This is a genomic window from Flavobacterium flabelliforme (assembly GCF_017948675.1).
GTDB lineage: Bacteria > Bacteroidota > Bacteroidia > Flavobacteriales > Flavobacteriaceae > Flavobacterium > Flavobacterium pygoscelis.
Window position 1 is genome coordinate 230,687 of sequence record NZ_JAGFBU010000001.1, and the last position, 57,671, is coordinate 288,357.

General features: G+C 32.7%; 43 protein-coding genes (2 of these 43 running past the window's edge). 16 read left to right on the forward strand and 27 right to left on the reverse strand.

The genetic code is table 11. The annotated features are described in order from the left end of the window. Positions 1–322 carry the 5' portion of an HmuY family protein gene (locus J3S90_RS01010; RefSeq protein ID WP_210644114.1) on the reverse strand. The gene continues 302 nt to the left of window position 1, outside the view, so only the first 322 of its 624 coding nucleotides appear in the window; its start codon is at positions 320–322; the stop codon falls past the left edge of the window. A 26-nt stretch (positions 323–348) separates the two neighbouring features. Continuing rightward, positions 349–2,409, reverse strand: coding sequence for a TonB-dependent receptor plug domain-containing protein (locus tag J3S90_RS01015; protein ID WP_210644116.1), 2,061 nt, complete (start codon positions 2,407–2,409; stop codon positions 349–351). Positions 2,410–2,514: 105 nt separating this feature from the next. Between J3S90_RS01015 and J3S90_RS01020 the strand changes: the two genes are divergently transcribed. Continuing rightward, a complete protein-coding gene (locus tag J3S90_RS01020) occupies positions 2,515–3,426 on the forward strand; it encodes a DUF6607 family protein (protein ID WP_210644118.1) in 912 nt (303 codons plus the stop codon). Between the two features lie 82 nt (positions 3,427–3,508). Here J3S90_RS01020 and argS read toward each other — a convergent pair whose 3' ends face one another. Continuing rightward, positions 3,509–5,287, reverse strand: coding sequence for an arginine--tRNA ligase (argS, locus tag J3S90_RS01025; RefSeq protein ID WP_210644120.1), 1,779 nt, complete (start codon positions 5,285–5,287; stop codon positions 3,509–3,511). Positions 5,288–5,528: 241 nt separating this feature from the next. Here argS and J3S90_RS01030 point away from each other — a divergent pair, with 241 nt between their 5' ends. Next, the gene (locus tag J3S90_RS01030; RefSeq protein ID WP_210644122.1) at positions 5,529–7,937 is read left to right on the forward strand and encodes a TonB-dependent receptor domain-containing protein; all 2,409 of its coding nucleotides are present in this window, start codon (positions 5,529–5,531) and stop codon (positions 7,935–7,937) included. A gap of 106 nt (positions 7,938–8,043) precedes the next feature. On the opposite strand, the gene J3S90_RS01035 is transcribed toward J3S90_RS01030, so the two are convergent. Then, positions 8,044–9,051: a 3-oxoacyl-ACP synthase III family protein gene (locus J3S90_RS01035; protein ID WP_210644124.1), complete on the reverse strand. Its 1,008-nt coding sequence runs from the start codon at positions 9,049–9,051 to the stop codon at positions 8,044–8,046. Between the two features lie 261 nt (positions 9,052–9,312). Here J3S90_RS01035 and J3S90_RS01040 point away from each other — a divergent pair, with 261 nt between their 5' ends. Then, the gene (locus J3S90_RS01040) at positions 9,313–11,724 is read left to right on the forward strand and encodes a S9 family peptidase (RefSeq protein WP_210644126.1); all 2,412 of its coding nucleotides are present in this window, start codon (positions 9,313–9,315) and stop codon (positions 11,722–11,724) included. 192 nt (positions 11,725–11,916) lie between these two features. On the opposite strand, the gene J3S90_RS01045 is transcribed toward J3S90_RS01040, so the two are convergent. From J3S90_RS01045 to J3S90_RS01055, 3 genes are all read right to left on the reverse strand, one after another. Beyond that, entirely contained in the window at positions 11,917–12,864 is a 948-nt protein-coding gene (locus J3S90_RS01045; protein WP_210645492.1) for an ABC transporter ATP-binding protein, read from the reverse strand. 278 nt (positions 12,865–13,142) lie between these two features. Further along, positions 13,143–13,838 (reverse strand): OmpA family protein, encoded by a 696-nt coding sequence (locus tag J3S90_RS01050; RefSeq protein ID WP_210644128.1) that lies wholly within the window; start codon positions 13,836–13,838, stop codon positions 13,143–13,145. Positions 13,839–13,858: 20 nt separating this feature from the next. Next, the gene (locus J3S90_RS01055) at positions 13,859–14,335 is read right to left on the reverse strand and encodes a lipocalin family protein (RefSeq protein WP_188049695.1); all 477 of its coding nucleotides are present in this window, start codon (positions 14,333–14,335) and stop codon (positions 13,859–13,861) included. A gap of 179 nt (positions 14,336–14,514) precedes the next feature. On the opposite strand from J3S90_RS01055, the gene htpG reads away from it, so the two are divergent. From htpG to J3S90_RS01085, 7 genes are all read left to right on the forward strand, one after another. Next, on the forward strand, positions 14,515–16,419 hold the full coding sequence (htpG, locus tag J3S90_RS01060; protein ID WP_188049694.1) for a molecular chaperone HtpG: 1,905 nt from the start codon (positions 14,515–14,517) through the stop codon (positions 16,417–16,419). Between the two features lie 379 nt (positions 16,420–16,798). Continuing rightward, a complete protein-coding gene (locus J3S90_RS01065) occupies positions 16,799–16,984 on the forward strand; it encodes a hypothetical protein (protein WP_188049692.1) in 186 nt (61 codons plus the stop codon). 282 nt (positions 16,985–17,266) lie between these two features. Continuing rightward, a complete protein-coding gene (locus J3S90_RS01070) occupies positions 17,267–17,683 on the forward strand; it encodes a hypothetical protein (RefSeq protein ID WP_210644130.1) in 417 nt (138 codons plus the stop codon). A 957-nt stretch (positions 17,684–18,640) separates the two neighbouring features. Then, complete coding sequence (locus J3S90_RS16090) at positions 18,641–18,790, forward strand: hypothetical protein (RefSeq protein ID WP_317192515.1); 150 nt, start codon at positions 18,641–18,643, stop codon at positions 18,788–18,790. Continuing rightward, entirely contained in the window at positions 18,778–19,179 is a 402-nt protein-coding gene (locus J3S90_RS01075) for a lipocalin family protein (RefSeq protein ID WP_317192523.1), read from the forward strand. Before J3S90_RS16090 ends, J3S90_RS01075 begins: the two co-directional genes overlap by 13 nt. 156 nt (positions 19,180–19,335) lie before the next feature. Further along, positions 19,336–21,114: an ABC transporter ATP-binding protein gene (locus J3S90_RS01080; RefSeq protein ID WP_210644131.1), complete on the forward strand. Its 1,779-nt coding sequence runs from the start codon at positions 19,336–19,338 to the stop codon at positions 21,112–21,114. A 226-nt stretch (positions 21,115–21,340) separates the two neighbouring features. After that, on the forward strand, positions 21,341–21,934 hold the full coding sequence (locus J3S90_RS01085) for a hypothetical protein (RefSeq protein WP_210644133.1): 594 nt from the start codon (positions 21,341–21,343) through the stop codon (positions 21,932–21,934). A gap of 170 nt (positions 21,935–22,104) precedes the next feature. Here J3S90_RS01085 and J3S90_RS01090 read toward each other — a convergent pair whose 3' ends face one another. From J3S90_RS01090 to J3S90_RS01180, 19 genes are all read right to left on the reverse strand, one after another. Continuing rightward, positions 22,105–22,701: an OmpA family protein gene (locus J3S90_RS01090; RefSeq protein ID WP_210644135.1), complete on the reverse strand. Its 597-nt coding sequence runs from the start codon at positions 22,699–22,701 to the stop codon at positions 22,105–22,107. 1,420 nt (positions 22,702–24,121) lie between these two features. After that, positions 24,122–24,631 carry an REP-associated tyrosine transposase gene (locus J3S90_RS01095; RefSeq protein WP_210645493.1) on the reverse strand — a complete coding sequence of 170 codons (510 nt, stop codon included), beginning with the start codon at positions 24,629–24,631 and terminating at the stop codon, positions 24,122–24,124. A gap of 357 nt (positions 24,632–24,988) precedes the next feature. Then, on the reverse strand, positions 24,989–25,378 hold the full coding sequence (locus tag J3S90_RS01100) for a hypothetical protein (protein ID WP_210644138.1): 390 nt from the start codon (positions 25,376–25,378) through the stop codon (positions 24,989–24,991). A 2-nt stretch (positions 25,379–25,380) separates the two neighbouring features. Then, entirely contained in the window at positions 25,381–25,725 is a 345-nt protein-coding gene (locus J3S90_RS01105) for a hypothetical protein (RefSeq protein WP_210644139.1), read from the reverse strand. A gap of 23 nt (positions 25,726–25,748) precedes the next feature. After that, complete coding sequence (locus J3S90_RS01110) at positions 25,749–26,330, reverse strand: RHS repeat domain-containing protein (protein ID WP_210645494.1); 582 nt, start codon at positions 26,328–26,330, stop codon at positions 25,749–25,751. A gap of 526 nt (positions 26,331–26,856) precedes the next feature. After that, on the reverse strand, positions 26,857–27,225 hold the full coding sequence (locus J3S90_RS01115; protein WP_210644141.1) for a hypothetical protein: 369 nt from the start codon (positions 27,223–27,225) through the stop codon (positions 26,857–26,859). A gap of 135 nt (positions 27,226–27,360) precedes the next feature. Next, positions 27,361–27,972 carry a hypothetical protein gene (locus tag J3S90_RS01120; protein WP_210644143.1) on the reverse strand — a complete coding sequence of 204 codons (612 nt, stop codon included), beginning with the start codon at positions 27,970–27,972 and terminating at the stop codon, positions 27,361–27,363. A gap of 589 nt (positions 27,973–28,561) precedes the next feature. Continuing rightward, entirely contained in the window at positions 28,562–29,440 is an 879-nt protein-coding gene (locus tag J3S90_RS01125; RefSeq protein WP_210644145.1) for an ankyrin repeat domain-containing protein, read from the reverse strand. 16 nt (positions 29,441–29,456) lie between these two features. Beyond that, entirely contained in the window at positions 29,457–29,903 is a 447-nt protein-coding gene (locus J3S90_RS16235) for a lipase family protein (RefSeq protein ID WP_210644147.1), read from the reverse strand. A gap of 174 nt (positions 29,904–30,077) precedes the next feature. Further along, positions 30,078–30,365: an RHS repeat domain-containing protein gene (locus tag J3S90_RS01135; RefSeq protein ID WP_210645495.1), complete on the reverse strand. Its 288-nt coding sequence runs from the start codon at positions 30,363–30,365 to the stop codon at positions 30,078–30,080. 708 nt (positions 30,366–31,073) lie between these two features. Beyond that, on the reverse strand, positions 31,074–31,373 hold the full coding sequence (locus J3S90_RS01140; protein WP_210644149.1) for a hypothetical protein: 300 nt from the start codon (positions 31,371–31,373) through the stop codon (positions 31,074–31,076). 3 nt (positions 31,374–31,376) lie between these two features. After that, positions 31,377–33,623 carry an RHS repeat domain-containing protein gene (locus tag J3S90_RS01145; protein WP_210644151.1) on the reverse strand — a complete coding sequence of 749 codons (2,247 nt, stop codon included), beginning with the start codon at positions 33,621–33,623 and terminating at the stop codon, positions 31,377–31,379. Between the two features lie 360 nt (positions 33,624–33,983). Further along, complete coding sequence (locus J3S90_RS01150; protein WP_210644152.1) at positions 33,984–34,406, reverse strand: hypothetical protein; 423 nt, start codon at positions 34,404–34,406, stop codon at positions 33,984–33,986. A gap of 13 nt (positions 34,407–34,419) precedes the next feature. Next, on the reverse strand, positions 34,420–35,250 hold the full coding sequence (locus tag J3S90_RS15890) for a peptidoglycan DD-metalloendopeptidase family protein (protein WP_317192524.1): 831 nt from the start codon (positions 35,248–35,250) through the stop codon (positions 34,420–34,422). Positions 35,251–35,536: 286 nt separating this feature from the next. Then, on the reverse strand, positions 35,537–36,343 hold the full coding sequence (locus J3S90_RS01160; RefSeq protein WP_210644154.1) for a hypothetical protein: 807 nt from the start codon (positions 36,341–36,343) through the stop codon (positions 35,537–35,539). A gap of 4 nt (positions 36,344–36,347) precedes the next feature. Next, complete coding sequence (locus J3S90_RS01165) at positions 36,348–46,229, reverse strand: SpvB/TcaC N-terminal domain-containing protein (RefSeq protein WP_210644156.1); 9,882 nt, start codon at positions 46,227–46,229, stop codon at positions 36,348–36,350. A gap of 53 nt (positions 46,230–46,282) precedes the next feature. Then, the gene (locus tag J3S90_RS01170; protein ID WP_210644158.1) at positions 46,283–48,247 is read right to left on the reverse strand and encodes a T9SS type A sorting domain-containing protein; all 1,965 of its coding nucleotides are present in this window, start codon (positions 48,245–48,247) and stop codon (positions 46,283–46,285) included. A gap of 32 nt (positions 48,248–48,279) precedes the next feature. Next, positions 48,280–49,011 carry an outer membrane beta-barrel protein gene (locus tag J3S90_RS01175; RefSeq protein WP_188049676.1) on the reverse strand — a complete coding sequence of 244 codons (732 nt, stop codon included), beginning with the start codon at positions 49,009–49,011 and terminating at the stop codon, positions 48,280–48,282. Positions 49,012–49,022: 11 nt separating this feature from the next. Continuing rightward, positions 49,023–49,724: an outer membrane beta-barrel protein gene (locus tag J3S90_RS01180; RefSeq protein ID WP_188049675.1), complete on the reverse strand. Its 702-nt coding sequence runs from the start codon at positions 49,722–49,724 to the stop codon at positions 49,023–49,025. A gap of 517 nt (positions 49,725–50,241) precedes the next feature. On the opposite strand from J3S90_RS01180, the gene J3S90_RS01185 reads away from it, so the two are divergent. Together J3S90_RS01185 and J3S90_RS01190 are read left to right on the forward strand one after the other, a co-directional pair. Next, positions 50,242–51,630, forward strand: coding sequence for a DUF1800 domain-containing protein (locus J3S90_RS01185; RefSeq protein WP_210644160.1), 1,389 nt, complete (start codon positions 50,242–50,244; stop codon positions 51,628–51,630). A 16-nt stretch (positions 51,631–51,646) separates the two neighbouring features. After that, positions 51,647–52,813 carry a DUF1501 domain-containing protein gene (locus J3S90_RS01190; RefSeq protein ID WP_210644162.1) on the forward strand — a complete coding sequence of 389 codons (1,167 nt, stop codon included), beginning with the start codon at positions 51,647–51,649 and terminating at the stop codon, positions 52,811–52,813. Between the two features lie 123 nt (positions 52,814–52,936). On the opposite strand, the gene J3S90_RS01195 is transcribed toward J3S90_RS01190, so the two are convergent. After that, positions 52,937–55,042 carry a TonB-dependent receptor domain-containing protein gene (locus J3S90_RS01195; protein WP_210644164.1) on the reverse strand — a complete coding sequence of 702 codons (2,106 nt, stop codon included), beginning with the start codon at positions 55,040–55,042 and terminating at the stop codon, positions 52,937–52,939. A gap of 233 nt (positions 55,043–55,275) precedes the next feature. On the opposite strand from J3S90_RS01195, the gene J3S90_RS01200 reads away from it, so the two are divergent. The 4 genes from J3S90_RS01200 to J3S90_RS01215 all read left to right on the forward strand — a co-directional run. Then, positions 55,276–56,184 (forward strand): EamA family transporter, encoded by a 909-nt coding sequence (locus J3S90_RS01200; RefSeq protein ID WP_188049671.1) that lies wholly within the window; start codon positions 55,276–55,278, stop codon positions 56,182–56,184. A gap of 65 nt (positions 56,185–56,249) precedes the next feature. Then, entirely contained in the window at positions 56,250–56,603 is a 354-nt protein-coding gene (locus J3S90_RS01205; protein ID WP_188049670.1) for a DoxX family protein, read from the forward strand. Positions 56,604–56,606: 3 nt separating this feature from the next. Then, positions 56,607–57,215, forward strand: coding sequence for an alpha-ketoglutarate-dependent dioxygenase AlkB family protein (locus J3S90_RS01210; RefSeq protein WP_210644166.1), 609 nt, complete (start codon positions 56,607–56,609; stop codon positions 57,213–57,215). Between the two features lie 46 nt (positions 57,216–57,261). Beyond that, positions 57,262–57,671, forward strand: partial view of a sterol desaturase family protein gene (locus J3S90_RS01215; protein ID WP_210644168.1) — the 5' portion only. 418 nt of this gene lie beyond the right edge of the window; 410 of the gene's 828 nt are visible here — the first part of the coding sequence; it begins with the start codon at positions 57,262–57,264; the stop codon falls past the right edge of the window.

Sequence of the window (57,671 nt, forward strand, 5' to 3'; positions counted from 1 at the left end):
AAACAATGCTTACAGCAGCATTTCCCGTTCTGTTTGGCTCATCGACAATACCAATTTTAGCTCCTCCGTTTACAATAATTACAGTACCACGAAAAGCTACATCCCAATTATCACTGGTTACAATTTTATTTTCAGAAAAACTGAATTTTGTGAATGCACCGCCTTCAGGTTGTCCTTGTCCCCCTGTGGCTGGAGCCGGAAGATTAGTGAATTTTTGAGTTATAACTGCTGGAACTAGCTCCTCCTTTTTATCATCATTACTACAAGATGTTGTGAAAATTACTAGTGCTAAAAGCGAAAGTTTTAAAAAATTTGTTCTCATTGTAAAAGTGTTTAAATAAATATTAATTAAAAATTGAATTGAATTCGTGCAAAAAGTTGTCTTCCAGAAAGATTAGGAATTTGATTGGGCTCTTTATAATCAAGTAAATTATTAGCACCGATTTGAAAAAGTAATGTATCCGAAATGTATTTTGAAGCCGATAAATTGGTAATAAAATAATCATCTACAAACGTGTCGTATTTATCCAGTATTTGATTACCATTGCTATCAAACATTCCGTATTTACTTCTGTAAAAAATACGCAAATTGATATCTGTTTTTATAGTTGAAATAGTGTATAATAGTTTGAGATTGGCAGTATGTTTCGAGCGATTGTAAAATCCGAAATAATCTGATTTATCAATTTTTATCGTTTGTAGTTCGTTGTTTCTTATGTATTGATAGTCTTGAAAGTGTTCCGAAATCGATTTGTCTTTTGCTGTTAGATATTGATAACCAAAAGAAACCATTACATCTTTAGTGAAGTTATAATTCGAATTCAGTTCTAATCCATACGTAAAAACAGCATTAGTATTAAAATAACTAAAAATACTCTGACCATTATTTTTTTGAGCAACTGCCTTAGTATCAATTAAATTATGAATAGAATTATAAAATGTGTTTACCTCTAATTTAAATTTTTCCTTTTTGTAAAAAGTTCCAAAATTACAATTCACAGCACTTTCTGCTTGTAATGGTTCATCAAAATTAATCCCTGATTCTTTTTTCAATATTTGATCTTGCATCTCATTTAATCGCGCTTCAGCTACATTATATCCCAAAACGGTATATCCTACTGATGGATTTGTAAAATCGAAATACAATTGGCGAAAATCTGGTGCCTTGTATCCGTATCCAACAGATGTTTTTAAAGAAAAATTAGTGTTAATTTTATAATTCAACGCTAATTTTGGACTTAACTGTGAGGCGTATTCACTGTGATTATCGTACCTAAATCCCGCTAGAATATTCCATTTTTGGTTTGGGTTGTAATCATACTGCACAAAAACATATTGAGAATTAAATTTGACAATAGCATTAAAATAAGTTCTATCTAAAGTTTCCTGATTCATTCCTATTCCTGCTGTTAACTTATTTTTATTAATAGAGAAAGTAGTTCTTATTTCAGGTCTAAAAAGCCATTGATTGTAAAAGGTTTGATCGTAAAGCACTTTACTTTCATCCTCTAAGAAGGAATTGTTTTTATAATTCGTTGCATATAATTCATACTCAAAATACAACTTTGAATTCAACTTGTGTTCTACCTTAACTTGAGAATTCCATTCCTTTTCTTCAGCATCACCTTTGTAATATTCAGTTTCAATGAGGGCGACATTATTCATATTCTGATTGTAAAAGCGATTGCTTATAATTAGCTTAACTTTTTTAGAAAAATCATAATACAATTTGGGATTAATGGTGTAATTATAAAATTTTTCAACATTTTTTAAAGGTGTTGCTTTATCCAAATCAAATCCGTCAGAAGAATAAAAGTTAGCGAATACATTAGCAGAAAACCTGTTCTTTTTCCAGAGCAGATTAGCATTCAAGTCATTGGTATTGAAAGTTGCATATCGATAGGAAAAATTACCTGACAGCATATCTTTTTTAGGTTTTTTTGTAATTACATTGATCACACCGCCCATTGCTTCTGAGCCATATAAAGCAGAAGATGCCCCTTTTACAATCTCAATTCTATCTATATTCCCTACTGATATTCTTGATAAATCTAAAACTCCTGCATTTCTACCAACAATTGGAACGCCATCAATTAGTACTAACGTGTAGGCTGCGTCTAAACCTTGAATCTGAATCCCCTCAAAACCACTTTCATCAGGAATTAAAATAATACCTGTTTGCTCGCTTAAAATTTCATTTAATCGAGTAACTCCTGTTTTCTCAATTTCTTTGGCAGTTATTATACTTATTGGCAAGGGTAAGGAAGAAAGTACTCTTTCAGTTCTTGTCGCTGTAACAACCTTAACTTCTAATAATTCCTTAACAACTAAACTGTCTTTTTGCACTTGTTGCGCAAAGGAAAATTGACAAAAAAGAAGAGTGATATAAAGAGTATTTTTAAATTTCATTATATTTATTTAGACTTAATAATTTCTACAAAAGTAGTCTTATTTTTATTTATTCTAAATAAACTTTATATATTTGTCAAAAATTTTTAATTAATAAAATCAACTATGTTAACAAAAAAACTCTATTTATCTGCATTAATGACAGTTACAACTCTAACAAGCTTTAGTCAAGAAATCAAAAAAAGTGAAGATATAAAAGCGATCAAAGCCATGTGTGGTTGTTATGAAGTAAAATTCAATTTTGCAGAAACATTTCAATATTCAAAAGACAGCGTTAATTACAAACCATCTGCGACAAAACATGACAATGGTTTAGAATGGGTAGAATTAGTAGAAGATACACCCAACAAAATAATGCTACAACACTTATTAATTGTGAGTGACGACATGATTATCAAACATTGGAGACAAGATTGGCTTTATGAAAACACTAATTTGTATCGTTTTGACAAAGACAATACTTGGAAATTTACTAAGTTGAATAAGATGGATGTAAAAGGACAATGGACTCAAAAAGTATTTCAAGTTGACGATAGTCCAAGATATGAAGGAACTGCTTCTTGGGTTCATATTGACGGAAAAGACTATTGGAAAAATACAACGGATGCTCCATTACCTAGAAGAGAAGATACCAAACGCAAAGATTATAATGTCTTGAAAAGAAGAAACATTCATGAAATCACTAAAACAGGTTGGAACCATGAACAAGATAATGATAAAATTTTAAGAACAGAAGCAGGAAAAGATTACCTACTTGCTCAAGAAAAAGGAATGGATATTTATACTAAAGTAGCCGATTCTAAATGTATCGCTGCTCAAAATTGGTGGAAAGAAAACAATAATCTATGGAAAAATATAAGAACGAAATGGGATACTGTTTATGATCAAAACAAAGATATAAAATTGGAAAAAAAAGTAAATAAAAAGACTTTGTATTCCCAACTATTTGACTTAAAACCAAATGCAACAAAAGACCAAACGGATAGCATTATTGACAATTTTGTTATCAAAAAATAAAATAACAACTGAATATTTTTAAAAACAAAAGCCGATAATTTTAAATTATCGGCTTTTGTTTTATAATGAATTATAAAATAAACTACATTCTTTCTGGAACATTAATTCCTAGTAATTTAAAAGAAGAAGCAATAACATCGGCTACTTTTTTTGATAATTGCACTCGGAATATTTTCTTTTCTAAATCTTCTTCACCTAAAATAGGAACTGCTTGATAGAACGAATTGTACTCGCGAACTAAGTCATAAGTATAATTTGCCAATAAAGCGGGACTATGATGTTGTGCAGCATTTTGAATCACTTCTGGAAACAACTCTAATTGCTTTACTAATTCTTTTTCTTTTTCGTGAAGTGTTGTTATTTCTGATTTATTTGTAAAATCGAAATTAGCCTTACGAATTATAGATTGAATTCTGGCGTAAGTATATTGAATAAACGGTCCTGTATTTCCAGCAAAATCAACAGATTCCTCTGGATTAAATAAGATTCGTTTTTTAGGATCTACTTTTAAAATGTAATATTTTAAAGCTCCAAGACCAATAGTATTATATAATTTTGCTTTTTCATCAGCATTATACGTATCTAATTTACCTAAATCTTCAGCAATTTTTTGAGCTGTATCGGTCATTTCTTGCATCAAATCATCGGCATCAACTACCGTTCCTTCACGGCTTTTCATTTTACCCGAAGGTAAATCTACCATTCCGTAAGACAAATGAAATAAGTTTTTAGACCAATCAAAACCTAATTTTTTCAAGATTAAGAATAACACTTTAAAGTGATAATCTTGCTCATTTCCAACGGTATAAACCATTCCTCCTACATCAGGAAAATCCTTTACACGCTGAATTGCCGTTCCAATATCTTGCGTCATATATACGGCTGTTCCGTCAGAACGCAATACAATTTTACGATCTAAACCTTCTTCGGTCAAATCAATCCAAACTGAACCATCTGGATCTTTCTCGAAAACACCTTTATCTAAACCTATCTGAACGACATCTTTTCCTAATAAATAAGTATTACTTTCATAATAATAAGTATCAAAATCTACTCCTAGATTTTTGTAGCTAATAGCAAAACCATCATAAACCCATTGGTTCATCATTTTCCAAAGCGTAATTACGGCTTCATCTCCTGCTTCCCATTTCAAAAGCATTTCTTGTGCTTCTAAAATAATTGGCGCTTGTTTTTTGGCTTCTTCTTCCGTTTTTCCAGCGCTAATTAATTGCGCTATTTCTTCTTTATAGGCTTTATCAAAAGCAACATAGTAGTTCCCTACTAATTTATCTCCTTTAAGACCAGTTGATTCGGGAGTTTGTCCGTTACCGAATTTCTGCCAAGCCAACATGGATTTACAAATATGAATTCCTCTGTCATTAATGACTTGGGTTTTATATACTTTTTTACCTGAAGCTTTTATAATTTCGGCAACAGAATATCCTAAAAGATTATTACGTACGTGACCTAAATGCAGTGGTTTGTTAGTATTTGGCGAAGAGTATTCAACCATAACTGCTTTATCCTCTGGATTAGGAGTTACAAAACCAAAGGACTCAATGTTTTTTATTTCATTAAAGAAATTTAAATAATAGTCATCCGAAATAACAATATTTAAAAATCCAGAAACCACATTAAAACGACTTACGGCTGCCAAATTTTCGACTAAATATGTTCCAATTTTATTACCTAATTCAACTGGATTACTTTTTACCAATTTCAGTAAAGGAAAAATTACCATGGTAATATCTCCTTCAAATTCTTTCCGAGTAGTTTGAAATTCAATTTTTTCAACAGTAACATCAAATAAAGCATTCACGGCTTTTTCAATAGCGGGCGTAAGAATCTGTGGTAATGTCATTTTGTGTACTTTTTTAAGGGTGCAAAGATAGTGATTCTGCGGGAATTTTAAAATTGAAGAATGAGATAATTTCCTATTCATTATGAGTTGTTTAGTTTTTATTTTCAACAAACAGATTTATTTTTCAAAAAAAATCTGTAACAAATAATAATTTATGCAGTCTTACTAAGTAACATTAAGTAATTATTTAATGGATTAAAGTTTAAACATCAATCAAATCACAATCAAATCACAATCAATCATGAAAATCAAATTAACACTAATTTGCTTTATTGCAACGCTCTTTTCGTTGCAGGCACAAACAGCTGTCAAACCAACACTTTTAGAAAACTCAGGAAGTATTTCAGGTAAGGTAATTGACCAAAAAACGAACGAACCTTTAGCTTATGTAAACATTACAATAAAGGAAAACAACAAAATTATTACCGGCGGAATTACCTCTGAAAAAGGATTGTTTCAAATCAAGAATTTAGCCTTAAAAGATTATGTGGTAGAAATTCAATTTATTGGATACAAAACCATCACAAAATCAGCAAAACTTACTGAGAATACTACTTTAAACTTAAACACCATTTCCCTTGAGGAAGATGCCATTGAACTAAAAGGAGTTTCAGTAATTAGCGAGCGTTCTACAATTGAACAAAAAATTGATAGAAAAGTAATTAATGTCGGAAAAGACCTTACGACTTCGGGAGCTACGGCTTCGGATATTATGAGTAACATTCCTTCTGTAAATGTTGATCAGGACGGAAAAATATCTTTGAGAGGAAATGAAAATGTTAGGATTTTAATAGATGGTCGTCCTAGCAATATTGATGCTGCACAATTACTAAAACAAATTCCTTCTACTTCTATTAAGAAAATTGAATTAATCACCAATCCAAGTGCAAAATATAATCCAGAAGGAATGTCAGGAATTATTAATATTGTTTTGCATAAAAATGCTAGTGATGGGTTTAATGCCAGTATAAATACGGGACTAACTTTTGCCAAAAAACCAAAAATTAATAGTTCTACTAACATGAACTATAGAACTGGAAAATTAAACTTTTTTGGAACTTACGGGAATAACTTTGGTAAGAAACTCAATGAGGGAAATATCCTGAGATTAGATGACCTTAGCAATCAACATCTTGATATCATCAATAACGATAAATCCCATTTGTTTAAAATTGGAATGGATTATTACATCAATGATAAAAACACCTTGTCTGTTTATACAAATCAAAACAAACAACTTGGAAATGCACAAATCGATGTTGCTATTACAAATCCTGATGCCTCCAAAAACCTATTTCAAAATTCGAAATATAAAGGAAATAACACTGACGGAACCTACAATTTAGCCTTTAAACATTTAACAAAAAAAGAAGGAGAGTCATTAGATTTAGAAATCAATCACAGTATTTATACTGGAGATGAAATTTCAAATTTCCGTACCGCTTTTACTAATCCTATAATTCCTAGTAGTAGTTATAGAGACAACATCAACGAAAAAAGACAAAACTCTATCGTTAATCTTGATTACGTAAACCCTTTGAACGAAAAAAGCAAATTGGAATTAGGTGCAGAAACTAGAATTGTTAGAACGGACAATAATTATGTTACTACAAACAGCGCTTTATCAAATTCTAATTATCAATACGATTTAGACATTAATTCGGCTTACGTAACTTTTGGACAAAAATTTAGTAAAATTGGTTATCAATTGGGTGCTCGTCTGGAAAGCTATAAAGTGAATGCGAAACTAAATAACACTGTTGCTTTCAAGGACGATTATATTACGGTATATCCATCAGCGTCGATGACATATTCTCCTAGCGAGAAAGATCAATTTCAAATTAGTTACAGTCGCCGTGTAGACAGACCTAGTTTAGACCAAACCAAACCAATAAGAGAATTTAGTACTCCAAGAATTACCTCTATTGGAAATCCCGAATTACAACCTCAATTTACAAATTCTGTCGAAGTAAATTATACAAAAACCATTACTAAAGGATCGATCACTACAGGTGTTTTTGTGAGATCTATTAATAACGAAATTAACCGAATTATCTATCCAGACCCACAAAATCAAAATCAACAAATTCTAAGTTATGACAACTTTGATAATAATAGAGCGTATGGTTTTGAAGCCTCTTTAAATTATAAGATAAACAGTTGGTGGGATATTCAACCTGCGGTAGATTTCTCAAGCATTGCTCAAAAAGGATTGATTTCTGTTTACAATTCAACGTCAAATTCTTTTGACTTTGTAACAAAACAAGTTGATGCCGCTGCATTTAATGCTCGTTTTACAAGTAATTTTAAAGCCAATAAAAATCTTAGATTCCTTTTATTCGGTTTTTATAGATCGGGAGTTGATGGTGTTCAGTTTAATGGTAAGGAAATGTATAAAATTGATGCAGGTGGACGTTACTCTTTCTTAAAAGACAAGGCAACCTTAAGCATTCGTTTTAATGATATTTTCGACACAATGAAAGCTGGTTTTAGCGGAGACAATCCGTATCCTCAAGTAGGACAATTCAGTTGGGAAAGTCAATCGGTTTATGTAGGTTTTAATTATATGTTTGGTGCTGGAAAAAACAAAAGTTTACAGCGCAAACAAAGAGACAACAATACCAAAGAAGGTGGCGGAGGAATGTTTTAATGAAAAATTAGAGAATTAGTTTTTAATAGTTGTTATCCATAAAAAACCCGGAGTATGCCAACTCCGGGTTTTTTTATTGAATAATTCAATGATATCAAACTTTATTCTACCACTTAATAATAGCACTAGCCCAAGTAAATCCGCTACCAAAAGCAGCTAATACAATGGTATCTCCAGATTTTATTTTGCCTTGTTCCCATGCTTCGGTCAAAGCAATTGGAATAGATGCAGCTGTTGTGTTACCGTATTTTTGAATATTATTAAAAACTTGATCGTCGTTTAACTTAAATTTATTTTGAATAAATTGAGAAATTCTCAAATTTGCTTGATGCGGAATTAACATATCGATATCAGAAACCTCTAAATTATTAGCTTCTAAACCTTCATTGATTACTTCACTAAAACGAACTACTGCATTTTTAAATACAAATTGTCCATTCATGTGAGGAAAGTAACTCTCATCGTCTGGATCGTTATCCGCCAAAATATCAGATACCCAACGACCACCCATTCCTGGTGCTTTGAGCACTAACTCTTCAGCATGTTGTCCTTCAGAGTGTAAATGTGTTGATAAAATCCCTTTTGTCAAATCTTCTTCTCTACTCAAAACTGCTGCTCCTGCTCCATCTCCAAATATTACAGAAACACCACGACCGCGCGATGTCATATCTAATCCAGATGAATGTACTTCAGAACCAATCACCAAAATATTTTTATACATACCCGTTTTTATGTACTGATCTGCAACAGATAAAGCATAAATAAAACCAGAACATTGGTTTCTAACATCTAATGCGCCTATAGTTTTTAATCCCAAATCTCTTTGAACCAAAACTCCTGGTCCTGGAAAATAATAATCTGGACTCAAAGTAGCAAAAACAATAAAGTCAATATCCTCTTTAGCCACTCCAGAACGAGTAATTGCAATTTCAGCTGCTTTTACGCCAATTGATGTCGTGGTATCTTCACCAGGTACAATATGTCTTCTTTCTTGTATTCCTGTTCTCTCTTGAATCCATTCGTCATTAGTATCAATGAGTTTAGACAAATCATCATTTGTCACTACGTTTTCGGGAACATAAAATCCTAACCCTGTTATTTTTGAATGATACATATTATATTATTTTATTAAAATACGATTGCAAATTTATAACATACTTAAAAATATGAGCTACCAAATTACCATTATTTTAGCAATTTACAATTTTTATGCTTTTAAGAGAACTAAAACTGAATTCGAATTCACACAAATAAAAACATTAAAGGAATAATTTTGATGAATATCAAGCTCTTGCAAAAGTTAAAAAGAGTCATTTACTTTCAAATCTAATAACATTACTTTATTTTCGGTTGCTAATTTAAAATCACTTAAATCATGAAATTGAAAATTCCATTTTTTCTTTTCCTCGGACTGAGTTTAACCACCTATGCTCAAGAAAATCTCAGCTATCAAAAACCTTCTAAATCTATTTTAGAATTAGCCGATTATGAAAGAGCACCTTCAGTATCTATGGATACAAAAAAAGAATATTTATTATTATCCTATAGAAATACCTATAAATCATTAGATGATTTAAACCAAGACGAACTGCGATTGGGAGGTTTACGCATCAATCCCGTAACCAACATTTCTAGTACCGTTACGTATGTCAACAACCTTAAACTTCAAAAAGTAAGCGATAAGAAGGAGATGCAAGTTGCTGGATTGCCTGATAATCCTCGTATTAGCAATCTATCTTGGTCTCCAAACGATAAAAAAATTATTTTCTCACATACTACAAATACTGGGGTTGAACTTTGGGTAATTGATGTATCTACAGCAAAAGCTACAAAACTAACAGAAGCTACAGTCAATGCAAATCTTGGCAATCCATTCAGTTGGATGAATGACAATGAAACTATTTTGGTAAAAATGCTACCAAAAAATAGAGCTGCACTTTTAGATTCTAAAAAAGATCTTCCAACTGGTCCGATAATTTCGAATGCTGACGGAGAAAAATCTCAAAACAGAACGTATCCAGATATGTTGAAAAACAAGAATGATGAGATCAACTTTGAAAACATCATGACGTCTGAATTATATAAGATAAACTTAAACGGAACGGCTACTTTATTTCAAAAAGCAGCTATGTATGCAGGAGAAAGTTTCTCGCCAGACGGAAATTACTTGATGTTAAATACAATACAAAAACCGTTTTCCTATATTGTTCCCTTAAGTCGTTTTCCGATGAAAACAACTATATATGATGTTGCAGGAAAAGAAGTAAAGGTTGTAAATGAAGTGCCTCTTACAGAAATAATTCCTAAAGGTTTTATGGCCGTTAGAAAAGGAAGAAGAAACATGAGTTGGAGAGCAGACAAACCAGCAACATTAGTATATGCAGAAGCTTTAGATGGTGGAGATCCTGCTAATAAAGTAGATTATAGAGACGAGGTTTTTCTTTGGAACGCTCCTTTTACAACTGCTGCAACTTCATTGGTAAAAACACCTCAACGCTACAGCAGAATGATTTGGGGAAATGACAATATTGCAATTGCAACAGACGAATGGTACGATACTCGTAATACTAAAACTTATTTAATCAATCCATCAAATCCGAGTCAAGAACCAAAAGTAATTTTTGATAGAAATTCACAAGATTCTTATTCTAATCCGGGGAACTTTGAAACCAAAAAAAATCAATACAATAGATATGTTTTGGCTATAGAAAATGACAATGCATTTCTTATAGGTGATGGATTTACTAAAAATGGTCAATTTCCTTTTATCACAGAATATAATTTAAAAACATTGCAATCAAAACGTCTTTACACATCTGCATATACAGATAAAAAAGAGGATATCATTGAAATTGAAGATTTCAAAAAAGGAACGGTTTTAGTACAAATACAATCTAAAAACGAATATCCTAATTACTACATTAGAAATATTAAAGAGAAAAACAAACTTACTCCAATTACTGCCTTTAAAAATCCTTTTGAGAGTATCAAGAACGTAAGCAAAGAAGTAATCAAGTACAAACGTAAAGATGGTGTTGAGTTATCGGGAACATTATATTTACCGGTAGGTTATGACAAAGTAAAGAAAGAAAAAATGCCATTGCTTATTTGGGCCTATCCAGCAGAATACAAAGACAAAAACTCAGCAGGGCAAGTTACTCAAAATCCAAATGAATTTACATTTCCTAGCTATGGTTCCTTTGTATATTGGGTAACCAAAGGTTATGTGGTTCTTGATGATGCTGCTTTCCCAATTATTGGAGAAGGAACAACTGAACCAAACGATAATTTTATTTCGCAATTAGTTGATAATGCCGAAGCAGCAATTAATGCTGTTGATGCTTTAGGATACATCAATAGAAAAAAAGTAGCTGTTGGCGGTCATTCTTATGGTGCATTTATGACAGCTAACTTGTTAACACATTCAAATTTATTTGCTTGTGGAATTGCTAGAAGTGGCGCATACAATAGAACACTAACTCCATTTGGTTTTCAAAGTGAGCAACGTAATTACTGGGAAACTCCCGAAGTTTATAATACGATGTCACCGTTTATGAATGCTGATAAAATGAAAACACCGATGCTTTTGGTACATGGTGAAGCAGATAATAATCCAGGAACATTTACCTTACAAACAGAACGTTATTTTCAAGCGTTAAAAGGATTGGGTGCTCCCGCAAGAATGGTCATTTTACCAAAAGAATCTCATGGATATGCTGCGAAAGAAAACATATTGCACTTATTATGGGAACAAGATCAGTTTTTAGAGAAGTATTTGAAGAATTAAGCTACTTACCACTAAGAAATATGTTTTATTGCCACAAAGTCAAAAAGTTTTTAAGGTTGATTAAATTCACGCCTTTTTGCTTCATCGGCAAATGATTCAAAAATTTAAAATGACTGAATCTACGATTAAAAATAAGCTTAATTATAATAAATGGAAAACCCCGAAAATCATTGAATTTCGGGGTTTTTTATTTTAAGCTAGCATTAAGTGTACTTCCTGATTTATTTCTAATTCTGTATCGTGCTCAAAGAAAATAGCTCTTCGCTCAAAAGCAGCTTTGACTAAGTAATGACTGCCTTTATAATAGCATTGTTTTACTACAACTTGCATCACTCCACTGTCAACCAATTTTAGTTGATGTGGATAAAGTAATAAAAACTCATCCTCTTCTTCTTCGATAGGAATTAATTGAGATAATTTCAATTCATTAACCTCGCCAAAAAGAGAAGCTGTATATTTATTAATTGGATTTTCATACACCAGCTTCGAATTTCCTTTTACAACCAGTTTTCCGTTTTGAATCACTATCGTTTCATCAGAAAAAGCCAAAGCGTCTGTACTATCGTGAGTTGCAATGATACACGTAACACCTTTATCTTTCAAGTATTTAAATAAATTGCGACGCAATGAATTCTTTCTAAAAGAATCGATTTGACTAAAAGGTTCATCTAGTAATAAAATTTCTGGTTCTAACGCCAAAACTCTAGCCAATGCCACTCTTTGTTGTTGGCCACCACTCAAAAATTTTGCTTTTACTTTGGCGAAAGCGGTCATTTCGACCATGTCTAACAACTCATAAACACGTTGTTTCTTTTCATCCGGAAACATGTTCGATAAAAACTTACCTACATTTTCCTCTACCGTAATATAAGGCATTAAATCAAAATCTTGCGCTAAATATTTGATATAATCTTCTCCTGGAACCAGATTATGCTTGGGTCCCAAAATAGTATTTTCATTATAGGTTATTACTCCAGCATCTAAATCGTATAAACCATAAATAAGTTTTAGCAAAGTACTTTTTCCACAGCCACTTTCGCCAATAATCGCTGTATTTTGACCTTTTTCAATCGTAAAACTAACTTCCTGAATTACCGGAATATCAATATACGTGAAGGATATGTTATTTATCTCTAGCATCATCTTTATTTGAGAGCACAAATTTACAATGTTTAATTTGCTTATACCACGATTTATTTAGGTTTATAATTGATTTTCCACACAGATAAAACTTCATTAATAATAATATTTAACTTTTAAAAAAATACATTAATAAATTATTTTTTTTAGTTTGAAATAAGCAACTGAAGGTTACTATTTAAAACTGAAAATTTTAGTATTATCAAATCATTCAAAACAAATCATAAAAAAAGGCTGCTTCTAGAAGAAACAGCCTTAAATTTTATTGTAATGTTTGCTTATTTTTTACTTTCAGCTTCAGCGTCTTTGATCATTTTATCATTTGCAGTAATAGCAAATTCTACACGACGGTTTTGGCTTCTTCCTTCAACTGTTTCATTAGAAGCAATTGGATCAGCAATACCTAAACCAGTAACCTGAAATCTACTAGAAGAAACACCTTTACTATTTAAGTATGATTTTACAGCTCCAGCTCTTTCTCCTGAAAGTTTCAAGTTATAATCAGCAGCACCTGTATTATCAGTATAACCGTAAATAGTAATATTAGTATCTGGATATTCAGCAAAAACTGGAACTAATTTATCTAAATTAGCTTTAGCAGCAGCAGTCAAAGATGATTTATTAGTATCAAATCGTACTGCATTTTCATTTAAAACTAATTTAATACCTTCTCCAACACGAACTACTTCAGCTCCTGGAAGAACTTGATCAATTTGTCTTGCTTGTTTGTCCATTTTATTACCAATAACTCCACCGGCAACTCCACCAACAACTCCACCAAGAACCGCTCCCATTGCACCATTACCACCTTTACCAAGATTGTTACCTAAAACTCCTCCTAATACAGCTCCTGCAACAGCACCTATTCCTGCTCCTCTTTGCGTTTTGTTTGTGTTTTTTACCGCTTCACAGCTCGTAAACATTGAACCTATAACCATTATTGTTGCTATTGCAACTATTGAAATCTTTTTCATAATTGTATTTTTTTTTAATATTAATTTACTTTTTGGAATTGATAAACAACGTCCGTCATTTTACCTGCAACATCAATTTTATCGATCAATTGAAAAGAAGTTTCTGATTGATTAGCTAAACCTAATACATAACCATCTCTTACTTTTCTAGCTTTTTCGCCTGCATCTAATATCTTAAGAACAAATTGTCCGTCTGCATTAACAAACCAAGTAATTGGAGAACTAAAAGCTACACAATTTGTTTTTGTTAAAGCCATTGTTCCTTTATTGTTATTTGAAACGAATTTCCATGTACTACCAACAAAACATTCTGAGTCTGCTAATTGAAAAGTGTTCACTTTCACATATTGTGAACCTGGATACGTTACTGAACTAATTTCCCAATTCCCTTTTATAGCTACTTGCGATTTTCTATCTGTTTTCGTACTTGTAGCTGAGTTCGATTTACATGCAAACATCAAAACTGCTAATGTGCATACTAAAATAACTTTTTTCATCTTTCTAAATTTAATGTATTAATACTGATACAAAGATACACTGCATTGTTATAATTTTGTTTCAAAATTATAATATTTTGTATCATAATTAAAGGCTACGACAATTTGTCACTTCCCTTATTATTGGTATCTTATTTGAAAGAATAGTAGGCTATAAAACAAACTTAAAAACTCAAAATATGACAACAGGTAAAATTAATGTTTCGGTAGAAAACATCTTTCCCTTGATCAAGAAGTTCTTATACAGTGATCACGAAATTTTTTTAAGAGAATTAATATCGAATGGTACTGATGCCACTTTAAAATTAAAACATTTAACTAGTATTGGTGAAGCCAAAGTAGAATATGGCAATCCAATTATTGAAGTAAAAATAGACAAAGAGGGCAAAAAAATACACATCATCGATCAAGGTTTAGGAATGACTGCCGATGAAGTCGAAAAATACATCAACCAAGTTGCATTTTCTGGAGCAGAAGAATTTTTAGATAAATACAAAGATTCTGCAAAAGATTCTGGAATTATTGGTCATTTTGGTCTTGGTTTTTATTCGGCTTTTATGGTTGCTGAAAAAGTTGAAATTATCACTAAATCTTTCAAAGACGAACCAGCGGCACATTGGACTTGCGATGGAAGCCCAGAATTCACATTAGAACCAGCAGATAAAACCACTCGTGGAACGGAAATTATTTTACATATCGCTGAAGATTCTTTAGAATTTTTAGAAGAATCTAAAATTAGTGGGTTATTAAATAAGTACAATAAGTTCATGCCTATTCCGATTAAATTTGGAACAAAGACAGAGAAAATTGAACAAAAAAAGGGCGAAGAAGTTGCTGAAGAAGATAAAGACAAAACTTTTACAGAAGTAGAAGTTGACAATATTATCAATAACCCAAATCCGGCTTGGACCAAACAACCAACAGAATTATCTCCAGAGGATTACAAGAATTTCTATCATGAATTGTATCCAATGCAGTTTGAGGAGCCGTTATTCCACATTCACTTGAATGTTGATTATCCGTTTAACTTAACTGGTATTTTATATTTCCCAAAATTAGGTTCTGATTTACAAATTCAGAAAGACAAAATCCAATTGTACCAAAATCAGGTATATGTAACGGATAATGTAGAAGGAATTGTTCCAGAATTTTTAATGATGTTAAAAGGGGTTGTTGATTCGCCAGATATCCCATTAAATGTTTCTCGTTCTGGATTGCAGGCAGATGCTGCTGTTAAGAAAATTTCAAATTACATTACTCGTAAAGTAGCGGATAAATTGAAATCTTTGTTCACAGAAAATCGCGCTGATTTTGAACAAAAGTGGAATGACATTAAAATCGTATTGGAATACGGAATGCTTTCTGAAGATAAATTCTATGAAAAAGCAGGCGCATTTGTTTTATATCCAACAGTAGATGATAAATTCTACACGCTTGAAGAATTAAAAACAAATCTTGCCGCTACGCAAACCGATAAAGACGGAAAACTAGTAGTTTTATATGCTGGAAACAAGGAAGCGCAACACTCTTATATCGAGACTGCGAAAGAAAAAGGATACGAAGTTTTATTACTAGATTCGCCAATTATCTCTCATTTAATTCAAAAAATTGAAGGCGATAACAGCAACATGACTTTTATCCGTGTCGATTCAGATCATATTGATAACTTAATCAAAAAAGAAGAAACTGCTATTTCTAAATTATCTGAAGAAGAGCAAACTAACTTAAAAACCGTTCTAGAAGCTATCGTTCCTAAACAAACGTACTCTGTGCAGCTAGAAGCTTTAGATAGCAATGCATCTCCATTTATCATCACGCAACCAGAATTTATGCGTAGAATGAAAGAAATGAGCCAATCCGGTGGCGGTGGCGGAATGTTTGGCATGGGTAATATGCCAGAAATGTACAATTTAGTGGTAAACACTAACTCTGAATTGGCAACTAATATTTTGAACAATACCGATAAAGCAGCTCAAGAAAGTTTAATCAAACAAGCCCTTGACTTAGCTAAATTATCGCAAAATCTTCTAAAAGGAGAAGCGCTAACGGCATTTGTAAAAAGAAGTTTCGAGATGATTAAATAAATCCTTTCCAAACTCCTATAAAGTAGAGAATTGAAGACCTGCAAGTGCAAACTTGCGGGTCTTTTTTTTGGAGCAGATCGAATGTTTTACTAAGAAGTTTTGTCCCGCTATTTGCTACAATCTTTGCTTTTGGCTACCGCCACAACAAAGGATTTTCACTACTATCGGGGCTAAGTTTGAACAATTTGTATTTATATGTTCTTACGGAAAATTGTAAGAAAATTTTAATATATTTGACAATTATTTAGTAAAAAAACTATTTACAATCATAAAAACATATAAGTCCTAAATAGGAATGGATTCAAAGAACTTAGCATAATTCTGAAAATTACTCTTTGGAAACAGCCAATTATAAATTTAATAACGAAACATTGATTAAATGAAAAATAAAATAAACTTTAATATCGTTTTTGCAATAATTGCATTTCCCATTGGATTAGCTTTGTATAAACACACCGATTTTGCCACTTTTACATTTAAAAAACCAGCATTAGATTGGCTATTCTTAATTACATTTATTATCTGTATTTTTCTAACATTTAAAAAGAAAAACAAGAAAATATAGAACCTATAAAATCAATAAAGATTAGAAAATGAATTGTAAGAGACTTTTAATATGTATCAAATTAAAATTATCTAAATAGAATATTTGACTAAAAAATTTACCGCTTTTAAAAAGGTAAAATGGATAAAAAAAATTTCTGTCAGACAAACTTAATCCTGTTGAAATTCACTAATAGTTTATAGACTCATTATCAAATTATTGTGAGAGTTATTCTATTTCCAATTTTTAATTCCACTTGTATTTTTAATTTAGACGAAGATATTTAAATCCAAAAAATAGACAATGAGAATTATAATATTACTATTTTTTTTAACCGCATTGAGTTCTTGTGGTTCCAAATACATTCAAGAAGTATCTGCTGCTCAAAAAACAAAGTTTGGTTTTGAAATAACAGCTCCAAACCAAGCTATCTATTTTGTGACAAATGAAAAAATTGAATTTAGGAATATAACCAAAAATAATCCTGAGAAAATAGCCAACGCACTTTATAATAAATACGGACCAGCGAGAGATGACTTTTTTATTGGAAGTACAAATGCAATCGACTTTAAATTTAATTTAGAAAATAAAACCTACTATATCGCTATCGATAAATTCCGGAAAAGAAATGCAATGCTATTATTTGACGGAAAACACAAACCAAAAATTGAATTTAATCCTAAGAAATACGACCAATTAATTATTAAAAGTAAGCACTGAGGTATGATCCTAAAATTTTGCTGTCTACAGCAAATATAAATTTTATAATTTTTTTGATTCTCGCTTCTATCAAGAAAGCTAATCAAAGATTTAACGGTAATTTTACATGAAAATCAATAAAAAATAGTCTTTTTTAAAAATTTAAAATGAAAACATTTATAAAAACTTATGCAGCTTTTTCAAAAAAGAGAATATTTATTAACATTTGCATTGTTTTTCTATTTACATTTTTGCAATTCTATTTGTCAATGAGAAAACTCTCTAACAGTATTTCCAGTGGATGTCTAGAGTGTGGTTTTTTTGAAGACATTTTCGTTATATCAATCTTTTCCTGTTTTTTCTTCATAATGCTATTTTACTTCTTTTCAGTGATTAAGCAGAAAATTATGAGAATAACACTTCAATATATATTCTTGATATTAATTTGGTTTTTCTTTAATTATACTGTTTTTGTAGACCGAGAATCATCATGGAGTACTTATCTTTTTCATGAAGAAATCTATTTTACTATTCGATATTCATTTATATCAATTGTAATTTTATCTACAGTTTTGATATTAATTCTAAATTTTATAAATAGTGATCGACAAAAATAATAATAATTGATATGTTTCTTAAAACAGTTCAATTTTGTATCGTAAAACTTAGTCCTACCAACCTTTTTGCAGGACTATTTAATACATTATTTTGATTAACATATATTAGCATGTTTTAATAAAAAAATAATTTATATTGTAGATATGAGCGGGAGTCTTTGGTCTTAGACAGAATTTCGAGCAATCATTCCTCGCAGTTATAACTAAGCAATTACCAAATTTTTGGTTACAGCAAGTATAATTTTAACCCAGATATTCTACCTTAGCAAAGACAATGTAATGCGATTTAATCCCATGCAATTTTATAGGTAGAACTTTTATTAAAGACCTATATTAAATCGGTAAAAAAAATAATACATCTATGAAAACCAATAAAATAATTTATTTAGCAACACTTTTTTTAATAGTTGCATCTATTTGCTCTTGCAAAATAATTCCTGAAAATGTAACAGCAGTTAAACCGTTTTACAAAGAAAATATCTTGGAAAATGGTATGAAATTGCCCGATTAGATTTCAAATTCGAAAAAGATTTAAATAATACAACAGCAGAATATTCTTTAAAAAACGATGGGAAAATTAAAGTTATAAACAAAGGATACAACGTAAAAAAACACAAATGGACACAAGCAATTGGAAAGGCTAAATTTGTTGGTAGCGAAGATATTGCAATGCTTAAAGTCTCTTTCTTTGGTCCTTTCTATGCTGGATATAATGTAATTGCAATTGATGAAAATTACAAATACGCCTTAGTTGCAGGTAAGAGCACACAATATTTATGGATCTTATCTCGAGAAACGACTATTCCTGATGCTATCAAAAAAGACTATTTGAAAATTGCAGAAAAGTCCGGTTATACAACAAAGGACCTTATATGGGTAAAACACGATAAACAAAATTAAGAGTATTGCTTCTCTGAAATTAGGTTCTACAATTCCCTCCCTTTTTACCATAAAATACTTGCTTGCTAATAAGATAGATTACCCTAAAAGCAATGAAGAAAAAGAAAAAATAATAAAAATTTAGAGAGAATTATTTTTTCTTCTTAAATTGCTAAAATGACTATTTCATCCTTATATAAAAAAATAACGCCATTTGTAAAGCCTTATCGTAAAATGGTAATGGCTACCTTATTCCTTGCATTTATTGGTTCCTTTGCAGCTCAAGTGAACGCCTTAATACTAAAATATACTGTAGATTCTATCAGTGATTTAATGGTAGCTAGAGAACCTCTTTCAAAAGGTTTCTATTTGTTGGGCATTATTAGCATCATTTTGCTTTCAAAAGAATTAATCTACTCAGTGGTTCAATTTGGACAAAAGTTTTATGGAGAAAAACTACGTATTTTTATTTCACGTGATATTTCACAAACGATAACTGAAAAAATCCTTAGCTATCGCATGGAATTTTATACTTCTAGCGAAAATGATAGTGGTAAACTCCAAACGCGTATTGATTTAGGAATAAGTAGCTTAACCAGATTAGTCCAGAACTTTTTTATCGATATTTTACCGCTTTTTGCTAATGCAATTGTGGCTTTAGGATTAATGTTTTACGCTAATTTTTATGTAGGTTTGGTTAGTTTATGCATCATTCCCATTTATTTTTACATCAGTCAATTACAAGCTACTAAACTAAGTGGTTTTAGAAGACGAATGCGAACCTACAGAGAAACCAAAAATAATGGCATCATTAGTTTGATAGAATCAATCACTGTTATTAAATCCTTTGTGCGAGAGTCGCTTGAGGCCAAACGACATCAAGACATACAATACGAAATGACAGAAAACCAGTTGGCTACCAGAAAAACCAGCTTTATGTTTGAAAGTATAAAAGGTTTTGTAGAGCAAATTGGAGTGGTAATTATAATAATTCTAACTGCCTATTTTGTATTAAACGGAACCATGACCATTGGTGCTATTATGTTTCACATTATGTTATTTAACAATGTTTCGGCACCAATACGACAACTACACCGAATTTACGACGAAGTAAATGATGCTTTAATTTATTCAGAAGGATTTTTTGATATTTTAGAATCGGACCATCAAAAAGAAGTAAGTGGTTCTTATAAACCTAAAAAAATAACAGGATTACTAGAAGTTAAGAATATAGATTTTAGTTATCCAAACGGGACGAAAGCATTAGAGAATGTAAACTTTACAATAAAACCAAATCAAAATACCGCGTTAGTAGGATTAAGTGGTGCTGGGAAAAGTACTATTATAAATTTATTGGATAAATTTTACCAACCCACCAAAGGCACTATTTTATTAGATGGTATTAATTTAAAGGAATATGATACTAATTTTTTGAGGCAAAATATTGGATTGGTATTGCAAAAGAATCACATTTTCAAAGGTACAATTTCAGAAAACATTCTTTATGGCAATCCAAATGCAACTGAAATTGAGGTAATAGAAGCTTCGAAAAAAGCCTATATTCATGAACAAATTAGCGCCTTGCCAAATGGCTATCAATCGGAAGCGCATTTACTTTCGGGAGGACAACAACAGCGAATCGCTATTGCAAGATTATTTTTAAAAAATCCACCTATTATATTTTTAGATGAACCCACAGCAAGTCTAGATGCTATCGCAACAGAGCAAATAAAAAAATCGTTAGATGCTGTAAAAAAAGACAGAACGGTCATTATTATTTCGCATAGTATTTCTCAAATTATCGATGCATCTAACATCATTGTTTTAGACAAAGGCAAAGCTGTAGAAGTAGGAACTCATGAAAGTTTGTATGATCTAAAAGGAACTTATTTTAAGATATTCACTGCGATGGCTAATAGTTTAAATATTGGAAAAATAACGCAAACTATCGATTAAAACTCAAAATGGAAACTTTAATAAATAGGAATAAGTATCCGAATATTTAGAAACACATTTTACACCCACATCTCTTAAACTCTTTCCTTTAAAGATAAATAGGTAAGCAAAAAAGTATTTCAGCTTTACACCGTATTTAGTTGTAGTTTTGAGGTTCCTTACTTTGACACTACAAATTTGCAATCCTTGCTTATCGGTCATAGTGATAAAATTAAACTCCAAACCTATGTGGTGGCATTATCTATTAGTTTTTTTTGGCTCTTTATTATTTGACATTGTCCCATTTCCTTTTGCACCAGCATTTACAATAATGGTATTTCTTCAAATTTTATTTGATTTAAACGTTTGGGCTGTTATTGTTATTGGAGTTTTAGGATCGGTTTTAGGTCGATTTATTCTTTTATTATATGCTCCATTATTAGCCAGCAAGTTCTTAAAATCCTCAAAAAATGAAGACATAAAGTTCCTTGGGGATAAGATGAACGAAAATAAATGGAAAGGGATAATTGTTGTGCTTGCTTATTCTTTGTTACCTCTTCCTACAACACCATTATTTTTGGGTGCTGGTATTTCTAAAATAAAACCTCTTTATATTATTATTCCCTTTTTGATTGGTAAATTTACTAGTGATTCTATTGCGCTTCATTTAGGTAAATTTGCAGTTGACAATCAACAAAGTATTATTGATAATATTTTTTCGTGGCAGTCGATTCTGAGTTTTATTTTAGGATTTATAATGTTATTCTGTTTGTTTTTTGTGGACTGGCGTACTTTAATTCAAACTAAAAAACTAGCCTTTGATTTTAAAATTTTGAATTAAATTCCCCTTTATAATCCATTTAATTTACTTAAAAGTTCAATACTATTAATCGTCTTTTATTTATAAACATTCCCTCAAAAACGGCTTTATAGTAAAGAGACCAAATAATATAAAAACAAAAAAAAGCGCAAAGTCTAAAACATTTGCGCCATTTAGTTCCTGTATAAAAATTATTTATTCCATTTTCCTCCACCAAGGTAAAAGCCTAAATGGATACCTAAATAACTATTTGCAATAGTTCCTACTTCTGCACCAGACATATCTTGTAAAGTAGATTTAGGAACAAGATTATATTCAAGTCCCATTCTAAATTTACCCCATTCAAAACCACCTCTTAATAAACCACCAAATTTGCCTGTAGCATCTAAGCCAACAGTTTCTGTAGAGGAATTAACATCATCAAATTCTACATTTGCAATACTATAATACCCAACACCACCACCAACATAAGGTACAAAAGAACCTCCTGAATTATTAAAATAGTAATCGTATGTACCCACATAAGAACCATTTGCTGAAATTTTCGCACTAGTAGATTCCCCATTTCTATTTAAATCACGCACCATAGCAGCGGCTCCAATTCTTAAACCGACATTCATATTGTCTTTTAAGTTGTATTTAGGCTCAATTGATAATAATACTCCACCTCCTCCATTTGAAGGAATTGTATATCCAAAATCTAATCCTACTCTAAATTTACCTTCCTCTTGAGAATAACCCGTAGCAAAAGCAAATACGGCGATGGCCGTTAAAATAATTTTTTTCATGATGTTTATTTTAAATTTAAAAGCGCAAACATACTGTAATTTTCGTAAATATTTACTTATAAAAAACAAATAAAGTAAGATTTGTATTATTTTTAATCATCCAAAATAAATCAAAATATTCAACTATATCTGTTTTTTATAAAATTATCACCGTATTTTTATTCTTTAAAACTTAACACCAACAATAGTATTCCTAATATTAAGAGCATGATTTTTCATCCAAAATTCCTAACAGGTCTTACCGTTTTATCATAGTCGTTTAAGGCCTCTTTATTGTTTTCTACTTTATTTTTTCTCCACCATAAATCGTATTTATAGAGTACAAAGACAGCAATAAAACAGAATAAACTTTTAATGAGATACAGCCAATTCATATCTAAATTTAAATATTATTATAAGAAGTTAATTATAGAATTATTAAAAGAAAAGCCTCTTTTTATCGATATTTTTTTTGCGCTTTTTAATATTACTCTAAAAAAAACAAATAATTATTTATTAATTACAATCTTTTGCAATACAGATTGCAAATCTACATTAGCCCTGAAGAGATATCCAAGCGGCCATATCCTTTGGCTTCAATATTTTGCGAATAACCAGAACTTTATATGACTCTTTCGCCAGCTACATCTTACGTATATTAATGAATTCTTACGTTTTCAATGATTCTCATAAGTTGGTTTCCTAGTTGAAAAGTAATTTTCCTATAGCTATTTTCATCCGTAAAACTTTATTTTCAGGAGCTATTTCCAGATATCATTCCAATCTTTTTTTGTCTCGTTTAAAAAAACGAAACTAAAAAAAGGATTTTCCCTTCTATCTGGGCTAGGGCATTCGGTTTCATAAAGAACTATTTTATGAGAATTGATCATTTTTTTTTTCAAAATTACTTTCTGAATTGAAACTCTATAAAACACAAAAACCAAACAGTTATGCTTGTTTCTTTATTTTGTTTACTTGCTCAACTTTTTGGATACGGATTGTAAATCTGCGCCATAGACTTTTAATTACACAGGTCATTATAATATTCCCAAAACAGATATGCAAACATCCCTATAAATAAAATTGTGAAAATTAAAACTGATTTAATGCTTTTTTTAATTTCAGATTTTATCCAAAACTTTAAAAATAAAATCTCAATAAACACCAATATTAAATACTGAATTATTAACGTTTCAGTCAAAAAATATAATTGATTTTTAATATAATCACAATCAATTTTAGGAGAAGTTCCTATCAAAACAATTTGCATAACAAACGCAATTAATAATAAAACACCAATCATCAATATTGTTTTTTTTATAATCATTTAATTTTTGGGGTTTTATATTTTTTTTTATGAATTAACTGAATTCATTTTTCCTTTTGGCAAAAACGGATCAAGCAGATTTGCAATCCGTGTCAATAAAGCAAATCAAACAATCTAAAACAAATCTAGAATTAAAACATCCAATTCATTTTCTAAATTCGCGTAATTTCTTGCAGAGCTAAAATAATAGACCTCTGGCAATGTAACTATTTTATCTTTTACAGGATTGTTGTGAATATAATTAATCTTTTGTTTTATAAACCAATTCGTTTCTATTATTTCTGCATGATAGCCATGTTGCCATACTTTATAGCTTTGGTTCCTTGTTAAATCTTCGCATACTTTCTCAAAATAAGACAAAAGCCACTCCCTACGACTCTCTGGATCGTCCATAATAGTTTGAATAATTTTCTTTGAAGTACACCTCTTGAAATCTCGCATCACATCCGATAAAATAAAACCATTTGTGGCTTTACAAATTAAATGGATATGACTGTGCATAATGCAATAGGCATAAATTTCAAGTCCTTTTTTTTCTTGACAATATTGCAAAGCATTAACGATATTATATTTTTGATTGAGTCGCGTAAAAACATCAACCCAACCTACTGTAGTTATTGTTATAAAATAAGCCTAATCTGTCGTTTTTGCTTTATATTTTATTTAAATCTTTTTTATCTAAAATACAACAAAAGCTACAAATAACATTCTTTTCCTTTCTTCTTGAAGTTTGTTTTAATAAAGATTCTCTCTTAAATTTATATTTAAAGAATATTATTGTGGGCACGGATTGCAAATCCACACGATCGTTGTAGACATATCCGAGCGATCTGGGTTATATACTTTTTCAGACAAAAAAACCGAGCAATTTGCTCGGTTTTTTTGTACTTATTTCTCTTTATTACTTGCTCAACTTTGTGGACACAGATTGCAAATCTGCGCTATCGTTGTCGACATATCCGAGCGATAGGTTTATATCGTTCAATTCCCTTTTAAATTTCCTATTTCTATTCTTGAAAAACCCGCTTTTAAAATAGCAGTAGTGTCTGTAATTTTTTTTGAATAATCTACTCTAATTATTTCTGGAGAATCTGGTAAATATTTAATTTCATAAAACTTACCGATATCTCTTTTGGTCGCTTTATATTTTGTATCACTTTCAAAAGAGGTATGTTTTTTATTACCAACATAATAAAATAAATAAACGGTTGATGCCCATTTAGGTGGTGTGAAAATAGAATCAATTCTCCCAATTGTTATTTTACCGTTGTTTTTAAACTCTTTTTCAAATTTGTGAGTTCGTATATAAGCGAACACAAAAATAAAAATTAAGGGACTTAAAACTAATATTGCTTTTGTTTTTAATTTCATAACTACTTAATTCCTTGTGGTGCTGAATTTGCTCCAACTGCTACTATTCCTTTAAAATACTCCCTAACCATCGCTTCTCCAAAACCTGAACCTGATAGATAATTATCACTTGCTTTTGCAAAACGATTACTCAAAACAGCAGAACCTGCTTGAACAGCCCATTTGTTAAATGATTCTGGAGTTTGAAATCCCTGACCTTTCATAATATTATTAGGCGTCCACCCTATAGTTTCTCCAAAAATTGCGGGGCCAATTCCAGGCACTATTGAGCTAGCTGTCGATACCATATTTATATCTCCAAAACTTCTTCCATTAGCTAAATATTGAGCTGTTGCATTAGATGCCATATTAATTCCAGCAGAGCCCCAAGTTATTTGAGATAAAGCTGCTGCTGCCCCCTCTCTAATAAATAGGATCCGCCAGCAGCTAAAGCTCCCTCAACTGCTAATATTGGAGCTGCAATTGCTCCCACAAGCATTAAACTATATTGCAAATCTTTCTCACGTCCATATGAAGGTCCGAAATCTCCCGAGGAAACATAATTACTTTTATAACCTTTAACATTTACGTTATCAAGTTCAATCGTATTTCCTAAATCTTTTGACTTTACACAATTTTTATCCTTTTGTCCTACCCAAGTGGTAGAAGCATTATCATATTTCCAACTGCTACTGCTATCGATATGAATGGCGCCATCTTCCGCATCAACACCCGTGGGTGGCTCAGCAATCATTCCAGTTGGATCTGTAAATCGAATAGGATTATTGAATGTGTAAACATACGCTCCGTAATTAGCCAACTTCTCCGCCAAAGGATCCACATTCAACCACAAACTAGTCTTCATATCCAAATACCTCGCCCCATAATAGCTAAGATTCGTTTCTCTGTCTAATTCCTTTCCATTAAAAAGATAAGGCGAAGAAAACGAGCTAGAATGCTCCTCGAATAAAATGGCTCCAAATCGATTTTAGGAGATTCAGCGATTCCAAAAAAACAATAAAAACTAGAGTTAAAGGCTATGTACTCAACATGCTGACTTATGCTTCGGTTTCGGGTTGTAATATAAGAAGTAATTCCCAAATGATCAGTTTTTTCTCAACATTATAAAATATAAAAACCTAGCAATTACGCTTGGTTTTTTATTCTATTTACTTACTCAACTTTGTGGGCACGAGCCAGAGGCATCGCGCTAGCCGTTGAACTTATTTCTGCTCGCGCCAGCTGGGGCAATTAATTGAACAGTTAGACAGCAAACAAAAAGAATCTATTTTTAGCATTATTGATATTGCTATTTATAATTTAAAAATAAAACAGACACTCTCAAACGCCTTAACACTATAAAACACAAAAACCAAGCGACTACGCTTGGTTTTTTATTTTGTTTACTTGCTCTACTTTGTGGGTGCGAAGTCAGAGACATTCGCACAGCGTACACGACAAATTTATTTTTCTAAAGAATTCTTAGTAGAGCTGTGGTTTTAATTTCGCATTTTTAAACTTTCTGGATCATCTTTCAAATAATATGCAGGTCTATTTATAGACGGAAAACTTTCTAAATAAAGTACTTCTATTGTATCACCAGGAGAAAACTTGCTACTTTGTGAATCTCCTTTATATTCGATATTATTTACAAAAAAACTATATGAATATGAAAAATCCCTTGGGCTAATATTTTGATTAGGATAAATATTCTTCTCATTTATAACGACAGCGTTCTTAGTAGAAGAATTATTTTCTAAAATTAAGTCAACAAAGAACCATTTAAAAAGCGTAAAAAAAATATAGATAAATATTAATATCAAAAATAAGCTAGAAATGTAATTATAAACTTTTTTATTTTTTTTCATTTGTTCGTTCTTTAATTATATCAATTTTAGTTTTTGTGCCTGCGCTAAATGCATTCTTTAAAGATTTCTGAAATTGATCATTAACTTTTGGAGCTACATTTTTTATACTTTTAGCAGTTTGTTTGATCGTTCTATTTAAACTTCCAGTAACATTGATATTAACTGAGCGTAGAATCTTTTCGTATTCTTTGCTATTTCACCACTATTAATTTTAATAAGTTTAGACGCTTTATCCCCTGCAACCGCACCAATTTTTCCCCCAAAAGCTTCCATTGCTACGTCAATAGCAACATTTTTGTAAATATTTTTCACATTTGTTTCCACTGAGTGCTCCCAATTGCCATCCTTTCCTGTTTTTATTTCTACAATATTATTTGCTACAGCTACAGCACTTTTCACCACTAATCTTCTGACAACACTAGCTCCACTTGTTAAACCGCCTTCAACAACTGCAAGAACTATAGAAGAAACATTAATATTTTTAGTAAATGCTTCGGATCCTCTAGCTCCTTTAGAATAATTTGCAGCTACCTGTATACCGTAATCAACTAGTGCGCCTCCAATTGCAAAAAAAATTGGATTTTCACCATCTGGATCCTTTAATTTTACAGGAGATTGGTAACAATAAGCATAGGTAGATAGATTTTGAGGATTAAAAGCTGTTGAAGATAAATTATCTTCATCATATTCTAGAAACTCTTCTTTCAAAGTCAACGGATCCACACTCAACCAAAGTGAGGTCTTCATATCCAAATACCTAGCACTGTAATACTATAGGTTAGTTTCTCTATCTAACTCCTTCCCATTAAACAAGTATGGAGAAAAAAACGAGCTGGAATGCTCCTCAAATAAAATGGCTCCAAATCGATTTTAGGAGATTCAACGATTCCAAAAAAACAATAAAAAAGAGAGTTAAAGGCTATGTACTCGACATGCTGACTTATGCTTCCGTTTCGGGTTGTAATATACGAAGTACTTCCTAAATTATCGGGTTTGTAATATACGAAGTACTTCCCAAATGATCAGTTTTTTCTCAACATTATAAAACACAAAAACCAAACAATTACGCTTGGTTTTTTTATGTTTAATTCACAACACTAGCAAAACTGCTCTTATAGCCTTTCTCGTAAAAGTCAGGAGACTTTATCAAATTTACGACTTATAACAACTTTCTAAAAAAGCGCAAAGTCCTGAGACATTTGCGGAGCAGTCGCCAACTTTAAGAACCCTTCGTAGAGCTGGGATACTCTTCGCAGAGCCGGGGGCGAAGTCAGAGACATTCGCACAGCATACACGACAAATTTACTTTTCTAAAGAATTCTTCGTAGAGCTGTCTTTAATATTTCTTATTATAATCTTTCCAATCTTTGGGATATTTTTTCTTTACTTTCTCTATTATATAGTCCGGAATTGGTTCTTTATCATAATCTAGCCCTTTCTTTTTTAAAAACTGAATAGCTTTGGTTTTGGCTTTGTACTGGTCTGAACTCAAATCGACAACTACTGTACGTAAACCCTCGAGAATATAAACATTGTGATCATCTGCCATCCTGTACAGTATTTTATCGTAATCTGCTCCTTTCTCTAATAAATATAATAACGCGTCCATATTATCATGAACTATGGCATCAGACAAAGGTAAATTAGTATAGACTTCTGGACCATTATTGGAATAATTAATATCTGCCCCGGCATTTACCAAGAGCTTTACCCTTACAAGGCTATTGGGATCCACATAGGATATTGCATTATTTAAACCCGCACTTCTTGCTTGATCACCCTCTTTTCCTGGTGCTGTTTCTAATGAATTAGCATTTCCTCCATATTTTAATACTAATTTTAAATATTCCGGATCTTCATTTCCTGCTGCATAAATTACCGCATTTGTACCGTATTTAAAGTCTTTCAAGTTCGGATTTGCACCTAATTCAAGTAGAGTTTTTAAACTTTTATATTGATTATTATATATAGCAAACATTAAAAGAGTTCCACCAAACCGAGACTCTTGAAAATTAATAATTGATTTGTTTTTTGCAACTTCTTCTCTAATTTTAATAATGTCTTCATCTTCTACTGCTTTAGATAACGCCCAAGCTGGAGTATCTTGAAATAATCTGTAATCTTTTCCTATCAACTTTGTTTTATCTACTTTAGTTTCTCTATTACAGCTGAGGAGAAGAAAAACTAGACCGAAAATTATATATTTAGAGTTCATCTTTTTATATTTTTTGTTAACGTAATGATGTTGGAGGAGTTATAGCTTCTTTTATTATATCCCATGTTTTTTCAAAAAAGCCTCTTGTTCCTTGTAAATTTTCAATCCTGTTATTGATACTATGTCCGTTAAGAATAGCACTCCAACTTTTCGGAGCTAAGTAATATCTCTTACCGCTAGTTGCTGGCAGAGGTGTAATTATATCTTGCAAAAAATTAAGAGGATCTGTTGCGGTAATATAAGCATCTACTTTTGCTCCATTTAAACCAAATCTGCCTTTGGTAAAAACACTTAACCCCGCTTGATTAAAAGTTATAGCTTTACCTCCAGTACTTACAGCATTCCATTCTGCTAAAGAACCCCCTAAAGAATGCCCCGTAAAGGTGATTTCAGCATTTCCTATTCGTTTTTTTACAGCTTCTGTCGTCTTCTTTGAGTCTTTATATTGTCGCGATAGACCCAAAGGTTGTTTTACATCTGCACCTACATCTTTCCAACTTTCTTCTGTTCCAGCAGTAGCATAAGTATATTCTGTTTTTCCATTTGCGTCTTTTCTTTCATAAATAGCAGATTTAAAACCTGAATCATCATTATATAATTTTATACCTTTTGCAATATTAGAAACTTTCCAACCACCTCATAATTTAACTTTGCTGTCGTAAACGTGCGATGACATTAGCGCAGCTTCATATGGAGTTGGTGCTTGTCCATCAGGATTAATTAAATTAATAGGATTGTTAAAAGTATACACATAAGCTCCAATATTTTGCATTTTCTCCGCCAACGGATCCACACTGAACCAAAGCGAAGTCTTCATATCTAAATATCTAGCCCCATAATAGCTAAGATTCGTTTCTCTGTCTAATTCCTTTCCACTAAAAAGATAAGGCGAAGAAAACGAGCTAGAATGCTCCTCAAATAAAATCTCTCCAAATCGATTTTAGGAGATTCAGCGATTCAAAAAAAACAATAAAAAAGAGAGTTAAAGGCTATATACTCGACATGCTGACTTATGCTTCCGTTTCGGGTGGTAATATACGAAGTACTTCCCAAATGATCAGTTTTTTCTCAACATTATAAAACACAAAAACCAAGCAATTAAGCTTGGTTTTTGTGTTTTGTTTACTTGCTCAACTTTACGGGCACGAGCCAGAGGCACCGCGCTAGCCGTTGAACTTATTTCTGCTCGCGCCAGCTGGTGTTGTAATATACGAAGTACTTCACAAATTATCAGTTTTTTCTCAACATTAAAAATACAAAAACCAAGCAATTACGCGTGGTTTTTTATTCTATTTATTTGCTCAACTTTGTGAGCATAGATTGCAAATCTGCGCTAGCCTTGTCGAGATATCCGAGCGATCGGGGGCCGAAAAAGCCCAATAAACAATTACAGATACCGAACTTTTGACAATGTTTACTAAAGCACAATTACTGGAAGATGATGACAGAAAGTGTGTGAAATCGCTTTTAAAAGCGTTTCTGTTTCAAAAGGATATGATTAAACAATTAGCTTAAGAATAATCCCCAAGAAAAATTTAAAGATTTCTTCGCTAAAAATGTAGCAATATTACAGCATAAAAAAACCGAGCAAAATTGCTCGGTTTTTTTTAGATAGTTATATGTTTATAAATCTTTAATTACTTTGAGCATTTCTATTCTTCTTTCTTTTTATCCAACTTAAAAATTTATAAAATAAAAACCAAGTAATGAAAAATACTGGTAGTTGTAACATACAGGTAGATAAAATAGAGTTATCTACCATTACCAATCCCCACAAAAGTACATTTATAGGAATAGTTATTATTTCTAATATAATCCACAACAAATTATCATAATCAAATTTAAAAATTGCATATTTAGGAAAACTGAAAAGAACAATAATAGTCCCTAACAATACATATACAAAACTTATAATAAATGAAAGTTTTTTCATAATCTAAGGGTGTAAATAAATAGGATTTGTAAATGAAGATGGAACAGTCAAAGCGCCTTTAACTACTTCAATAATATTATTTACGGATTGTTTAGGCGAAGAAAGAAGATTTAGGCCTACTCCTAATTTAGTTGCTTGCCACCATAATTTATATTCACCAGCTTCCCAATATTTATTAGCCAACCGATCCATACTTTTTACAAATTTTTTATCTGCTTGAATTGTATTGAACTGTAACAGAAGACCTGATGCGCCTGATGCTTTTACTGCGTCGTAATCTTTATCATGTATATAAGCTGGAACTTCAATTTTAAATGGTCTTACCGAATAATCAGATTGACCATTGTATTTTCTTGGGTTATCAGAACCTGGATAATTATAATTATATTTATTCTGATTTAATGTTTCAGGATTCAATTTATCAATATTAACCTTATTGTCTTTCATACTTGAATATAAAGTTTTGGATGCAGATTTAGTAAGATTAGCATCTTTATTGTTTTTGTTTACATATTCCCTTAAAGTTTCAGCATTGTCTCCTTTGTCTTTAATTAGTACGTTTTTATTATTAGCGTCTTCATGCCAATCAGAAGCACGACCATCAGTATCTACAAATATCAAAGGATTATTAAAGCAAAAGTTATATGGTGACATACTAGGATACTTCTCCGCCAACGGATCCACACTCAACCAAAGACTAGTCTTCATATCTAAATATCTAGCCCCATAATAGCTAAGATTCGTTTCTCTGTCTAATTCCTTCCCATTAAAAAGATAAGGCGACGAAAACGAGCTGGAATGCTCCTCAAATAAAATGGCTCCAAAGGCTATGTACTCGACATGCTGACTAATGCTTCCGTTTCGGGTGGTAATATACGAAGTACTTCCGAGATGATCGGGATGGAAATAAAAAATATCATTCTCAGGCAATCCAATTCCTGTAAATCCTTCTCCAGGCTTTACCGTTGTTGGTTCCACGGGCGGGCCAAATTGAACTGGTGGACCTGGAACATCGCCGGGTTTATTAAAAATAGGATTTTTTGGCCAGCCTTCCGGCGGTGCTTGGTTTTCTGCTGCGGGTTTTAGCACTTCACTCGGATACGGATTGCCAGTAAACTCGGGCGTTGCATAAATACCTTGCTGGGTGGGTGGTCCGGGCGGTAAACCTAAACTTTTTACATAAGTATCCATTGCTTTTTGTTGCTCTGCCGTCAGGTTTGTATAATTTACTCCGCCAGCAGTAATACCCAAAGGTTGTGCAAAGGCGCCGTTTCCTAATTTGCTCACAATACGTCCTGCGCCTTCAAAATAATGTTTGGTAAATTTCCCTTTGCTGATCACAAAATAAGGAGAAATATATCCTGTATAATCATCGGTATGCACAATAGTTGCAGCCGTTTGTCCATTGATGGCCACGTTTTGAGAATCTCCAGAGCTTTTTATGACTCTTTCGCCTCCTGCATCGTACGTATATTGATGAATGCGTCCGTTGTCATTGATTCCCATGAGTCTGTTTTCTTCGTCCCATGTCATTTTTCTAAAGCTCTTTTCTTCAGAATAACTCGTTGGGTTTCCGTTACCGTCATAAACGTAAACTCTTGGCTCTGCTTTTCCTACTTCTACTATTTTGTTGGGCGCATTCGGATGCAATTCATTATCGTAATTGTAATCCAACACATAGCCTTTTTGCTCATTGTTCACCGTATGCACTAAATTTTTATTAGTAATGTTGTGCATTTTATTGTAGCTCATGTTCAACTCATACTTGGCTTTGGTAAACTCACCGTTGTAAATGGCTTTGGCAGTTTTCAGTCGGTAAAAATCATCGTATTGGTATTCATGATTGGAGGTTCCGCCCAATGTATTATTGATAATCGGAGCGGTATTTTTGATATTCAATACATTTCCAACCAGATCATACCCATACGAATTGTTCATCACTTGCCTCGCTCCACTTTTGACTTGCAGTTGTTGCAATCGACGCATCGTAGGATCGTAGGTATAATTGGTTTCGGTGTCGTTTCCGTATTTCAAATACTTGCGTTGCTCAAATTCATCATACGCCAATTGCTTGATGTAATCATACGTATGACTTTCTTTCTTGCCTTGCATGCTTTGCAAATTACCCGCTCGGTTGTAGGTATAATCGACCACTTCACCATCAGGATAGGTCATTTTCTGAATTCGGTTCCAAGTATCGTATTCGAACTGCGAAATATACGTTTGCACATCGGTTGGTGTAATACGCAAGGTTCGAATTTCCTTTTCGACTTCGCCTAGTTTTACTTTGTTTTAGGAGCTATTTCCAGCTATCATTCCAATCTTTTTTGTCCGCCGCGGCGAACAAAAAAGGATTTTCCCTTCTATCTGGGCTAGGGTATCTGTTTTTATAATTACATTTTTTTTAAACCACTCCAAAACACAAAAACCAAGCAATTACGCTTGGTTTTTTATTTTGTTTACTTGCTCAACTTTACCGGCACAGAATGCAATTCTGCGCGATCGGGGCTAGCCCAGTAATACCTTATGCTCGCGACGGCGGGGGAGTTGTAAACCTATACTAGGATCAACTATAAATATGTAAACTTTTTTTTAGGACGATACAGGGTACTATGTACTTTGATCAATAATTTTTACCAGAACCCATTTATTACTTTTAAATGTAAAGAAATAGTCAATATTTACTCCCGTGTCAACAATTTGTATATTTAATTTAACCTCATCTTCCTTGATTTTATCAAGGGTAGTGATATATTTCTTCGAGAGCGTTGCAAAATTAAAGTATTTCCAATTTTCTTGTTTAATCTTTTCCTTAAAAAACTTATCCGATTCAAAGTCATAAATTTCATTATTCAACGGAAATATAATCCTAGAAATTTGAAAAACTGAATCATTATTAAACCTGTCAAAAAAAATATCAAAATTTTCCTTTCTGATATTTTGATCATTATTCAATATCACATCATTTTTGTGTTTATTTAGACAAGAAATCAAGCTAAATACTAAAACACTAGTTATCAATATATTTTTCATTTTAATTAATTTGCTATTTATCTTCCGTTTTTTGGATTTCTATTTTAGGGATTTTGAAATTGACATCAAATTCAACTTTACTTTTACCTCCAAAATTCCAATCAAATTTTACTTTATCATCAGTGGTTTTGTTAATCCATTTTTGAGGATCGATTACTTTATTACCATCCTTACCATTTCCTTCAGTTGGATCAATCGATTCGTACTTTCCACTTTCTGGATTAATTTTTTGTATTTCATAATGTAAATGAACTTGCCTCCCTTTTTCTTTCCCATTTGCACTACCGCCCATTTCACCAATTACATCAGATTCAGAAACTTCCTGACCATCTTTAATAGTTATTTTACTCAAATGAAAATATCTTGTGCGAAACTTTTTATCTGCAGAAGTAATTATTACCATTCTTCCTTCTCCCCCTGAAGGATCATTGTCAACTGTAGCTATTCCATCATGAGTAGTTAATATTGAAGAACCATAATCAGTATCACCCCCTCCTACATAATTGAAATCTAAACCTCTGTGAAACTTGCTGGCACCCGGGAGCCCAGTATTTCTTGCACCAAATCCTGAATCAATTCTCCAAGACCATTTTTTAAATTTATCATATAAAGGAATTGGACGCATTCCATCAGGATCGAGAAATTTGACTGGATTATTAAAAGCAAAAACGTAACTACCATAATTCGGCATTTTCTCCGCCATCGGATCCACATTCAACCACAAACTCGTCTTCATATCTAAATATCTAGCCCCATAATAGCTAATATTCGTTTCTCTGTCTAATTCCTTTCCATTAAAAAGATAAGGCGAAGAAAACGAGCTAGAATGCTCCTCGAATAAAATGGCTCCAAATCGATTTTATGAGATTCAGCGATTCCAAAAAAACAATAAAAAAGAGAGTTAAAAGCTATGTACTCGACATGCTGACTTATACTTCCGTTTCAGGTTGTAATATACGAAGTACTTCCCAAATGGTCAGTTTTTTCTCAACAATATAAAACACAAAAACCAAGCAATTATGCTTGGCATTTTATTTTGTTTATTTGCTCAACTTTGTATGTACGAGCCAGAGGCATCGCGCTAGCCGTTGTACTTATTTCTGCTCGCGCCAGCTGGGGGAGGCCGAGCTTCAAATCATCTTTTGTCCTTTGAAATAATCAATTAACTTTTTACGTTGATTTGAATATTTTAAAATCTCAAAATCAGAAATAGCTTCGTTAATATTAAACCAGATAATATTCTTTGTTAACAACATAACGTTTTTAGCGCCAACTATTTCTTGAATCTTTTTTAATGTTTCATCACCTATAATATGTTTAGATGATATTATATTACCCCAAAAAATATCTATAATCTTACTTTCACAATTAGCTAAATTAGTTGACCAAAAGTATAAAATACCTTCCTCTTTCTTACCCAGTTTAATATTACTAATACCTTGCATATAAAGCGCTGGCATTTTTTCATTTGCTAATTCAAGAACATAACCATAAATAGTTTCCCCGTTCTGACTTTCAATAAATAAAACTGTAGAACTAATAAAATCTAATAGAAGTGATTGAGAAATCCAAGCAGCATTAAAAATAAAATCCAAAGATTTAATATCTCTCGACTGACTGCATGAAAACGAAGCATCAATATCTCTACTCTTAAAAACATAATTCTTTAAATTTGTTAATAATTCAAAATCAATATAAACATCATCGTTTAAGTCTTTTTGTAAATCTATAAATTTAGCAAATCTATTTGGCGTAAAATTGCCGCTTTTTGTGTATTGCTTCCAGCTAGACTTAGTTTTATCTGTTATAGTGTAATGAAATTCATCAAAAGTTTTATCAAATTTATTTTTCAACAATTCAGTAAAAAACAAGATTATTCCCTCTTGTTTAATATTATTTTTATACTTAATAGAAATGCAAATACTCTTCTCTTTCATTTTATTATTTTACAATGTTACCACTTTCGGTTAAAACTTTAGTTGTTACTTTATACCCTGCTTTAGTTAATGCCTCTGCCATTGTTTTTGTTTTTTGGATTATTTGTTGAGCTGTTTGAGAAGGACTAATTACTTCAGTAATATTTATCACTCCTTTTTTACTAACGCTCATAACATCTGGCCTCCAATTACCCACACCTTCAATTGTTTTCCCTAAAACAGTATTTATAGATCTATTTAATGAAACTGTTTCGCCGTTTTTAGCTAAGTTTTCCGCAACATTCTTCATTGTACTCCAATGCGATAAAGTACCATGCTGTTTCCCCGAAGTTATTATACTTCCTCCACCTTTAAAAATATACTTACCTAAACCATATCCAACAGCTCCAAAAGCTGCTCCTATTGCGAAATCAGATCCTAAATCACCAAAAGTTGTTGATTTACCTTGGATAGATCTATTTAATGTACCTCCAACTGCGTTAGCACCTCCTGCTACACCAGCTGTTGTTAATAAACTAGCTCCTCCAGTAAATCCTGCCGCACCACCAACAATTGCACCTTGCAAGGCTGAACCTCCTACAGCTTTCCAATTAGTAACCTTTCCACTTTTATACAATTGAGTCCCAGCCTCTATTGCTCCACCAATTATACCACCTATTATTGCTCCTGCAGCTGCTGTAGCACAATTTGGACATTCTCCATCTGGATCAACATAAGTGATTGGATTATTGTATGAAAATGAATAAGCAGCTAAATTTTGTGAATTATAGACACCTCCATTAGTTGACTCAGGATTATCATATACTTCTTCACGTAATAAGATAGGATCCACATTCAACCAAAGACTCGTCTTCATGTCCAAATACCTAGCTCCATAATAGCTAAGATTCGTCTCTCTGTCTAATTCCTTTCCATTAAACAAATAAGGACTAGAAAAACTAGAACTATGCTCTTCAAACAAAATCTCCCCAAAGGCTATGTATTCGACATGCTGACTTATGCTTCCGTTTCGGGTGGTAATATACGAAGTACTTCCTAAATGATCGGGGTGAAAATAAAAAATATCGTTTTCAGGCAATCCAATTCCTGTAAATCCTTCTCCAGGCTTTACCGTTGCAGGTTGAACGGGTGGTCCAAATTGCACTGGTGGTCCTGGTACATCGCCGGGTTTATTAAAAATAGGATTTCTTGGCCAGCCTTCGGGTGGTGCTTGGTTTTCTACTGCGGGTTTAAGCACTTCACTTGGATACGGATTGCCCGTAAATTCTGGAGTGGCATAGATCCCTTGTTGTGTGGGTGGTCCTGGTGGTAAACCTAAACTTTTTACATAAGTATCCATTGCTTTTTGCTGTTCTGCCGTCAGATTTGTATAATTTACTCCGCCTGCCGTAATACCCAAAGGTTGTGCAAAAGCACCGTTTCCTAATTTGCTCACAATACGTCCTGCGCCTTCAAAATAATGCTTGGTAAATTTCCCTTTGCTGATCACAAAATACGGTGAAACATAACCCGTATAATCATCGGTATGCACAATAGTTGCTGCCGTTTGCCCGTTGATGGCCACGTTTTGAGAATCTCCAGAGCTTTTTATCACTCGTTCGCCTCCAGCATCATAGGTATATTGATGAATTCGTCCGTTGTCATTGATTCCCATGAGTCGGTTTTCTTCATCCCAAGTCATTTTTCTAAAGCTCTTTTCTTCGGAATAACTTGTTGGGTTTCCGTTTCCGTCATAAACGTAAACTCTTGGCTCTGCTTTTCCTACTTCTACTATTTTATTGGGCGCATTAGGATGCAATTCGTTATCGTAGTTATAATCCAACACATAGCCTTTTTGCTCATTGTTCACCGTATGCACCAAGTTTTTATTAGTAATGTTGTGCATTTTGTTGTAGCTCATGTTCAGCTCATACTTGGCTTCGGTAAACTCGCCTTTATAAAGGGCTTTGGCAGATTTCAGTCGGTAAAAATCATCGTATTGGTATTCATGATTGGAGGTTCCGCCCAATGTATTATTAATAATCGGAGCGGTATTTTTAATGTTCAATACATTCCCTACCAAATCATACCCATACGAATTGTTCATCACTTGCCTCGCTCCGCTTTTCACTTGCAGTTGTTGCAATCTGCGCATCGTTGGATCATAGGTATAATTCGTTTCGGTGTAGTTTCCGTATTTCAAATACTTGCGCTGCTCAAACTCATCATACGCCAATTGCTTGATGTAATCATACGTATGACTTTCTTTTTTACCCTGCATGCTTTGCAAATTACCCGCTCGATTATACGTATAATCCACTACTTCGCCATCGGGATAGGTCATTTTCTGAATTCGGTTCCAAGTATCGTATTCGAACTGCGAAATATAGGTTTGCACATCGGTTGGTGTAATACGCAAGGTTCGAATTTCCTTTTCGACTTCGCCTAGTTTTCCATAGAAAAATTCTTGTCCGCCACTAGCGTCTTGTACAAACCACAGTCTGCCTCTGCGCGATGCCGTTCCGTTGGCTTTACCATAATTGTATTGTACGTTGTTTTGTGGATTCTTTGGATATTTGATACTTTCCAAACGGTTGTAATCATACTCGTATTGTATAGCTCCACCATTAGGGACCGTATTTTTAATATCCTGCGTAACACGTTTGGTTAGGTTTCCTGCCAAATCATATTCCATTGTCGTAGTTCCTGCATCGGGATGGGTAAACTCGGTTCTTCTGCCCAGCCAGTCGTAGGTGCTTTTGGTAATGTGATCCATCGCATCCGTCACCTGGATAGTTTCGCCTAAGGCATTAATATCAAACTTAGTCACCAAATCATTTTGAATGCTCGCCAAATTGCTGCCTTTAACATCCGTTTGCGATTGCACGGTTTTACCCAAAGCATCAGTTTGTGTCGTAAGCATGGTGGGAACTCCTTCAAAAGTATCTATTTTGAAAGTAGTGGTATTGCTACTTCCGTCTGGCAAAGTGACTTTTACGGCACGACCCACTTCATCGTATTCGGTTTTGGTCGGATTTACACTAGATAATGCCGTACTAAAAGCAGCATCTATTGTAGTAGTTGTAGTTGGATAATAACTGGTAGTCGGGCGCCCTAAACCGTCATAAATAACTTTTCCTGAAACAATATGCGCTTCCTGATCTGGACTTCCTGCGGCAGTAAATAAACTGGCTGTTTTCTTTACTTGCAAGGCTCTGCCCAATCCATCGGTATAGGTATAGGTTTCGATATCTTTATCCAACTCTGGATCGTAATTTCTAGTTTTTGCGTACGGAACTTTTGCTGTTGGAAAATAATCATAAGCAATCGTGTACGGTTTTCCACTGGCAATTTCATAAGGACCTCGAATAGTTTTGGGACGACCTACGGCATCGATCGTATATTCGGTGCTTTGATCGTTTCGATCAGTCGTTTTTAGTGGAATGCCAAAGCGGTAATCGTATTCCATTTTATTTTGATACCCAAAAGCATCTTTTATTTCGGTTAAAAAACTATGATTTTCGCCATCGTACACATAATTCATTGTCATGCGTTGGTCTTTGTAATTGGCTGGACCGGTTATTTTTTGAAGGTTTCCATACGCATCATAAGCAATATCGGTTATGGCAATTTTATCAGCCGCACTGTAATTTTTTATTTGAGTAACCTCAGCCGTTGTCGTATTAATGGTCGTGGCTCTCTTGCGACGCAATCCGTCCTTAGTAAATACTTCCAATTGTTTCGGAATTCCACCAAAATAAGGGGTCGCACTTTCGTGATACGTAATTTTTGCCGTTACTTTATCGGTAGTGGTACCGTTTCCTAAATCTTCGTATTGCGTGATATTTCCGTTGGCATCGTAGGTATTAAAAGTGTTGGTTTCTAAATACTCACTTCCGCCTTCGTACATTTTTTGGTTGGTATGAATCAATCCCACAAAAATACGTTTGGCATCACAAACCGCTGAACTAAGATCGTTCAACGAAACACTTGCTTGTGTGGCTACCTCAATAAAGCTGTATTCGTTTTCTGATTCTTGACGCATTTTATTGTTTTTGTCTAACGTATAACTGCGTTTCAACAAATTTTTCCTAAAATAATCTTGATTGTAAAATTCCTGCGTAGTGGTTGCAAACACTGAATTATCAGCAGCGTCGATTTGTTGTTGAATTACTTTTGAGAATCCATAAAACTCTCTTTCGCGACGGTCGTAATACCCATCTTCATACTTAAATTTTGCAATCGAATGATCGATTCCGTCACCCACATGTCCATCATTGATATCTACGGATTGCAAAACCCATTTGGCATTTGGATTTTCATAAGTAGGTTTTACTAATTCGTAATCTATCACATAACTATTTCCGGCGGCGTTAGTCACGGATTTTAATTTATTAGTTCTTCTGATGTTGGACAGTCGAACTACTAAATGGTCTTCGTCTTTAGAAAGTATGTAATCTAAATTACCATCTCCGTCAATATCCATGAAAGTAGCTTCTGCACGTGAGGTACTCCAACCTTTAGTACCTCCTAATGATGGTGTAAGACGAAGAAGCCAAATTGGAATGTCATATGAATAACCAGCATTAAACCCATAACTCACACTCTTATTCTGATTCATCTGAGAATAAGTTGGATAAATAATTGGTGTATCAAAAGAACCTCCTAAGTTTAGAGATACAATCATTCTGTCCAGAAAGTATTCAATTTTATCGGGAAGACCATCACTATTTATATCCATAAATGATTTATTCCCGTTAGCTGTTGATCGAGCATAATTTGCACCTGCCGTAATAGAACCACCAGCAAAACTATAGCCTAAACCCAAACTCCAATCGGTTGAATTTCCCGCATTAAGTCCATTGTTATTCCAGTTTTCGGATTCTAAAAAACCATATCCAGTACTAAGTAAAACATTCCCAGAATCAGTGATTTTATCAGGTAATCCGTCTCCATTAATGTCGGCATGAATCATTTTTGCCTTGTCTGTTCCATAACCTTGAGTTACACTAACCGAAAGCTTATTTGCTGCTTTTGCTGCTTCTTCATCTGCACAAGATCTTGCAGCTATTCTATTAGCAGCTTCTTTTCCAATAGTAATGCTACCTCCACTTTTGGCATCACCATGACTGTATCCTCCACCAAAACTTGGGCCTTCAGCAGTGGTTTCTGCATGACTAAACTTACTACCTAAATCTATAACTGCTTCGGAAACACTCCCAATAGGATTGGTTAATTGCACATTACTACCTCTTATATAATCAGGAAAACGATCACCATTAAAATCTCCCATAGTCTGTGTTACATATGAATCTCCATCAATTGATTTGCTATAACCAATATTTCCAGGTCCAGCCGTAACTCCTCCAGCTATACTTTTACTTTTGCTTTCACTGATCATATCCAAGGCTGCCGTTCTACCATCTGTAAAATCTGTTAATGAGAAATCTGAATATTGCGAAATATCATCTTCTCCCAATCTTGCTGTACCTATTTCTGATCCTTTGATATAAATTGACTCTTCTAATCCTTCCCATTTATCTTTAGAAAAGGATGGGTTTAAAGTAACAAAATAATTGTCTGAAACTTCATACCCCTGATTATTATAGCCTTCAGGATTGGTATTATTTACATCTGGCTCCGACGCATAAGCATTTGATTGCTTTAACTGCATTTGATCAATTGTATTGGTAGCTAAACTTCCATTAATCACAAATCCTCCCCAATTTCTATAATACAAACCTAAAATTCTTTCATCAGGATTTAAAAGACTGTAAATAGCAAAGTCATCTGTATCAGCGTTCCAAGCTACATCATCTGTAAGATCGTCTATATCTTTATAATCAACAGCTAATAATCTAAAAATTAATGCATTGACTTTTGGATAATTTCTAAGTATAGTAATTGATTTGGGATTAGAAACAGTAATCTCTAAATGAATTGGAATTCCAACAACTGTTTCTGGATAATTAACACTCATGTCAAAAGCATTTAACACTTCAATTAATATTCCTGCTTGAAGTTTATATCTTTTTCTTGCTAAAAGTGAATTATTTTGCTTAGCTGAAACAATTACTTCTCCATTAAAATCATTAATATTAAAATATTCATCTGAAGTAGAGAGTACAAGATCTGCAGGTAAGACACTTAGCCTCAGCTTACCTTTTACGGTTGGAGAAACTCCTGGGGTAGTATAATTACCTTCTCTTTTATTATACAAAAGATGAGAAACTTCCATAGAAACTTCTTCTGCTGCTACGCCTGGAAATGGCGGTATTATTATAGTTGGTTCAAAAGAAATAGCTTTCCAATTAATATTTGTTTGCGATTCTAAAGCCATACTAATTTGAGTATCTGCCTCAAATGGTGCCAAACTTATAGAAGCCAAATCAAAGGAAATTACATCATTTGCTAAAAAGTTTTTTTCGAATACTACAACTGGCACATTTGTCTGACCAAGATATGTTTTAGTAACTACTAATCGGATGTGATCTGAAGTAATTGGCTTAATTAATTTTCCTTTTAAAGTAACATTTCCAGCTACAGGGATAACTTTTGCAGTGTTGTTACTACTAAAAAAATCAGAACTAGCTTCATAGTTTTTTAACGATAATAAATTTGCATCTAGCAATGTTGGAGGAACTGAATAGTTAGAAACAACTATGTTATTATTTTGATCCCTATCGTATTTTTTTACCTCTGAATAAGTAATTATCGGATTCCAGTTTACCTTGTCAAAATTCCCATCTTTTAAAGCACTTACTCTAAAATATAAACGCTCTCCTTTTTCTACATTAATTAAATTATTTTCTTTACTTTTTATATTATAATCTTTTGCCGTAATCAACTCATCCCAAAGCAACTGCCCTCCCTTTTGAAAATACAAATGAACGCCATCAGCCTTATCATTGCCTAAGTTATTTACATATTCAGCACGCTTTTGAATACCTTCAGCGGTTAATTCTTCTAATAAACTATATTTATGAGATACTGAAATAATTCCTTTTACTGGTGCTTCCCACATACGAACTACATCATGTAGAGGGTTTTGTTTTTCAATTTCTTCAATAGAAAGTGTACTATTTCCATCAATTATTATACTTCCACCACCTGAAACTGGACTTGGCGAACCATTACTACTTATTTCAAAAGTTGGAAGGCCATTAACTAAACGGTTATAATAAACTTGTCCATTTTTCACATAATCTACTAACCCGTCCCCATTAAAATCCATAAAATAGATTTTTGTCTTACTTGTAGAACGTTGTTCATCATATCCAACATTAGCGAATTTAACATTTAAATCAACTCCCCAATTAAAAGATGTTGTTTTAGAATAACCAATATCGCTAATATTTATTTTTTGCTTTTCTCCAAAAGAGTTTATACCTGTAGCAGATAAATTTCTTCGGTAGTAAACTCCATTGCTATTCTTAAATACTTTGTCAGGTAATCCATCTCCATCCATATCCTCCATCAAAACTGCAGTATCTGAAGTTCCCCAACTATTACCTCCATGCCCTCCAACAGTATAAGGTTTTAGACTTCCTGTTTGTCCTACAAAACCAACCCCTAAGCGATAATTAATTCCATTATTTGATCCCTCAGAACTACTTACCAATGAATGATGACCAGAAAACAACAAATCATTTGGAACAGGAATGTTGCTGTTATTAAGCTTATCACTTTCCACATTCCACTTTTGCTCCTCCCCAAAAGGATTATATTTCCCACTAGCATCTCGCACATCATCAAAATAATCTACTGTATTGGTATAAAACAAATTAGACTCCGAGTCGTATTCGGAAATTGATTTTAATAGGGTTTTCTTGAATGCTCCTTCCTTATAATTCAATTCGTAACTGCGAACCATTTGGTCTTTGTAACGCACTTCAATTTTTCGCAGTAATTGGTTGTTCAATTGTTTGAATCCCAAACGTGCAGAAACTTGAACATCTGCTCGGTTGGGCTCACCCAAATCACTGTTTTTAATAAAAGAGACACTATAATTTCCTTTTTCGGAACCAAAACCGGTATAGTAGACTTTTTTAAGATAGAGTTCACCGTCTTTTCTTTCGTATTCGTACTGTACCGTATTTCCTTTCAAATCCACTTGCATTGCTAATGCCCAATGTCCAATATTTCCAGAAGCATCTTGTAAAATACTGTTATCAGCTAAGCCAGAAGTAGTTCCACCATAATAACTAGCGACTCCACTTTTATCTCTGACAATCCAATAGTAGTCTTTAGGCGAAGATCCTTTGCGGATAATTTTTTGAAAAGCACCTTCTCGACGCGGATAAAATTGTTTGTCTGCTGTTCTGGTTACCCATGCAGCACGATGCGTATTCGGGATCAGCGCCTCGCCAGCAATCGAGTACGATTCCGTTTCCTGATTCGCATCATATCGTGGTGCACCCCAACGGGTTTCTATATTAACGGATGGAACCGAAACATCCCAACCCATTCCTGCCCAGCTGTGTCCACCATCACTATCGTATTGCAAATTAAAAGAAGGTTGCATTCCGCCTCTTCCGTTCGGTATTGCGATTCCAAAACCTGTACTTGCAGTTCCTCTTCCGTTGGCCGAAGGTGGCGCAATAGACTGAATTCCAACTAATGGACTTGCTGCTTTTAAATCCTTGATACTCGTTGGCGTATAACCAGAAGTTTCTGGAGATTCGGGCATTTTTATAATTCCAGCAATAAAATCCGTGAAATGTGTCGTTTTTGCACTGATCATTCCGCCTTTTATATCCAAAGAATCTTTTCGAACTTCCTGCCAAAGTCTTTTGTTTTCATCAAAATAAAACACGTTGATGTCTTTTTCCGTATATCCTTCTGGAATGGCTTTTTTATCAAATGGCAAAGACAAATGAACTGCTTTTTCAAAAACAGTTCCGTGTGGCAACAATCGAAAACCAGCATTCGTTTTAGTCACATTGACCATAGCCGTATTTAGAGGGGCTATGTCTATTTTTCGCAAACCACTCACAGAAACCGTTACTTTATTTTTGAGCGCACCAATTGGGAAAACAGCCGAGAAATCTTTGTAAACCATTTTACTTTCCTTTTGAAAATCAATAGTTTTAAAAATACGTTCTTTTGCATTTTCTACAGCAACAAAGCGATCCACTTTTTTGAAATCACTTACCGCTAAATTTTCATTGCTTATTGTTCCTGTTGTCGTCTCTTTGGTCAACAATATAGATTTTTCAGCTTCTTTACGATCTAAAACCAATTCAAATTCAGGTTCACTCATATCTATTGCAATCCCCGCAATAGTTAGTGATTTAATTTGAGACGGAAAATTAGTTCCTTTGATGTATAACTTAGTTTCTGACTGTAAAAGTGTTAGCTCATTTGAAGGAACCACCGATTTATAGACAATTCGAACATTTTTTATTTTATACGAATTCGCCACTCCTTCTGATGCGGTAAACAAAACCACATTATCCCCATTTCTTAATGATTTTTCAGAGAGTAATTCTGACTGTTGGTTCCAACTTTTATTAGGTGATAAAAATTGTCCTCCAATACTAGGCTGATTATTTACACTTCTAGAGATAGAAGCTGCTTGATCAAAACCATATAATTCGTATTCTAAGTAGGCACTTTCAGTTGCAGCAGGTTCCGCATCAATTTTAAAATGAAATACGTTATCATAGGCATCATCCGAGTCATTTTCCTCTTGAATACCAATTACTCCTAGTTGAATATCTGCATCAAATACTTTTGACGGAGTAACCAACGCGGGATCTAATTTTACCTTTTCAGGAAGGGATTCAGTTGATTGTTCTTCAAAAAAATGAGTAGTTAATAACGAAACAACAGCATTGTTTTTTAAATTTATTGCAAACAAAAAGGAACTAACTAAAAGGACACTAATTATAATTTTATTTTTCATAACGAATAGTAATCAACTGTGGGGCAATCGGTTAATTTTTATTTAAAATGGAACTACTTAACAATTACTTTAAAAGTTTTAGTTCCAAAATCTGATTTTACGGTAACAAGATACATTCCTGATGAAGCGTTGATAACCCCATCATATAGGTAATTTTCTATTTGCTTGAATTCCTTTTCTTGAATTAATTTTCCATTTAAAGAATGTATAGCAATTGTGGCATCCGTTTTTTGAACAAATTGCATGGCTATTGTAAAATGACCGTCAATTGTTGGATTGGGATATAATATCAAGACATTAGAATCTAAATTTTCTTTCCCATCTGTAGAAACCGCAATTTTAGTCGAAGTCTTGCATACATTATCACTTGATAATCGAAGTTCATAAATACCGGCTTGATCTATTAAAATTTTAGGATTATCATCAATAAAATTCCCCTCATAATACCATTTGTATTCATAATTTCCTGGTTTCAACCCTTGACTAGCATCAAGTGTAATTGCGTTACCGTTCGTGAGTTGGTATTGTGATTTTAAATCTGGGAAAGTACCTTCTTTGTCAGCTACAAAAACAGTTTCTCTGTATAAATTGCCTTTTGCATCTTTAACAATATACTCGTAATTCCCCGACGAAAGTTGTACTCCACTAGCACTTTTAGCAGCTTGGTTCCATTGTTTTACGACAGTATCACTTCCTTCTTTTTTTACTGTTACTACAAAAGGAGCTTCACCTCCTTGTATAGTATAATTTAATTCTCCGGATCCCGTTACTCCACAAGTAGCATCTGTAATCCAAACGCTGCTGAACATTTCTGGAGCAATTTTTATAGTAAAATTAGTTTTTCCTGTTTTTTGTTTGTCCCAATCAAAATCATTCAACACTAGTTTTTGTTGTGTTTCTGTACTTCCTAAACGTATGTATTCTGAATCTTTTTCTTGATAAGTTCCTTTTCCTGAATAATCGACTAATAACCAGTAAAAAGTATTTTTAGGTAAAGTCCCTTTTATAAAACTCGTATTAAAACTCCAATCCAGACTTAAATCACTTGGATTCACAAAATCCAATTGCCATTCTCTCGCAATTCCTATTGGCGCTCCTTGTTCCTGCTTTTTTACAATAAGATTTTTGCTGTTATCACTCCAAAAAGAAAAATAATTATTTGGTATTTTGTTGCTTTTACTTTTAAGAGCAATAGTAAGCAAACCTTCTTCTATCATATTGCTACTTTTTAATTGTAACAATCCACTCGCATCGTCTCTTCCTACAGCAGTTATAGAATTTTCAAATCCCTTGTGTTTATCTATATCCCAAATAATATCTCCTGAACTATTGAGGTAATTTTTACTTTCAAATTGCGAAAGAGAAATTCCATATTTAATACCTAAATAGCTAGCTACTTTTTGAGTTTCTAATCCCGAGAGTACTCTATTGTACACCAAAATTTCACCTATATTCCCTTTAAAATCTTCTGGCGGTAATTTTTCTAACTTAGACCTTTGACCGATGGTTAGTGACGAAGAGCGCGCTATGGTATCGGTAATATTCTGCTGAAAAAAATGAATATTGGCTTTATGAGGTTTTATTTTTTCTTTATAAGACTGGTACGAATATTTTTTTAAATCTACCAAACGTTTATTGGTGGCAAGTGCTACTATTTTTTTCGGATCATTTATTGTCCATAAAAACTGTTCTTTTAAACTATCTTTTACTTTATAGACTAGAAATAAGGTCTGTTTCCTTTTTTTATCCGTTCCTAATGGCAGAATCAAAGAATCTTGTGTCGCATCAAAGATTATACTAGGGTTAAAATTGAAAGCCGTTCCCGTTTGTTTTTTAGCAGTTATTTTACCTTCATTATCCGTACGATTTTCCCAATAATAAGCTTCTCCACTATTTCTTGAAGTAAGCCAAAAAGTAGGATCTTGTACAGCACCAGGTTTTATTTTTTGTTGCGAAAAAATTAAATTACTGGTCGATAACGCAATAAAAACCAATACTAAAAAAATCCTTCTACACATAATTTCTACTATTTTAAAAAATGAAATCGCTATTAAAAATTCGCCAAATCATCAAAATCAAATGAATATCCAATAATTAATGAAATACTATTAATCTTATTTTTATTTTCGCTGTAGCGATGCCCGTTTTCTTCAGTTGCTAAAGCATCTGTAAGCCCCAAAGTATATCTGGCTCCAACAGTCCAATTGGATTCAAATTCGTATCCAGCTGAGAATATTCCGTAAAAATAATTTTTACCGGTAAGCGCTTCTCTCAAAACTTTTTGTACGTTGGCATCAGGCTCAAAATAAACTCCAGAATTTGCAAATAACTCTTGACTATTGGAAGTGTATTTTATATTATTAGCATTGATATTAAAAGACACACCTGGACCAACACCAACATATAAACCTTGATACGGATAATACTTAAATTGAGTGGCGGTATTAAGATAACTGTAACCAAAATTTATTTTGTATTCAAGACCTTTTACATCTTCATAATTCAAATCGGTGGCTTGTTGAGAATACGAAACCTCGGTTTGAATACTTACTTTTGCATACGGATATTTCCAGTTAATTAAAAACCCTGCGGTAGGACCAAACTTTCCTTTCTCTTCTAAAGTGTAGCCTTCATAAATTCCTTTGGGTACAATTACATCAGGAAGATTAGACATTTTTGAATACATTCCGCCCACAAAAAGCCCATAAGTGATTCTTCTATCTCCTTGAGCTGAAAGTGATTTTGCGCCAATTAAAAAAAGGATTATAATAATTTTTTTCATTTTTTTTGAAATTACCATTGGTGAAAACTATAGCCTAAGGAAAGACTAATAGTGTTGGTTTTATTTTGATTTTCGATAAATTGAAAGGAGGAAGCGTTACTTTTTACTACATCTTTTACACCTAAATAATAGCGTAGATCAAAATGAATACTTTGCTGAAGTTCATATCCGAGAGAAAAGCACATCGAAAAATCATCTGCACCATCTAGACCATCTTGATAAAACTGTCTAGTAGCTACATCATATAATCCGCCAGCTTCATTCGATTTATAAGTAACATTATTGGGTGAAAGGCTCACACCATAAAAAGCACCAAAACCTAAATTTAATCCCTTGTAAGGATATACTTTATACAATGCACCTATTTCTATGTAAGAATAATTGAGCCCTAACTCAAACTCCTTACCTACTTTATCCTTGTAGGTAACGGTCTCTCCCGATTGTCTAAACAAAATTTCGGGCTGAATGGCTACGCGAGTATCATATAATTTAAAATTCAAGAAAAAACCACCTTCTAAACCATAAAGACCTTTGGTTTCCATCTTACTATTATCAAATGTATTATCGCGTCCCTTTATACTCTCTGGAAGATTACTGATTTTTGAGTGTAAAGCCCCGAACTTCAAACCATAAGTAATGTTGGTGTCGTGTTGGGAATAAATCAAAGTGTTAAAAAAACAACAAAAAATTGATAAGTATTGTATTACTTTCATGCAAAATTTTTTTGCAAATATAGACGGTAATATTTTAAATATCAACACATTTTTAAAATACAAATGTTAAATATACAAATGATTAAAATAAAAAAATAGCTACATATTTTATTAATTATTAGTTTTATTAATAAAGAATAATCTGATATATTTTAAAAAAAAATAACAATATTTATATTATTTTACTATTAAAAAAAGTTTTTAAAACCTCAGGTTCTTTTGTTATTGTAAGACTTTAAGTTAAAAAATACAAGAAGCATTAAGTGATCATATTTAAAAAAAAAGAGGTTTTTTTGAGAATCATAAAAGTGCTGTTCTTTTTATTTTATGATAGAAATTGATTTATTTTAATTCACTAATCAAGATTACATCGTCTTTTCTCTCTTCTCGAATCAATCTTCTTTATTAAACCTTTTGGTAAAATGGCTGTCCTAATTGAGAACTAAAAGAGAAAAATCACAGCAACATTGTTCCTTTTTCTTGATAATTATCATTCGATTTTAATCCCATTAATAGTATGGACAATACAGTACTTTGGTCATTACGACTTGGTTTTTCCTCTAAAGAAGCACAAACTATTTCAGAAATTGGTTTGAGTTCATTTCTTGAAAAGTCTTTCCAGAAAAAATCAGAAAAACAAATACCCGATTTTCTAGAAAATAGTCCTAAAACGGCGGAAGATTTCAAGCAACTCCGAATGCAATACAAAGAAGATAATACGGAGGCTAGAAAGCAATTACGTATTACTGAAGCTAAAGTTTCACTAGAAATGAAAGCGTGGTGGATTGATAAAATGAGAAATGAAGAATTTCCTCTACGAGAGAAAATGACCTGTTTTTGGCACAACCATTTTGTAGCAACTTTTCAAAAGGTAAAAGTCAATTATTATATCTATCAACACCATCAAATTCTAGAAGAAAATGCTTTTGGAAATTTCAAGGAATTGACAAAAAAAATATTAAAAAGCAACGCAATGGTGCGATATCTTGATAATACGGATAATAAGAAAGGGAAAAACAACGAAAATTTAAGCCGAGAGTTATTAGAATTATTCACATTAGGAATTGGAAATTATACGGAGTCTGATATAAAAAATGGTGCCAAAGCTTTAGCAGGTTTAGGAATTGGAAAAGAAGGAGCTCAATACCGCCGCGTTTTCGAGGATAATGACGTGAAGACTTTTTTTGGAAAAACCGGAAACTTCAAATGTGATGATATAGTAGATCTAATTTTCGAACAAAAGCAAATTCCTTATCTCCTTACAAGAAAAATTCTAGAATGGTTTATTTACGATACACCAAAAGAGGAATTAGTTGAATATTATGGTGATTATTTTCGAAAAGTTGATTTTGAAATTCAGCCTTTATTAATAAAAATATTTACTGAGGAATTCACTAAAAATAATGCTGGTTCTAAAATAAAAAATCCTTTGGAATATATTTTACAACTACTATCCGAACTTCATATTGAAAATTCAAACCCAAAATTGATTGCCAATTTTATAAAAGAACAAGGAATGGATTTATACAACCAACCCAATGTAAAAGGATGGGTTGGCGGAAATTCTTGGTTGACTTCACAAGTCTATTTACAACGGAATAATCTTGCTGATTTACTTTGTAGTGGCCGCGGTTTAAATAGAAAAAATGTCAAACCAAACGAGGAAATGATAGACAAAAACATCAAAACAAAACAGGTTGAAATTAATTGGAACAATAATGGTAATAACAAGCAAATTATAATGGAGCTCAAAAATAGATTGTTGTGTTCGGTAGATATTGCATCCCAAAAAGATTTTGAGAATATCATTAAATACGATTTCAATCCGAAAGCGGAGAATGCCAATCAGGTTGTTTTGCGCTTGTATAATGCCATGATAAAAATGCCCGAATATCAATTGATTTAATTTTAAAATTGCGAAAATGAATAGAAGAAACTTTTTGACACTTACGGGAACATTTACTGGAGGCGCGCTACTTTTACCCGATTTTTTACATGCTTTTGGTTCGCAACAAAACTTAATTATTGGAGATCAATGCATTGTTTTTGTACAATTAAATGGAGGAAATGATGGACTGAACACCTTCGTTCCTTTTGAGGATCCATTGTATTACAACTTGCGTCCACAAATCGCTTTGTCTAACGAGACTGTTGTTAGCAAAAACAAAGGAATGGCATTTCATCCAGCCTTGAAAGGATTTGCAGAAATGCAGCAAAATGGCGATTTATCCGTAATTCAAAATGTGGGTTATCCTGAACCTAATCGCTCGCATTTTCGCAGTCAAGAAATTTGGCAAACTGCTTCAGATTCTAATAAATATAGCAACGAAGGTTGGCTAGGTCGCTATCTGGATTTCCAATGTAAAGACCATCAACCAACTGCCGGAATCAACATAGACACTATTGATAATTTGGCATTAAAAGGCTTAGAACCTAATTCGATTACGGTGAAAAACCCGAATGTTTTTAAAACTAAAAATCAAAAAGAGGACACAATAACTTTATCTGATAATCCGCAATTGGATTTTGTTCGAAAAATTGCCAATTCGGTTACTGAAGGTTCTGATGAGATTCAGAAAGCATTAGCTAAATCAAACACTGAAATTAGCTATCCTAAAACGGGTTTGGCTACAAATCTAGCTTGGATTGCCCGTTTAATTAAAGGAAATTTGAATTCAAAAGTATATTATACTTCGCTAAACGGATTTGACACGCACGACAACCAATTGGCGATTCAAAACAACAAATTAACGGAATTGAATGATGCGTTATTTTCATTTTATACCGATTTAAAAAAAGCCTCTTTATTGCAAAATGTAACTATTGTTGTTTTTTCTGAATTTGGTCGTCGTGTAAAAGACAATGGAAAGGGAACGGATCACGGAACAGCAGCACCAATGTTTGTTATTGGCGGTAACAACCGAGGCAAAATCATTGGTAATAATCCCAATCTTTCAGATTTAGATCAAGGTGATTTAAAATACGAAACAGATTTTAGAAGTGTATATGCGAGTTTATTAAAAAACAAACTAGACTTTGATCCTACTAAAATAGGAATACAGAATAAAGCATTGCAAGGACTATTTTAAAGATTTCTCGTTAAAAATTAACGATTTTTGAAGGCCGATTTTGTGGTTTAAAATAAATTATTTACTTGTCTATATTCTCACGTCAGAAATCAAAAATCGTTAATCAAAAATCATAAATAAAACTTACTGATTCAAATTGCCTTCTTCTTCCTTTTTTTCTTTGTTCAACAAACTTGGACCTTCTTTAGCCAATTTGTTTTTAGTTGGAATTTTATAATTAATACTAAAGCCAAATCGACGAGAGTCATATTTGCTTGAATATAATAATGGCGTATTATAGGAGCTCACCACAGTGCGATTAGAATTAAAAATGTCACTAGCACTCAATGAAACGGAAAGTTGATCTTTGAAAAACTTTTTAGAGAAAGTCAAATCTAAGCTATTTCGCATCGGCTTATCTACAATAAAATAAAAGTAATTCCCCTTTGGAAACATATAAATAAAGTTGGCCACAAACTTAATATCTTTTGGCAATAAGAGTTGCGACATTAAATTTAACATCCAAAAACCATTGGTTTTAATATCTGGAATTTGATGATATTGATATGCCGTATATACATATAAGAAATTCATCGTGTCTGGATTGACATTCATTTTCATCGTTTCTTTAAGTCCTTTGGTAAACAACATATACGGAATTGGCATTCCAATATTAAAATTGTGAACTTTAATCTGTGGCACATTCACATTGGTGTTGATCACCACATCATTCGTCAGCAAAACTCTATTAACCACTTGATTTTGAGCAGAACTTACATTGTACCCAATAAATGCATAATCAAACGCGCTTAATTTTACTTCATAATTATCAAAGATTGTAGGTTGTAAGTTTGGATTTCCAGAGAAATCTACATTGGGATTTTGATAATTGGTATTGTTAGGATTTAATGCAGAAGTACTCGGCAAACTAATTTTCTTATTGTAATTGACATTAAAATAAACAGAGTTACTAAAATTGTATTGCGCACTTGCGTTAGGAAAAAATCGAAATTGTTTAAACGGAATTAAATCTGTCGTATTGGTTTTTCCGCTAATATCGTAATCCTCAGCTCTAGCACCAACGATAAAATTGAAATTACTAAATTTAGTTTGCAATTCTGAATACGCAGCCGCTGTTCTACGTTGATAGTCTAAATTGACCACATTCCTATTTTGAGTTTCAAAAAACAATCCTTCATATAAACCACCAAAACTCAATTTTCCTTCATCTGAAAAGTTTATTGGCTGAGAATAATCAATTTTAGCATTGAATAATTGCTGTTTTGATTCATTGTTTAAAACGTTTGTATTATTGATTCTAGAGTCTAATAAAAAATCATTTTTATTATCATTATAATTGAATTTAAACTCTAATTTCTTTGATCTGTCGTCAAACTTTTTTTGGTAAGTCACCACGAAATCTTGGCGCAATGCATCTGTGTAAGAGTCATCATCCGTATTAAACCCAGGACCATTACTCGTAGTTACACTATTATTATTGCTGTAATTTAAATCATAATTAAGCAACAATCTATCTTTACCAATATCAAAAGTTAGCGCTGATTTTACAAAATTTGTTCTTCCAATACGATCCGCATCTGTAGCCGAAACTAAAGTAGTTACATTATTCTCGTTTTTAGTTAAGGAAGTCCACAAAGCGCTTTCAGAATAACTTTGTGCAAGATTCAGTTGCCAACCAAAATATTTATTTCTAGCACTCAGCAGCAAACTATTGTTTACACGCCATCTCAAATGATCATAATTAGTAATATTCGTGCTGTTTGTAAAGGTTGCGCTTAAATATTTTTTAGCATTTACATTCGTAATAATATTCATAATAGCTCCACCAGAAGTTGCTGGAAACTCAGCACCAGGTTGTGTTATGATTTCAATTTTCTCAATAGCATTTGCAGGCATTCCTTCTAAAAAAGAATTGAGTTCATTTGTAGTTATATTTAATGGTCTTCCATCTAAGTAAACATCCAATTGCTTTCCTTGATACATCATTCCAGCGACATCAGATGCAAGTAATCCAGGTAGTTTTTTTATTCCGTCTAATACAGATCCTGTATTTAAACTGGGTTGACTTGCAAAATCAAAAATAGTTCTGTCTGCTTTTTGTTCTACAGCTTTCTTCACTTTTACAATTGATACTTCGCTTAATTCAACTGCTTTTGCAGGTGTTTCCTGTGCTTGAAGTGTACATAAACTTCCAAAAAGGAATAGAGCCAACAAGATATTATTTTTCATCATGGATATTTTATTATCTAAATAGACTCGTAAGTAGAACAAACGTTACAAGAATTAGGTTCTAATTTAGAAAAATGTATTTTTAGAATAAATACGACATAATAATTTTAGGAAATCGCTGATCTAGAATTAATAAAAAAAGGAGAATAAACTTCTGAAATATTAACTTCTAAATTCTACTCATAAGTTGCAACTAAAGCCTATCTTTGCCCGCTTTTTAAAATTTAAAAAAAATGACAAAGAACAGCGTATTAAAAGGAGTTTTCTTAGTAGCAATTGGTGCAACGAGCTACGGAATGTTAGCCACTTTTGTAAAAATAGCTTACGGAGAAGGTTTTACAACAGCAGAAGTAACTACTTCGCAATTTATATATGGAATTATTGGAATTCTACTTTTAAATTTAATTCAGAAGATTAAAAACAAGAATACAACTCCAAAAGCTACGAAAAAAAATATTCTACATTTGATGCTTGCGGGAACTTCTTTGGGAACAACCAGTCTTTTTTATTATTTAGCCGTGAAATACATTCCTGTTTCTATCGGGATCGTTTTATTGATGCAAACCGTTTGGATGGGAGTTTTACTAGAAATGATTTTAGAAAAAAAATTACCATCTACACAAAAAATTATTTCAGTAATTATTGTTTTAGTGGGAACCGTTTTGGCAACTAACTTAATAAACAACGAAATACAATTAGATTGGCGCGGCATTATGTGGGGAGTTTTAGCAGCTGCTTCCTTTACTACTACTATGTTTACCGCTAATCGTGTTGCGACCACCATTTCTTCAACCCAACGAAGTTTGTATATGCTTCTTGGAGGTGCGGTAATTGTATTTACATTTGCTTTATTTACACAAGTTACTCCATTTAACTTTGATATCTTTTTAAAATGGGGAATTATTATGGCTCTATTTGGAACTATAATTCCACCGATGTTATTGAATGCTGGTTTTCCGTTAACTGGAATTGGACTAGGAAGTATTGTCTCTGCGCTAGAGCTTCCGGTTTCGGTTATGATGGCTTATACTTTATTAAATGAAAAAGTAGATCCGCTACAATGGTTTGGTATTGTCTTAATTATTTTAGCGATAATCATTATGAATGTCAATTTTAAGAAAACTGCTAAAGATTTACACTAATAAATCGTGTTATAATACTAGTAAACTCATCGATTTTTTTATAAATTCGTAACAAACAAATTATTATGAATTTACCTTGGCATTTGTATGTAATGGCATTTATCTATTTCATTGCAGGAATAAACCATTTTAGAAATCCACGTCTTTACATAAAAATTATCCCTCCTTCTTTTCCAAATCCAAAATTATTAAATATAATTAGCGGTTTGGCCGAAGTGCTTTTGGCTATAGGTTTGTGTATTGCAAGTATTTCCAATTATGCTGCTTGGGGAATTATTGCTTTATTAATCGCTGTTTTTCCCACGCATCTTTATATGTATTTTAATGAAAAGGCGAGAATGGGATTGCCAAAATGGGTATTACTTTTAAGAATGCCCTTGCAGTTAGTATTGATTTACTGGGCTTTTCAATATACGTAAAAAATGAATTCTTTATTTGAGGGACACTCCGAACCGATATTTCTGGGATTACCAGATGCAGAAATTATTTATTATCCCGAATTTTATAGTCAGTCATCAGCCGATTTAATTTATTCGGAACTACAAAGAGACATTCTCTGGCAACAAGATGAAATCAAAATTTTTGGAAAAATTCATCCGCAACCTAGATTGACCGCTTTGTACGGTAATGAAGGAAAATCATACTCCTATTCGAATATAAAAATGCAACCTCATCCGTGGAGTTTGCTTTTGCAAAAAATAAAAACGGAAGTTGAAAAGGTTGCTGAAACAAATTTTAGTACGGTTTTACTCAATTATTATCGCGATGGAAAAGACAGTAACGGTTGGCATGCAGACGACGAAAAAGAATTGGGATTAAATCCTATCATTGCTTCGGTTAGTTTTGGTGCGGAACGCCTATTTCAATTAAAACATAAGACTGATACACTACAGAAAAAAAGCATCAATTTACAACATGGAAGTCTGCTTTTGATGAAAGGAACTACGCAACATTTCTGGAAACATCAAATCCCTAAAACAGCCAAACCAATCGGATCAAGAATAAACCTCACCTTCAGACTGATAAAATAATTTTTGTATAGATTTATCATTATATTTGATATAATAACTCATTCCTATGAACGAAATTATATCTTACTTTTCTAGTATTCCATCTTCTCATCGCAGCTTAATTCTGGTAGCGGGAATCACTATTTTTTGGATGATTGAGAATGCCTATCCACTTTTTAAATTCAACTATAAAAAATGGCATCATGCAGGAATCAATATTTTCTTGACGCTAACCACAATTATTGTCAATTTCTTATTGGCTTTTATTTTACTAAAAACCGCTGATTGGACAATTAATAACAATTTTGGAATACTACAATGGTTGCCTAAAATGTCCATTTTACTTTATACACTTATCGGATTACTTTTGCTGGATTTAATTGGTGCTTATTTAGTTCACTTAGTAGAACATAAAGTAAAATTCTTATGGCGTTTTCATTTAATACATCATACCGACACTTGGATCGATACTACAAC

Coding starts and splice junctions, on each gene's coding strand:
- J3S90_RS01160 (WP_210644154.1), bottom strand. CDS start 36,343: ATGAAAGAGAAGAGTATTTGCATTTCTATTAAGTATAAAAATAATATT.
- J3S90_RS16090 (WP_317192515.1), top strand. CDS start 18,641: ATGAAAACCAATAAAATAATTTATTTAGCAACACTTTTTTTAATAGTT.
- J3S90_RS01030 (WP_210644122.1), top strand. CDS start 5,529: ATGAAAATCAAATTAACACTAATTTGCTTTATTGCAACGCTCTTTTCG.
- J3S90_RS01175 (WP_188049676.1), bottom strand. CDS start 49,011: ATGAAAAAAATTATTATAATCCTTTTTTTAATTGGCGCAAAATCACTT.
- J3S90_RS01100 (WP_210644138.1), bottom strand. CDS start 25,378: ATGAAATTAAAAACAAAAGCAATATTAGTTTTAAGTCCCTTAATTTTT.
- J3S90_RS01140 (WP_210644149.1), bottom strand. CDS start 31,373: ATGAAAAAACTTTCATTTATTATAAGTTTTGTATATGTATTGTTAGGG.
- J3S90_RS01040 (WP_210644126.1), top strand. CDS start 9,313: ATGAAATTGAAAATTCCATTTTTTCTTTTCCTCGGACTGAGTTTAACC.
- J3S90_RS01085 (WP_210644133.1), top strand. CDS start 21,341: ATGTGGTGGCATTATCTATTAGTTTTTTTTGGCTCTTTATTATTTGAC.
- J3S90_RS01185 (WP_210644160.1), top strand. CDS start 50,242: ATGGACAATACAGTACTTTGGTCATTACGACTTGGTTTTTCCTCTAAA.
- J3S90_RS01125 (WP_210644145.1), bottom strand. CDS start 29,440: ATGAACTCTAAATATATAATTTTCGGTCTAGTTTTTCTTCTCCTCAGC.
- J3S90_RS01015 (WP_210644116.1), bottom strand. CDS start 2,409: ATGAAATTTAAAAATACTCTTTATATCACTCTTCTTTTTTGTCAATTT.
- J3S90_RS01115 (WP_210644141.1), bottom strand. CDS start 27,225: ATGAAAAAAAATAAAAAAGTTTATAATTACATTTCTAGCTTATTTTTG.
- J3S90_RS01180 (WP_188049675.1), bottom strand. CDS start 49,724: ATGAAAGTAATACAATACTTATCAATTTTTTGTTGTTTTTTTAACACT.
- J3S90_RS01050 (WP_210644128.1), bottom strand. CDS start 13,838: ATGAAAAAGATTTCAATAGTTGCAATAGCAACAATAATGGTTATAGGT.
- J3S90_RS01105 (WP_210644139.1), bottom strand. CDS start 25,725: ATGGCATCTAATGCAACAGCTCAATATTTAGCTAATGGAAGAAGTTTT.
- J3S90_RS01190 (WP_210644162.1), top strand. CDS start 51,647: ATGAATAGAAGAAACTTTTTGACACTTACGGGAACATTTACTGGAGGC.
- J3S90_RS01150 (WP_210644152.1), bottom strand. CDS start 34,406: ATGAAAAATATATTGATAACTAGTGTTTTAGTATTTAGCTTGATTTCT.
- J3S90_RS01070 (WP_210644130.1), top strand. CDS start 17,267: ATGAGAATTATAATATTACTATTTTTTTTAACCGCATTGAGTTCTTGT.
- J3S90_RS01195 (WP_210644164.1), bottom strand. CDS start 55,042: ATGAAAAATAATATCTTGTTGGCTCTATTCCTTTTTGGAAGTTTATGT.
- J3S90_RS01210 (WP_210644166.1), top strand. CDS start 56,607: ATGAATTCTTTATTTGAGGGACACTCCGAACCGATATTTCTGGGATTA.
- J3S90_RS01065 (WP_188049692.1), top strand. CDS start 16,799: ATGAAAAATAAAATAAACTTTAATATCGTTTTTGCAATAATTGCATTT.
- J3S90_RS01080 (WP_210644131.1), top strand. CDS start 19,336: ATGACTATTTCATCCTTATATAAAAAAATAACGCCATTTGTAAAGCCT.
- J3S90_RS01055 (WP_188049695.1), bottom strand. CDS start 14,335: ATGAAAAAAGTTATTTTAGTATGCACATTAGCAGTTTTGATGTTTGCA.
- J3S90_RS01205 (WP_188049670.1), top strand. CDS start 56,250: ATGAATTTACCTTGGCATTTGTATGTAATGGCATTTATCTATTTCATT.
- J3S90_RS01020 (WP_210644118.1), top strand. CDS start 2,515: ATGTTAACAAAAAAACTCTATTTATCTGCATTAATGACAGTTACAACT.
- htpG (WP_188049694.1), top strand. CDS start 14,515: ATGACAACAGGTAAAATTAATGTTTCGGTAGAAAACATCTTTCCCTTG.
- argS (WP_210644120.1), bottom strand. CDS start 5,287: ATGACATTACCACAGATTCTTACGCCCGCTATTGAAAAAGCCGTGAAT.
- J3S90_RS01090 (WP_210644135.1), bottom strand. CDS start 22,701: ATGAAAAAAATTATTTTAACGGCCATCGCCGTATTTGCTTTTGCTACG.
- J3S90_RS01120 (WP_210644143.1), bottom strand. CDS start 27,972: ATGAAGACCTCACTTTGGTTGAGTGTGGATCCGTTGACTTTGAAAGAA.
- J3S90_RS01165 (WP_210644156.1), bottom strand. CDS start 46,229: ATGAAAAATAAAATTATAATTAGTGTCCTTTTAGTTAGTTCCTTTTTG.
- J3S90_RS01200 (WP_188049671.1), top strand. CDS start 55,276: ATGACAAAGAACAGCGTATTAAAAGGAGTTTTCTTAGTAGCAATTGGT.
- J3S90_RS01045 (WP_210645492.1), bottom strand. CDS start 12,864: ATGCTAGAGATAAATAACATATCCTTCACGTATATTGATATTCCGGTA.
- J3S90_RS01170 (WP_210644158.1), bottom strand. CDS start 48,247: ATGTGTAGAAGGATTTTTTTAGTATTGGTTTTTATTGCGTTATCGACC.
- J3S90_RS01035 (WP_210644124.1), bottom strand. CDS start 9,051: ATGTATCATTCAAAAATAACAGGGTTAGGATTTTATGTTCCCGAAAAC.